Genomic DNA, 56337 nt, shown 5'->3' on the forward strand with positions numbered 1-56337 from the left:
TCATCGATACATTGATCGTCTACTTCCCGACAACGGCGCTCGCGCGCGAGGATTGGACGCGGCTGCGCAAGATTTACGGCGACACGCCGCATCACCACCAGAACGCCGATATCGGATACATGCTGATCGGTTTCCAGTGTCCGCAGCGAGAGCTGCTGCACGAACTGGCGCTGCTAGGAAAACAGTGTGGAGGAAAACTCTATCGGCTTGATATCGGATGCGATGCGCGGATCGATGAGGACTACACCGTCGAGGAGCAGCACAGGTTCTTGAAGGAACACATGCTCCTGATGCACCGCAATGGACAAAGAATATTGGAAATTCCGAACGCTGACGGCACGACCGGATGCTACTACTGCCCGCATGCACACATTCAGGGAGCCCCGAGAGACATCTGTCTGTATTGGGGCTTGTCATCCAAGCTAGACCCCTACGGAGAACTCTGCGCGCACTTCGATCTCAGACTACGGGGACGCCCCGCAAAGCAATTCACTCTCGACGGAATGGAAACACTAAACCCGTCCAAAATCGTGCTGCGACATATCCGTTTCGTGGAATTCCATCAGCGGCGCTTTGAACGGGACCTTTTCCGGAAGCGAATGCAGGCAATGAACCTTGAGGATGCGAAAAGGCAGATAGCGTTGATGCGACGGCTTGATCAGCTCGATTACGTGCAGCGTGCTCATGATCAACACCGCATCAGACTGCACACCAACAACGATCTCGTAACGCTGCCGGGCAGCCTCTCATGGGGGGCTGTACGGAGGAAATCGAAGGATCAGGCCATAGAGAGGGAAATCAATAGGTTAGGAGAGACGTTTGTATTCTAGGAGGACAATAATATGCGCACGACGTCAACAATTCACGCCGCCCGAGGAGAAGCGCCAAAGCTGGTTCACCTGAAATACCGCTGTATCTCGTCTATCTGGCTAGCATCGATTTCGATCTCGGCGTGACAATTTACTTTCAGAAGCGACGCTGTCTCGGGTGATTTGGCGTCAAACTGCACTTCGAGCTCCGCCATATAGAGGCCCACATGCTCCACGCCATCACTGAATTCATCTGAGCTTTCGTGCTGCTCTTCTCCATCCCATAAGTTGAATTCGACTTGCATTTCGAGCCAGACATCAGCGTAAGTCTCGAAATCAAGCAGGCAAGTGAACTTGTTGCCGCTTTGTGAGATAACCGCGAGATCGCCTAGATTGATCGCGTCCACCGAAGCCACATGCGCGGATGTGACATGCAGCTTAACGGAGGAACGAGCGAAATACCGAGAACCACCGCGCACAGTCACGCTTGCGTTCATCATGCATTCGGTCAAGCTGGCGTGGAGTTCGCGGCTGTTCTTTAGGACCGAGAGCAAGCTGTCATGAACTGATTTGGCGACAGTCGCTTTCGAGATAATATCCGATAGCCCTTCCACGATTATTAGCTCAGGCACGTGCGCGCAACACGCCTTTAGATCGGGGTCCCCGGAAACTACGTAGATCTTCTTTCCTGTCTTCTGCGCGCGCTCCTGCAGCGAGGAAACGACGAAAGCGTCGGGAAATTCCGATTTCTTCTTGGCGCTGAACGGGGGGCGCTCATGGAAGTAATCGTCAAAGATTTTGTCTACATTTTTGCTGAGGGGGACTTCGATTACTCTGACTTCCCGCATGAACGTGTCAAATAGGCTTTGCAGCCTGGCTTCAGCCTCCGCGGCATCCAATGCTGCAACCGCTTTCGCGTTCTCTAGTTGGCCGAGAACTACGTCATGTTTCTTCAGCGCCGCTCGCGCATTGACAAGACTTTCCCTTATTTTGCTGCGAGCCTCTGATCGCGTTATGCTCGTCGTCAGGACCTGCAATTGTCCGGACCTGACAAGCTCCTTTAGGCGATTGCACGACTTCGATTGCCAGTCGTATCGCTCTCGATGGTATGCCTGAGTGTCAATGAACACTTGGTCGGTTTCGAGCTGATCAGAGCCGTCATTTTCTGGCATTCGCGTTTCCCTGGCGCCTAGCCATTGTATGATGCTCAACGGGCGATTGAAACTGCGAGAATGAGCATCCGGCACAGCGAGGCGTTGAAAACTTGGGAAGGATAATCCGCCCGTCTGTCGGAACGCCGCCCCAACCGCCCGAAAACCGCAGCAATCGCCCTCCCGGAGACGAGGAAATCCTCCTGATCCGGGCTCGCGCCTAGTCACCTTAGCATCGAGCACCTAACGTGCCCGTCCCTCGCAACATCGAACCGAGGGAAATCCAATGCCAGACAATCAGATCGGATACGAATTCGCAGGCCCCGGCCGGAAGCGGCGCGAAAGACTCGCGCTCGCGAATATTGCGCAGTCGCTCACACCGAGAACGATCAAGCCGAAGGCAACGCCAAAATCCTTGTCCCAAAGAAACTCAAAAAGGGAAACACGGGAGATCACGGAACGAGGCCTGAAAGCGAAAATCCGTCGCCTCACGCTCCAGACCGACAGCTTCAAAGAAGTATGCGACGAACTGGAACGTGCAAACATCTCGGCCTCCGGCATTCTCGTCAGTAACCAGCGTAACATCGTGCGCGAGATCATTGCGCTCCTGATTGAGGAAGGCTTGCTCACCGAGCAGCAGCTTGCACGCTATCGACGCCAATATAAACGTAGCCAAAAACGATGAACGCGCGATCTTAGTCTAGCCGTGATCAATCTGAGGCGACGGGATCGGAATTGAATACATCCCATTTTTGGTGCAAGCCACGCACTCAGTGCTCGATCTATTTTGTTTGTTCTCGCGTCGATCATCGCTGATTTGCAAACACCTGCTGATGGGTGGTCAGAACTGGAAATCACCGGCGAAAACCGAAGGAAATACAAGGCGCGCCACTCCGGGCTAGTCTTGGGTAGCCCATTGGGCATTAATCGAACAGGAAAGACGTCAAATGTATTCGTGAGAACGAGGCAAGTACTGTGCACGGGACACTGAAACAGAACGCGAAGCCGAAGCGCAAGCGTAACCTGTCTGCCGTCACATCAGGGCGCCGACTGTTCGCCGAACGCATCTCGACAACGGACTCCCCCAGAGGGCGGCGCTTCTCCGATCTGGTGTTGCGTTACATCGAAGATTGCGGGGGCGAAGACCGCATCAGCGAGACCACGCGCAATCACATCCGGCGTATCGCCTTCCTGCAATGCGTCCTCGAAGATTGCGAAGCAGCATACGTCAAGACTGGCAGCACCACGCTGGATGAGCGGCTTGAATATCAGCGTCTATCCAACACCCAGTCTCGTCTCATGAAGAAGATCGGCCTGCTCAGCGCCACACCCGGCAAGCGTGATGATGACGATGACGACATAGACCCGCTGGAATATGCGCGGCGTGGTGGCTCTCGTCATTCACACCGTGAACGCATGGGGGATTGATGAGCACTCGTCGTCATCGTGAACGCCTTGACGACACTCAGACCACCGCCGCACCTAAGAAATCGACCAAGCTTCCAGATACCGAACATCGTCTCACACTGCTGGATGCTGTTTGCGATCCTAACATATTCCTCCCCTCGTTCGCAGACCCGGACGATTGGGAAGTGTGGTGGGCATTCATAGCGGCGTGCTTTGCCTATGACATGACGCCCGAGCAGCTAGCGCTGTTCGAGAAATGCACGGGCCGCAAAGTTCCTCCCGCGCAACAAGTGAAAGAAGCGTGGCTCGTCGTCGGACGTCGCGGCGGCAAGTCCCGGGTGTTAGCGCTGATCGCAGTGTGGCTGGCTTGCTTCTTCAATTACAAGCCGTTCATCGCACGTGGGCAGCGTGCTGTCGTCCAGGTGATGGCCGCAGACCGCGAGCAATGCCAAGAGATCATGAACTACGTTAAAGGGTTCCTCTCTGAGTCGAAGGTGTTGCAACGGCTCGTTGAGAGTTCGACGGCAAAATGGGTTCGATTGAAGAATTCGATCTCAATCGAAGTCACGACCGCAAGTTACAAAACGTCGAGAGGCAGGACGGTTGTCTGTCTGTTGGCCGACGAGCTGGCGTTCTGGTCGAGTGATGATACCAGCTCCAATCCCGATACCGAGGTGATCGCGGCCGCTCGGCCCTCGATGTTGACGATCCCCAATTCAATGATGCTCTGCGCCTCGTCTCCACATAGTCGGAGAGGAGCACTGTGGCAGGCATACAAGAAGCATTTCGGACAGGAGTCGGACCGCATCCTCGTATGGCAGGCTGACACGCTGACCATGCGCCCGCACGCGCCCGACTACATCCGCGCGGAGATCGATCAGGCCTATCAGGATGATCCGGCTCAGGCATCCGCGAATTTCGGCGGGTTGTTCCGGACAGACCTCGAACAACTACTGTCGATTGAAGCGCTCGATGCAGTGACGAGCGACGAGCGTGAACGTCCCTACATGCCGCAATTCAATTACTCGGCGTTCTGCGATCCGAGTGGCGGCGGCTCCGACTCATTCACTCTTGCAATCGGCCATCGTGAAAACGGCGTGGCTGTCCTCGACCTAGTTAGGGAGAAGCGACCGCCGTTCTCGCCGGAAGAAGTAGTCGCCGAATATGCAGCCGAACTCAAGAACTACGGCATTTCGTCCCTCAAGGCAGACCGGTACGCGCTGGAGTGGGTAAGAGAGGCGTTCAAGAAGCAAGGGATCACGCTCGAACATAGCGAGAAGTCGAAGTCCGAGATTTATCGCGAGCTACTGCCCCTGATCAACAGCAAGAAATGCGAACTGTTGGATCATCAGCGTCTCCATCAGCAGCTACTCGCTCTTGAACGGCGCACGTCACGCTCTGGTCGCGAAGTTATAGACCACCCAGTCAACGGCAAGGACGACCTAGCCAACTCAGCAGCAGGCTGTTTGGTCTGCATGGGCACACGTCGTTATCGGTACGATGCCTCGCTCGAGTGGGTCGGAGGACCATCGGAACGCAGCCAAGCTGCAGAGAGATTATCCACCATCATGGCAATGAAAGGCCTCTAGACATGACTACCACGCACGACCACGAGATCATCGACCGGAATGGCCGGACTGTGCGACGTCCGAACGACATTCTCCAGGACGGAGACAGCATTCGGACCCACATGAAACTTATGGACCACGGGGATCCGACTTTGATGGCAGCCATGACAGCGGCACAGTCCGCGAGGCGGATCGAGCAGTTCGACGCAAAGGTGGCCTTCCCCAATCTGGAATTGGACCACAAGCAAGCAGCGCTGCTCGATGCTGCGAAGCTCACTCCGAACCAGATGGTATTATTCAAAGACCATTTGACTCGAAAGGGGTTCAGGCAAGCGCTCGACCTCGCAAAGAGGAACGTCGTCGCGATCAAGCGTACCGACTCAACGGTTGGCTATGCTCTGGCCGATCCTCAGTTGCAGGCCCAGGTCGACGGGCTCCCTCCGGATCAGCGCGGGGTGTTCGAGCGCGCCTTTTTTGGGCACGGGGAAAACACATTCGACGGGGCAATGGCGTTAGCCAAAGGCTCCGCGCCGCAAGCTGCGCTCCATCGACCGGGCTACCGGTCCGTGGATGCTTCCGCGAACTCGGAACGGGAGCAACTCCGTGAACAGCGTGACGTTGCTTTGACCAATGCCTGGCGAAAGCCACCCCCGGTCATCGATCAGCAGCTACCCCAGTCGCGCGACACGTGTCCGGGCGCTCTCTCGCACGACGACCTACTGTCCCGCCGCGATAAGCGCCTAGAGGACAGTTGGAAGCAGTGAACCAATGAGGCTCGTCACATCGACGGGCCTCACCACATGAAAGGTGACCAATGCGAAACGAATTACCACCACGAGTGCAGGCCAAGCTCGCAACGTTGAAGGATGCCGAGCAGCAGGCCTTGACCTTGATGACGTACAATCAGCGAGCAATATTGGAAACGGAGAGCTCGCTCGGCACAGCGCCGCGTGACAGAATACCCGTCATCGAGCGAGAGATCGCTCGGATACGGGCATTGCAACCCGACTATCAGGATCGATACAGGGCACTCGCGGACCTCAACGCCAAGGTCGCGCGATTTCTGGAACAACTGCCCGCCAACGTCGATCTTGAAGATGCCCGGCCGATCCGGTCCAAAGCGAAGACGGACGAGAGCCATCTGCAAGCCGTGCAACGCTTGCGCGGCCGGATCGTGGAGTTGATCTCCGAGCGTGGTCGTGTCGAGCGTGCATCGCCGACAGTCAGAGAAATGAAGCAACAGGCCAAGCTCTATGTTCAGTGGCTCGCTTCGGATGGAACGCCGCTCCTCATCATCGAGCACGGCAAATTCAAGCTCTCATTCGGAGAGAACAAGTTGATTTCTCCCGAAGCAATCTTTGCATGGATCAATCCGACGCTGCTGCAGGATCGGCTTGAAGCGTTGATTGACAAGATGCCGCAGTCCGGTCGGCAGATGGATGCCGATGAGCGTAAAACGCGTCTCGACGAGATCAAGACCGAATTGTTTGAAGCCGAGAGATACGAGTGCGCCCACATCGATGCTGCTGCTCGCGAAGGCACCGTGATCGAGCACAGGGCAAACGTGGACATTCGGGCGCTGCTTGGGCTCGTGACGTCGCGATCCAAGGCGAACGCAGCATGATCTTCTTCCCTCCGCGCTTTGGCGTCACTTCCCCGCGGAGGGGTAACGCCCGGCCGTTTGCGTCAACGGGGCGGTCGGGGGCGGACAAGACGGCGAGTGTCCGACCTTCATGAAACAACCCCGTCAGCCTGCGGCTGGTTTCCGCCCGGCGCGGCAGGCATCTAGACCCCGCCGTCGTCGGGATTTGCCTCATTCTCCGGGCGGCGGCGGGTACTCTCAAGGGTACAAGAGCACAAGGGTACAATCAGTGTAGACGTTCGCGCTTGATAGGCGCTTCATCATCAGCATCACCCTGTTTGTGCTCTTGCGGCAGACACCACCACCAGCCATCGTCGCGTTTTACGCTGACAACTCCGACCTCCTTCTTCGCAGCCTTGAAGGTGTTGATGTGGAAGCCGGCTTCCTGCGCGAGACGATCAGCCTCGCGCGCCGGCTTTGCTCCATCAGCTAACCAGTTTTGAATGATGAACATGGCTTGCTGTACCTTGGTTACATGCGTGCTCTTCCCGGCTAACACTTCCTCGATATCGACATCCTCCCACTCCGTATCCCATTCAATGGTAGGCTGCCCTTCGTAGTTGCTCATCGCGAACGCAACGGCCTTCTTCTCGTGCCAAAGGTTCGCCTTTTCCATCATCAGAAACCTGCGGCCCGTCCCATTCCCACTCCCCACCATCAAAACGGAGCGAGAGACGTTGACGAGTCCAACGCTGCCGAGGATGCGCTGACGAGGCTTCTTCCGGACGTCCTTGACCAAGTGAAGAACATTGATCACCGCAATGCCATACCGTGAGGCTAGCTGAGCAATCGGCTGCAGAAACTCCCTGACCTGATCCTCTCGATACAGATTAAGGTCTCCGGCGAAATCCGTGATTGGGTCGATCAGGATCGCGACGACATCTCCCAATTCGCTGATGAGTCGCTCGACCTCGCCAATCGTAGTGTCCAAGCGAGTGATAACATCGAAGTCGTTCCTGCGGTCGGATTGTTCGATGCCGATCAGATGTACCTTCTTCATGTCTGCACCTGCTGCACGCATCCTGGGCTTGATCATCAAGCCGGGATGATCTTCTTTGCAGAATATGACAACAGAACCCTTGGCCGGCTCCGTCTGCGGTTCACCCCCAAACGAGGGCATGGGCTCGCCGGTCGTGATGCGGGCTAGGATGTCGTAGATCATCGTCGTTTTTCCGACCTCTCCATCCCCGGCGACAGTCGTGATGAAGCCGGATGGAATGAAGGGTCGAAGCAGCCAGTTGATCTTCTGGCCTTTGATCTTGCTCAACGGGCGAGACTGGAAGCGTCGATTGCGCATAGGCATAAATCCTCGTCGACCTGTCCTCCGCGCATATGCGCGTGCGAACAGGCACACAGACTGTGTGTTTTGTGAAAACGAGGTCCCATTGCTCGAGCGAAGAGAGCTTTGGACGCTCAAATCGTCGAGAGCCTACTTTCGCCCGTTGTTGCCAGCCTCCTACCTCTGTTTCTCCGCCTATGTGCGAACGCTTGGACCGCCGCATCTGAGGAGTTGGAGTGCCTGATAGGACGCCACGTGGTCATCGGCTAAAACCGAAAAAATTGCAGCACGCTAGCCGCGCAATGTCAACGCCGCGCATCTCGTCAGAATGGCGCATACGCCGTGTCCGGCCGAGGTTTTCCTGTATATTCCGTAGCTTTTTTGAGCACTCGCCCTTGAATTGTACTCGGAAACCCACCTTTACTGCGCGGTTTGAAGGGGGCTCCATATATGGCTGCAAATCGTCAACTGTTGCTTACGAGACTTTCGGATCGCCTCCACGCGTTATTTGATGGATCAATCAAACTCTCGGATGTGGCAACTAAGCCCGCGAAAGAGAAGGAAGGCTATTTTCTGACCCGTTCACTCGCTGCTCTCGCACTAATGGACGATGCTGGTCTAGTGCCGGACCAGGCAGCGCAATGCGTAACCGATGGCAGCGCCGACGACGGGATTGATGCAATCCACATCGATGAAAAGAAGAAGATCATTTACTTCGTGCAGAGCAAATGGCGCTCGGGGTTGAAGGGGGTCGACCTTGTCGACTTCACTCGATTTCGTGACGGCGTAAAAAGCGTTCTGGAATTGAAGTGGACGACCGAAAATAAAAACCTTCACCCATTTCGACCTAAAATCGAGTCGACGCTCAAGGATATAGAAACAACGTTTGTAATGCTGCTCGCGCACACGAGCGATAAAAGCATAGCAAAGAACATCAACAACAAGATCGCAGATTTCTTGAGCGAGCAAAACAAGATCCAGAGCGATTTTCTCGAGCTCAAGGAAATTGATTTTGCCAGCGTCACCCACATAGCTAGATCGAAGGTGCGCGCCTCAGACATTGATGTCTCCGTCATGCTAAGAAATTGGGGACGTTTGCAGAAGCCTTATGACGCGATCTATGGAGCAGTTTCCGCCGTGGACATCGCCAAGTGGTATGAAGACCACGGCACCAAGCTCTTCGCGGAAAACTTACGATACGTGATCGAGAAATCGGAAGTAAACGAAGGGATCGCAGAAACGGCAGACAAAGAGCCCAGTCATTTTTGGTACTTCAACAATGGGGTGACGGCCATATGCGACTCATTTGCAAAGCAGCCGATTGGCGGAACAAAAACTGACACCGGTATATTCGACGTCAAGAAGATCAGCGTCATCAATGGCGCGCAAACAATCGGATCGCTCGCCAAAGCAAAAACCGCGCAGACGAGCTTGGATGACGTACTCGTTCACGTTCGCATCATTTCGTTGCAGAATACCCCCGAAGGATTTGCATCAAGTGTAACTCGTTCGAACAATACTCAGAACGATCTCAATGCGTCGGACTTTGTCGCCTTCGATCCAAATCAGGACCGGCTGAAGCGGGAAGCAACTCAGCTAGGGATCACGTATGCTTTCAGGCGAGGCGAAGCCGACCCCGCAGCCGCTTCTGGTTTCACCATCCGGGCGGCGACAGTCGCCGCCGCTTGCGCGTCAGGAGATCTCAGACTGGCGGTAGCGGCCAAGCGATACATCAGCGGCTTGTGGGACGATATTAAGAAGGAACCCTACATCAAACTGTTCAACGACAGCACAACCGCAGTCTATCTATGGAACATCGTCCAGTTGATGAATACGGTCGACGCTACACTTGCAAAAAAAGCGGATGACTTGGAGGGCAGAGAGCGCCTAATCGCGGTACACGGCAATAGGTTCATCCTATTCTGCGTCTTTTCGAAGATAGATTTGGTGCAGCTATCGAGTCCAGCAACTGACCTGACTTCATTGAAGACAACCTGCGAAAAGCTGGCCTTGAAATTCCTCGATGCTGTCATCTCCGCGATTGCGGACAAATTCCCCGACTCATACCCCGGCAACATCTTCAAAAACCAAGACAGACAGGAAGAGCTAAGGGATGCGATCAAGCCGTGAGCGCTAGGCTACCTAAATCGCTACCTAATCTTCGATTTAGGGATGATCGAACGGACCGGGAACCGCTAAGTGGTTGATTTGAGTGGTACAGTTGGGTGGGCTCGAACCACCGACCTCCTGTTCCACAGACAGGCGCTCTAACCAACTGAGCTACAACTGCATCCCGCGGCCCGCTCAAGCGGGGCGGCGATTTCGGGCGGAAACTAGGTGCAACGCCGCGCTTTGGCAAGGCCGTAACGCGCCGATTTCCGCTGTTATGTCGGGCCGCTTGACGGGCTCCTGCCCAGCAAAAAGGCCCGGACCGCTTCGGCCCGGGCCTTTCGCTGGTCTCCCAAACGGCAGCGATCAGGCGGCCGGCTTGTAGAACTTCGAGGCGCTGGCCTTGATCGGCTCGGCGGTCTCGCTGGCGACCTTCTGGCCGAGCTCGGCCAGTTCCTTGGCCTGCGCGGTATAGGTCTCGAACTGCTTGCGGGCGTGCGACGTCCACAGCTCGACCGCTTCGGTCGGCGACTTCACGCTGAACAGCTCCTGGGCGAAGTCGAGCGAGGAGGTGGTGTTGGCCTTGAAGAACTCGATCAGCTTGGCCGAATACTCGCTGGCGCCCTTGCTCACCGAGGTGAACACGGCCTCGACCGTCGAGTTGTGGGTCTCGGCGGCGTCCTTGAACTTGGCGTAGCTGTCGCGGGCGTGCAGAACGCCCTTCTCGGCGAACGCGCGCATCTGCTCGGGAACTTCAAACGGAATGATCGAGGCGGAAAACGGATCGGACGGGTTGGTCATACGTGTAATCCTTCGCAACGGGTGAGTAGATGTGACCATTGCGAACGTCCCGGAGCCCATCAGGCCGGGAGCGCTGAAATGGATCACGCTGCCTTGATTCACGGGAGTGCCCTTCGTCGGGCGCGCCTAATAAACACCCATATCATGTCAATTTTGTGCAACGCAACGTAAGATCGCGTGCGACGCCACATTTTTTATCTGACGGAACAAAAGATTACCGCGGCCGACCGAGGCTGAACGCGCCGGGGTCGGCCGCGGCCAATGCGCTTCGTCAGTTCTTCGGCTTGACCGCGTCCATCGCGGCCCGGCTGACGGCCTGGCCCATCTCGCTGGCCTGCTCGGCGAGCGAGCGCATCTGGCCCTGCACATATTCGCTGTGCAGCCGCATGACGTCGCTGAGGTCCTTGGCCTTGAGCAGCGCCTCGGCGTAGTCCAGCGACGACTGCACGTTCTTTTCGGCATAGGACAGCGCCTTGGCCGAAAGATCCTTGGCGCCGGCGCGCACCGTGGCGTTGCGCTCCTCGATCTTGCCGGCGGTGTCCTTGGCGTTGGTCACGAATTGCTCGAACGCCTTGCGCGCCTGCTCAAAACTCGCCTCCGCCATCGACCGCATATCCTTGGGAATCTCGAACTTGGGGATCTCGAAATGGTCACGCCCGTTGTCGCTCATGGTCGCTCTCCCTCGCTTGCTGATCGGCCCGCCGCTTGGCCCTGCGGGCCCAGGGCAAGATAGACGGCAGAATATATATCGTGGCACTGCAATCGCAGGTGTGACGCGGCGCCGCCTGGTTCCGCATCGCGCGGCTCGCAGCAACCTCTCTTTGCCCGACAACGCCAAACGGCTGTGGATCGTTCAGCCGAGTTAACGTTATCCCGGCTTTGGCGGGGGCAGTTTCGCTGCGGACATGGACCTGCCGCCCCCCAGTTGCGATACTAACCTTCTGTTAAGGCTGTCGTCCTGCGGCTGCCGGGCCTTCGGCTGAGCTTAAGGAAGAAAGCCAAACCCATGCGGTCAAATCTTGCGTGATGAGTGACGCGGAATTCCAGATCCAGGCGCTCGGCGATGTCAGGCTGGCGGATCATGCGACGGGCGCCCTGCCGGCATGGCTGTGGGCGGCCGACGGCGCGCGGATTCTCTGGGCCAATCCGGTCGGCGCGCAGGTATTCGGTGCCGCCAACGGCGCCGAGCTGGCGAAGCGCGGCTTCGGCCCGGCCGATCCGCACCGCCGCCAGGTCGCGCGGCTCGGCCACAGCCTGAACGCCAATGGCGCGGTCCGCCTGGAGCGGCTGCGCGGCTTCGGCGCTGCGCCCGGCATGCTCGCGACCTGCGGCTGCGCCCGGATCGACCTGCCGGACGGCAGCCACGGCATCCTGATGACGGCGCTCAACGCGACCGGCCGCGGCATGCCGCTCGCGGAACGCCTGCAGCGGCTGCTGCAGGGCTTGCCGCGTCCGGCCGCCGCCTTCACCAGCAACGGATTGCTGGTCGCAACCAATGAGGCGGCGCGTACGCTGCCCGGCCTGCACGACCTCACCGAAGCCGGTCTCGATGCCGCGCGCGGTGAGGCGCTGGCGCAGGGCCGCGCGGCGGCGAGCGTTGCGATCGGCCGCGTCGTGCTGCAGCGGATCGGGCACGGCGCCGATCGCGCGCTGGTCGCGTTGATCAAGCCGGCGGCGCATCTCGCCGCAAGGCCGGCGCCGATCGTGCCTGCGCCGGTTGAGCCGGAGACGCCGGCGCGCGAAGCACCGGCTCCCGCAGCGCCAGCGCAGCAAGAGGCCATGGCCGTAGAGCCGCCGCCAGCACCTGCAGTTATCGAACAAGCCGTTGCGCATGACGAAGCGCCCGCGACGGCCAGCGCAGCACCGATCGCCTTGTTCGACGCGCTGGATCCGCAGTTGGAAGAGCGCGTCACGATCGAGCCGATCGTCAGCGCGGCTAAATCCGAACCTGAGAATGCTGCTCCATCTGCCGCGGCAGCAGAGGCGGCGCACGTAGAGACCGCAGCTCTCGACACCACGCAAGACGAAACAGCTGCCGCCGAGGAACCTCTGTCGGAAGCACTGATCGAAGTGCCGGACGGCGCGCAGATCGAAGAGCCTACGCCTCTTGCCCCGCCACTTGCGTCGGCAGAACTCACGCATTCAGAGCCGACGCCCGTCGAGACTGCACCTCTCGACACCACGCCCGACGAAAGCCCCGCCGTCGAGGAGCCGCTGTCGGAAGCGCTGATCGAAGCACCCGCTGAAGCGCCGGTCGAACAGCCTGCGCCTGATCTCGCAGAGACGGCACGCACGCACGCGCCGGAAATATCGGCGCCCCCGGCCGATCCCGCCCCCTCGCCTTATGCGATCGCGGATGCGCCCGCGCCGCCGCCTGCCGCCGAGCCGGAGCCCGCGACATTGGCGCCGGTGCCACCACCATCATGGCTCGACGAGCCGTTGCCGGTGCGGCGCCATCCGCTGCGCTTCATGTGGCAGATGGACCATGAGGCCCGCTTCTCGCTTGGCTCCGATGAATTCACCCGCCTGATCGGCCTGCACACCGCGGCGGGCTTCGGCCGGCTGTGGAGCGACATCGCCGAGAGTTTTGGCCTCGATCCCGAAGGCCGCGTCATGCAGGCGTTCGCCAGCCATGACACCTGGAGCGGCATCACGCTGCACTGGCCGGTCGACGGCGGCGGCCGGCTGCCGGTCGAACTGTCCGGCCTGCCGGTGTTCGATCGTGCCAGGAATTTCGCCGGCTATCGCGGCTTTGGTGTGTGTCGCGACCTCGACGGGCTTGCGCGACTCGCCGCATTGCGCCGCTATGAGTTCTTCAGCGGCACGGTCGCGCCGCAATCGCTGTCGGCCGATGTCGCACCGGCGCCGCGCACCGTTGCGCCGCCTGGGCCCGCCGCGCCACAGGACAATCCTCCGCCGCACGCGGAGCCGCCGCCCGACACGACCGCAGCAGCACCACCCGAGGAATTGACCGAGCCGACAGCCGCAGAGACTTCACACCGAGCCGATCCGGATCACGCCGTGGAAACGCACGAGGAAACGCACGAAGTGCGTCACGACCCGCCACCGAATGTGGTGCCGTTCCGTCCCGCCGGCGACACCCGGCCGCCGTCGCTGACGCCGGTCGAGAACAACGCCTTCAACGAGCTCGCCCGTCAATTGTCGGCGCGGCTCGAGAACGAGGCCGGCCTCGCCGCGACGACGGACGACAGCGTGCCGGCCGAGCCGGTCGCCGAAGCGCCGCCCGCAAGCGAACCGCCGCAGCAAGCAGAGGCGCCAGCGCAAGAGGCGATCGCGCGGCTGGAGACACCGGCGGAAACACCAAAGGCCAGCTGGCTGGCTGCGGCGGAGCCGGCGCCGCGCGCCGACTCCCGGCGCGACCGCGCGCTGCTCGATCTGTTGCCGGTCGGCATCCTGATCTACCGGCTCGACCGCCTGCTCTATGCCAACCGCGCCTTCCTCTCGCGCATGGGCCATGACAGCCTGCACGCGCTGGAAGCCGCCGGCGGTCTCGACGCGCTCTATGTCGAGCCCGGCGTCTCGCAGGCGAGCAGCACGTCGGGCACCGGCACGCCGGTGACGATCTCCGCGAACCAGAGCACCGAGCACGGCGCGCAGTCGGTGTCCGCCGAGGCGCGGCTGCACACCATCACCTGGGACGACGATTCCGCGCTGGCGCTGATCTTCTCGCGCACGCTGGACGAGGATGCCTCGATCGCCGCCGCGCTATCCGAGCCGGAGCCTGCGGCGGCCGCCGAGCCGCTGCTTGCGCCGGCTGAGCCGCAAGCCGGCCAGGCCGACGCCGAAGAGCTCGGCGCGATCCTCGACACCGCGGCCGAAGGCATCATCATGTTCGATGCCGACGGCAACATCCATTCCTGCAACCGCAGCGCCGAGGCGCTGTTCGGCTATGACGGCGACGAGTTCGTCACCCGCAAGCTCGCCGATCTGTTCGCGCCGGAAAGCCAGCACGGCATCTTCGACTATCTTGCCAGCCTGAAATCGGCCGGCGTCGCCAGCCTGCTCGACCATGGCCGCGAGACGCTCGGCCGCGTCCGCCAGGGCGGCATCATCCCGCTGTCGGTGACGATGGGCCGCACCCGCGCCGATGGACCGAACTTCTTCGCGGTGTTCCGTGATCTGTCGCAAACGAAGAAGAGCGAGGGCGAATTGCGCGAGGCGCGGCGGCTCGCCGAACGCGCCGCCAACGCCAAGTCCGACATGCTGGCGCGGATCAGCCACGAGCTGCGCACGCCGCTCAACGCCATCATCGGATTTGCCGAGGTGATGATCGGCGAGCGCTTCGGCGCGCTCGGCAACGAGCGCTATGTCGAATACATGAAGGACATCCGCGCCTCCGGCGAGCGGGTGATCGCGATCGTCAACGATCTGCTCGACCTGTCGCGGATCGAGACCGGCAAGCTCGACCTCGCCTTCGCCAGCCAGAACCTCAACGAGATGGTGGAGAGCTGCGTCGCTGTGATGCAGCCGCAGGCCAACCGCGAGCGCATCATCATCCGCACCTCGCTCGCCCACACGCTGCCGCCTGTGGTCGCTGACGCCCGCGCGTTGCGCCAGATCACGCTGAACCTGATCGGCAATTCGATCCATCTCGCCAATGCCGGCGGCCAGGTGATCGTCTCGACCGCGCTGTCGGATTTCGGCGAGGTGATGCTGCGCGTGCGCGACACCGGGCAGAGTCTCAACGACAACGAGGTCGCCGCCGCGCTGGAGCCGTTCCGCGCCCCGACGCCATCAGATCAGGCCGGCTCCGGCGGCGTCAGCCTGTCGCTGACCAAGGCGCTGGTCGAAGCCAATCGCGCCAAATTCCAGATCCGGACCGGCGGCCGCACCGGCACGCTGATCGAGGTGACCTTCGCCCACGCCACAGCAAGGGCGTGAGCAGCGATCCGCCCTTCCCGCTCTTGCCGGCCGATTCCAGGACACTGCGAACATCTGTCGCGTCGGATCCGCGCGGCGCGGCATAGATCTTGCTGCGATTTGGCTTGTTTGAAATCATTGCCGTGCGGCCCCGCCCGTTTTCCGGGCATTCGGATTTCACCGATGCGCTGTCTTGTCGTCGCCGATCTGCATTACTCGTTGCCGCAGTTCGATTGGCTGCTGGCGGCGGCACCGCAATTCGATCTCGTGATCTTCGCAGGCGATGCGCTCAACCTCGGCTCGGCGGTCGATTTCCGCGCCCAGATCGTCGTCGTCACGAAATACCTGTCGCGGCTCGCCGATCTCACGCGGGTGATCTTCTGCTCGGGCAATCACGACCTCGACGAGCGCAACCCGGAGGGCGAGAAGATCGCGCGCTGGGTCGCGGGCATCAGGGAGTTCGGCGTCGCCTGCGACGGCGACAATCTGGCCATCGGCGACACGCTGTTCACGGTGTGCCCGTGGTGGGACGGCCCGCTGGTCAAGGCGCGGATCGACGATCAGCTTCGCGCGGCGGCCGCGATGCCGCACCGCCGCTGGGTCTGGGTCCATCACGCCCCGCCGGCGGATTCGCCGACCAGCTGGGGCGGCAAGCGCTTTTTCGGCGACGCCGAGCTGCTCGGCTGGATCGAGCGCCACCATCCGGCGCTGGTGATCTCGGGCCATGTGCATCAGTCGCCGTTCATCCAGATGGGCTCGTGGTTCGACCGGATCGGAGCGAGCTGGGTGTTCAACACCGGCCTGCAGCCCGGCCGGCCTCCGGTCTACATCGTGCTCGATCTCGCGCAGGACAAGGCGTTCTGGCTCGCCGCCGGCGATGCGCAGATGATCGATCTCAAGGCGCCGCTGTCGCGGCCGGCGGCTCCCGTGCGCGAGGCGCCGGACTGGCTCATATCCTTGGATCGGATTGCCGATCCGAGCCTGGCGCGACCTGCATCGGCGGCAGGTTGATCATGCTCTGCAACACCTCGCCGACCATCGCCAGATGGGTGCCGTGATCGGCATATTGGTGCATCAGGTCGGCAAGATAGGTCGTGGCGACATGAAGCCGTTGCGCCAGGAGCTGCGCGATCAGCAGCGCCACCTCCGGCTGCTCGCGCAGGAACGACGCCGCATCGTCGAACTCGTACAGGACGCAATCAGTGGCCGTGCGCACCTTGGCGCTGTGCGCCCGGTCGAGCAACACACTCATCTCGCCGAACACCGCGCCGGGCTCGTCGATGACGGCGACCAGGCTGTCGCCCTTGACGACTTCCACCTTGCCCTCGAGCAGCACGAACAGATGACCGGTCTTGCCTCCCTCCTCGATGAAATCCGTGCCCGCCGGCAGGCTGCGCCTGCGACCGCCGGTGCAGTGATCAAGGATCGCTCGCATGTTTCATCTCCGTCTCCGGTCAGACTAGGCAGAGATGCTGTCGCGTCAAACGGCATTAGCTGGGCGTTCTGCCCAAATTGTCGGCACGCCACCGCGTGACCCGCGGCGCGATCCAGCCCTTTGCGCGCGCCTCAGGCGGGCGCGTTATGCTTGACCGCCAGGAAATCGCCGATCGTATCGAGGAACAGTTTTGGCGATTGCAGTTGCGGGACATGCGCACATCCCGGAATGACCCTGAGCCTGACTCTCGGCAGGCCGCCTGCCAATTCGTATGACATCGGCGGCGGCGTCGCCTCGTCATATTCGCCGACCACGACGAGTGTCGGTACCGTCACGCTGCGTAGTTCGGCACGAAGATCGAGGCTCGCCAGCGCGTCACAGGCCGCGCAGAACACGTTGAGATCGGTGCGCAGGAATGCGTCGCGGCGATCCTGCATCAGCGCGGGATGCTGTGCCTGGAAATCCGGTGCAAACAGCCGGCGCATTGCAATGTCGGTGATCGCGGCGAGCCCTTTCTCGCGTGAAACCCTGGCCATGTTGCGAAACGCCTCGCGGCCCGGCTCGGAGAATGCCGCACCGCTGTCGGCGAGGATCAGCCGGCTCGCGATCGCCGGGTGGCGGATCGCCATTTGCAGCGCGACGAACCCGCCATAACCATTGCCGAGCACGATGGCCGGCGTGCCATCAGCCGCGTCATGCACCGCGTCCGCCATCCGGTCGGCAATCGCGGCAAGGCCACCCTCAACCGCGCTCGACCGACCAAATCCCGGCAGTTCCGGCACGATGGTCCGAAACGACCGGGCAAGTTCCGGCACGATCGCATCGAAGCTCGCGCGATCCGACAGCAGCGAGTGAAACAGGACCAGCGGCGGCCCTTCGCCCGACTGGGCTGCGTTGACTGTGCGGTTGGCCAAAAGCCTGTCCATCGTCGCTCTCTTTCAAATCGCGCCCGAAATTCGCGCATTGGGGCTCCAAAGCGCCCCTGCGGACGATTGATAAATCAAATCACGCGGATTTCAAGGATTTCAGCTTGACGTGATATTTCACAAACTGCATTTTACTGGGCAGGGAGGCCCAATAAAAATGATCCTTCTCCGCGAGAATATCTACGAAAACCTGCGATCTGATATTTTATCGTGCCAGCTTGCTCCCGGTGATGAAATACGAGAGCAGGATCTGGCGGAGCGTTACGCGGTCAGCCGCCAGCCGGTCCGGGACGCCCTGCTGCGGCTCGAGCGCGAGCACCTCGTGACGGTGCAGCCCCGCCAGGGTTACCGGGTCAATCCGATCTCGCTGTCCGACGCCCGCGATCTGCTGCGCTTCCGCCTTGCGCTCGAACCGGCCTGCGTCGCCGAAGCAATCGAGAGCGCGCCCGACAGCATCCTGAAATCACTCGATGAATTCCGTCGCTTCTCCGGCAGCCATGAGGACTTCATCACCTACAATCGCGGCTTCCACTCGGCGCTGGCGCACGCATCGGGCAACCGCCGCATGGCGACCACGCTCTGCGACCTGATCGGCCAGGCCGATCGGCTGGTGCGCGTCAGCGTCTCCAATCTGAAGGGCCACGACCCGGCGAAGCTCGTGGCCGAGCATGTCGCATTGATCGACGCCATGCAGCGGCGCGAGGCACGCACCGCGGCCCGCATCATCAAGGCTCACATCGCGGCGACCGAAAAGCGCGTGCTGCCGGCACTCAAGCGCAACGCCGTCATCGTCGAAGAGAGGTCATCATGAACATTCCGTCGAAGCCCGCGACGATCGACGTCGAGATCCACGGCAACTTCATCGACGGACGCGAGGTCGGGGCCGGAGACGGCGAGATGCTCGACGTCCGCAATCCCGCGACCGGCGACGTCATCGCCCGCATTCCGAATTCGACCGCCGCGGATATCGACCGTGCGATGAAGAGCGCTCGCGCTGCATTCGAAGGCAAGGCGTGGGGCGGGATGGACACGAGGGCGCGCGCCCGGCTCGTCAACAGGCTCGCCGACGCGTTCGAGGCCAATCTCGACACGCTGTACCGGCTGGAGACGTTGAACAACGGCCGTCCGGTCAACGAAACCCGCGCGCAGCTTTCGCGCCTGCCGGATTTCTTCCGCTACTTCGCCGGACTGGCGCTGTCGCGCCGCGATTCCGTCATCCCGGTCGAAGGCGCGTATCTGAACTACACCCTGCGCACGCCGATCGGAATCGTCGCCAACTGCACGCCCTTCAATCACCCGCTCATGATCCTGTGCAAGTCGCTTGCCGTCGTGCTGGCGACCGGATGCGTCACCGTGGTCAAGCCATCGGAATACACGCCGCTGACGACACTGAAGCTCGCCCAGATCTTCAGCGAGGCCGGACTGCCTCCCGGCGTCTTCAACATCGTGCTTGGCCTCGGCCAGAGCGCCGGCAAGATGCTCGCTGAGCATGGCGACATCGACAAGCTTGTGCTGACCGGCGGGACCGAAGCCGGCCGCATCGCGGGCAGCGCCGCGGCGAAGGTGTTCGCGCACCAGACCATGGAGCTCGGCGGCAAGACGCCGGTGATGATATTCGACGATTTCGACGTCGACCGCGCCGTCAACTATGCCGCGTTCGGCGCCTTCATCGGCGCCGGCCAAACCTGCGTTTGCGCGTCGCGCCATATCGTGCAGGCCTCGATCTACGACGAGTTCGTCGAAAAGCTGCAGGCCAAGACCCGCACCATCCGCATTGGCGATCCGTTCGATCCGAACACGCAGCTTGGGCCGGTGATCTCGGCACGCCAGCGCGACCGCGTTCTCAGCTATGCGCGCTACGGTCATGAAGACGGCGCGCGGCTGCTCACCGGCGGCGTGGCCGCAAAGGTCGCGGGCCACGACAACGGCTTTTTCGTCGAACCGACCGTGTTCGCCGACGTCAAATCCGACATGCGGATCTTCCAGGAGGAGGTGTTCGGCCCCTTCACCTCGGTGACCCCCTTCAAGGACGAGGCCGACGCGCTCCGGCTCGCCAACGATTCGCCCTTTGGCCTCGCCGCCGCCATTCGCACCCGCGACGTCGCGCGCGCGCATCGCGTGGCCGCCGCGGTCAAGGCCGGGATCGTCTGGATCAACGATCACCACCGACTCGATCCGGCCTCGCCCTGGGGCGGCGTTGACGATTCCGGCATCGGCCGGGAATGCGGCACCGAGAGCTTCGACGACCATTTCAACACCAAGAGCGTGATGGTCGCGACCCACGAACAGCCGTTCGATTGGTACCGCGACACGGCCAGCCAGCGCCGGTTGAACTAGCCGCAGTCGAGCAAAGCGGCAAACCGCCCACAGATGGCGGGCCGCATCACCGAGGAAAACAGTCAAGGGGAGAGCGCATATGTCGACATCGGTCAATGCCGGGAGCCGCCTCGATCGGCTACCGATCGGACCATTCCATCGCCGGATCATGATCCTGATCGGGATCGGAATGTTCTTCGACGGTTTCGACATCTATATCGCCGGCACAGTGCTCGGCGTGACGCTGAAAACCGGGTTCTCGACGCTCGCCCAAAACGCCGCGTTCATCTCCGCAACCTTCGTCGGCATGATGCTCGGATCTTTCGGCACCGGCTTCCTCGGCGACCGTTACGGACGGCGTTTCACCTACCAGTTCAATTTGCTGCTGTTCGGCATCGCGTCCCTGGCGGCGGCGCTTGCGCCAAACATGACCTTTCTGATTGCCTGCCGTTTCGTGATGGGCGTCGGTCTCGGCGCCGAAAATGTTGTCGGCTATTCCACCATGACCGAGTTCGTGCCGGCCCGGAGCCGCGGCAAGTGGCTCGGCTTCACCGCCGTCTGCGTCGTGACCGGCCTGCCCATCGCGCTGCTGGTCGCATCGGTCGTCGTCCCGCAATTCGGCTGGCGCGCGATGTTCGTGCTGGGCGGCGTCGGCGCCTTGATCGTCTGGTACCTGCGCAAGTCGCTGCCGGAGTCGCCGCGCTGGCTGGAGGCGGTGGGACGCACCGCCGAGGCCGAGGCGCTGATGCAGGCGATCGAGAAGGAAGCTTCCCAGGGTCAGCCCTTGCCGGCGCCCGCGGCTGCAACGCCGGCACCGGTGTCGCCCGATCTCGCCACGCTGTTCGCTGCGCCGCTGCTGTCCCGCATGATCGTCGGCGCGGTATGCCTGATTACCATCAATACGCTGCTCTACGGTTTCGTGACCTGGCTGCCGGTGTTCTTCATCAAGCAGGGCCTGTCCGTCGCGACCTCGTTCGGCTACTCGCTGCTGATGGCGCTTGGCGCGCCGATCGGCTCGGCGATCGGCGCCCTGACCGCCGACCGCTGGGGCCGCAAGCCCACGATCATCGGCGCATCGCTGATATCGATCATCCTCGGCGTCATCTATCCGATGATCTCGGATCCATTCCTGCTGCCGGCCGTCGGCTTCGCGCTGACCGTGCCGATCTATGTCTTGGTCGCACTGTTGTTCGGCATCTATATTCCCGAACTGTTCCCGACCGAGGTGCGGCTGCGGGCATCCGGCATAGTCAACACACTCGGTCGAGGTGCCACCATCGTGACACCATTCCTGGTCGTGATGCTGTTCGAAGCGCGCGGCGTCGCCGGCGTGATGGCCCTGATGATCGGACTGCTCATCGTGCAGATCATCACCGTATGGGCGCTCGGCATCGAGCCGCGGCACCGCAGCCTCGAGGAGCTCAAGGGCGAGGAATCACCATCCGCAATTCCGCAGGAAGCTTCGTGAGGCGGAGCGACCTCTCTCGCGACAAGCTTTGACGGCGCGGGATACCCGCGCCGTTCGCGTCACTCCCACATCTCCGGCGTGACACGCCCGGCGAAGCCGCAGTCGATGACCCGCTCCTGCGGATTGCGATCGACGATCAGCCGCAGCAGGTCGGGGCGCGAATAATGGCCGCCGATATCGCACAGCGCCTTGGCGGCGAGCACGGCCTCCCGCGAGCCGTCCGCGATCAGGATGGTCTCGCCCTGCGCCGGACCTGCGATGACCTCGCCGCGCGGATCGATGATGACGCTGTCACCGCTGTACTCGATCGTCGAGAGTTCGCGGTAACGTTCCGGCGTGATTTCGCGCGAGCGCATGCCGCCGACCGCGATGACGTAGCAGCCGGCCTGCGAGGCGAACGCGCGCGACAGCAACAACTGCCGCGGCCAGAGCGGCGTCGGCGACGGTGGCGCCACCGCGGGCTCCCGCCCCGGCCACGCCGCGACGTGGATCTGCGTTCCCTGCGCGGCCAGCGCATAGCCGGGCAGCATCGTGTTGTGCTCCCAGCAATTGAGGCCGCTGATCCGGCCATAGGGCCGCTCATGCACGCGCAGGCCCGCCGCGTCGCCATCGGCCCACACCGAGCGCTCGGTGAAGGTGGGCTTCAGCTTGCGATGGCGGCCGAGCAGCCGTCCCTCGCGGCCGATGAACAGCAGCGTGCAGTAGACCGTGCCCTTGGTCACGGCATCACGTTCGGCGACGCCGATCACGACATCCAGTCCCGCGGCCTCGGCGGCGGCGCAGAGCCGATCGGTCGTGGGCGAGGGAATCTCGACCGCGTTGTCGAGATATTCGGCCATCGCGCGAAACGTGTTCGGCCCGGTCGGCGCGTGACAGAAGAAGGGATAGCCGGGCAGCCAGGTCTCGCCGAAGGCGGCGATCGTCGCGCCCATGGTGCCGGCCTCGCCGATCAGGCGGCAGGCCTTCTCCAGCGAGGCGTCGCGATCGAATGGCACCGCGGCGGCCTGGACCGCCGCGAGCCTGAAATGCGTGTCGGATGTCATGGTTGCGCCCGCGTCAGTCGACGCCCTTGCGGGCAGCGTCGAGCGCGCCCGCAAGCAACTCCAGCGCCTTGACGCGCCGCCGTCGCGCCAGACGCGCCTCGCCGACCTTGCGCTCGTGCTCGCCGGCGATGAAGGCCTGGATGTCCGGCAGCGGACGAATGACGCCACGGCTGCCCCACTGGCCGTCGGGGATCTCTGTCGGAAACACCCATACCTGCGGCGCCACATCGTCGAACGAACCGCCGGCGGCGCGCACCACGGCATCGGTCACGTCCTTTACCAAGGCCGCGCGCGAGGTTTCGGTGTACTGCCCCTCGGGGACCGTCGGGACGATGCGAAATCGCGGCGATGGCGATGGCCGGCCCGCCACGTAGACTGCGGCCGGCCGATGCAGGAAGACAACGGTGACGCCTTGCGCAACCTTGTTCGCCGGATCGAACCCCTCGTGACCGATCAGGATATCGCCGAGCTCCTTGATGAGCCGCGCTTCCGCTTCCGGCTTCAGGGCTCCTTCGGGAATTGTCACGTCGATCATCGGCATTGAGGCGACCTCCTGTTGTTGACAGGACGAGGTCTATGCGCGGCGTGCTCCTTGCAGCAGTGGCAGTATCGCCATTCTCAGGGCAAATTCGGACACGGCCTTCTCAGCTAGCGGGGGCCCTGCGCACGAACCGACGCTGGTATTCGCGGGGCGAAAGCCCGGTTTCGCGCTTGAACAGGCGACGGAAGGTCGACAGATCGTTGTAGCCGACGCGCCCGCTGACCGCGTCGAGCTTCAGCCGCGTGGTTTCGATCAGGCGCTTGGCGACATCCACCCGCAGCGCCTGCAGATATTGCAAGGGCGCCTCGCCGACCGCCAGCTTGAAGCGGCGGTTCAACGTCCGCTCGCTGACCGAAAGGTCGCGGGCCAGCCTGGCCAGACTGAAGCCCTGTTGCAGCGACTTCTCCATCATGCTCTGCGCCCGCGCCACCAGCGCGTCGGAGTGCTGCGTGTCGCGCGCGCGGCTGGCATAGGGTGCCTGCGAGACGCGATTGCTGTCGATCAGCATCAGCTTGCCGGTCTCGGCGGCTACGTCGGCACCGGCGAATTTCTCGACCAGCCGAAGCGCGAGATTGAGCGAGGTGGTCACCGCGCCCGAGCAGACAATGCGGTTCTGCTCGGTGAGGATCTCGGCGACGCGCAGATCCACTGCCGGGTAGCGCATCGCGAATGTCCGTCCCTTCGCCCAATGGGTGGTCGCAACCCTGCCGTCGAGCAGGCCGGCCTCGGCGAGGATGAAGCTGCCGGTGCAATAGGACGCGAGCAGGGTACCGCGCTCATGCTGCCGACGCAGCGCCGCGAGTAGCGGCTCGACGGTATCGAGCCGCGCGAAGAAACGCTCGATATCGCCGACGAACGGTCCCGGGATCACCACCGCGTCTGCCGAAGACCGCGCACCGATCGGCCCATCGACGCCGATGACCTGGCCTGACGCCGTGTGGACCGGCCGGCCACTCAAGGACTCGACGCGCCACCGCAGCTGCGACGGCGTGCCGCTGCGACGTCGCGGTCGCCGCGACGTCACCGAATTGGCGGCGGTGAACACGTCGACAATCCCCGCCACGCCCGAAGCGAGGATGCCGTCATAGACCCAGATCCGGATGAGTGGCATGGCCCGTGTCCGATTTTGCACAACATGGCGCAATTCTGCCATTGCATGGACGACCGGACAAGCGGGCGGCGGGCGCCGAATGCGCCGCGCCGTGTGGCTGCCCGACGGGAAACTCAGCAAAAAACTGTCAACCCGGACAAACCATGTCGCGAAAATGCGGGCGTATGACTCACAAGCGGTGCCGCACACTCACCGTCGTCCCGGCGCAGGCCGGGACCCATAACCACCGACGCGAATTGTCATGCGCGATTGCAACGACGAGTCCCGCCTGCAACATCCGCCGCGGCGTATGGGTCCCGGCCTTCGCCGGGACGACAGATGTATATGCGGGCCGTTCGCCGTGCGCCCTATTCACATCGCCCGCGCAAATCTGCGAAAGCCAGGCGCGCCGGTCATCGCTTCGAAGGCGGCGTCGCGCTTCTCTTCGGCGAAGGTGAAGCCGGCCTTGGCATAGCAGCGTTCGGCGGCGTCGTTGCCGATCAGGAACGAGATCGATGCCTGCGTGTAACCGGCCGTCTTGCCGTCGGCGAGTGCGCGGCGGATCAAGTCCTGCACCAGGCCGCCGCTGCGATGGGACGCTTGTCGGGCGACATGCTCGATCAGCCAGTCGCCCTCGCCGCCTTGTACCCAGCAGTTACGGGCATAGCCGCCGCGCGCGACGATGGCATCGGCGTCCATGCCGGTCTCTGCTGCGACTTCCTCGATCGCCGCACGTGCGGCGAGGACGGTTCCGGATGCCGGAATCGCGCACAGCGCGGCAGCCGGCACGCCATCGACTTCAGCAATCAGGAAATGGGCGACGTGATACCATGACCGCACCCGCGCCACGGCGAGCCGTGTCATGAACGCCAGGCATTCCGCCTCGCCCCGGTCGAGCGCGATGTCGAACCAGCCGCGCGGCAACGGGCCGCGCTGCGCGGCCAGGACAATGCGGGCGATGAAGCCGGCGTCATCGGATCGTGCGGGACGGATCGAGGATCGTCCCGCGCCGATCATCTCAGGTGTTCTTCAGCGCGACGCGGAATTCGGCCTCGGTCTTGGCCTTGACCTCGTCGAGCGTGACGCCGTCGGCGAGCTCGATCAGCGCCATGCCGTCCTTGCCGTGCTTGTCGATGGTGAACACCGCCAAATCCGTGACGACCATGTCGACCACGCGTTCGCCGGTCAGCGGCAGGTTGCACTGCTTGAGCAGCTTCGGACCGTCCTTGGCGGAATGCTCCATCACGACCACGACGCGCTTGACGCCGGCGACGAGGTCCATGGCGCCGCCCATGCCCTTCACCATCTTGCCGGGGATCATCCAGTTGGCGAGGTCGCCGTTCTGCGCCACCTGCATGGCGCCAAGGATCGACAGATCGATATGGCCGCCGCGCACCATGCCGAAGGAATCGGCCGACGAGAAATAGCTGGTCGAGGGCAGCTCGCTCACGGTCTGCTTGCCGGCGTTGATCAGGTCGGCGTCGACCTCGTCCTCATAGGGGAACGGGCCCATGCCGAGCATGCCGTTCTCGCTCTGCAGGCTGACGTCGATGCCGTCGGGGATGTAGTTCGAGACCAGCGTCGGGATGCCGATGCCGAGATTGACGTAATAGCCGTCGCGCAACTCCTTGGCGGCGCGGGCGGCCATCTGTTCACGGGTCCAGGCCATGTGGCTCTCCTGAAGGATTATGTTTTAGGCGGCGGGCCGCGGACGGGTGTTGCGGAACTCGATCCGCTTCTTGCCGGTCCCGACCTCGACGATGCGCTTGACGAAGATGCCGGGGGTATGGATGTGGTCCGGATCGATCTCGCCGGCCGGCACCAGGTGCTCGACCTCGGCGACGGTGACCTTCGCGGCGGTCGCCATCATCGGGTTAAAGTTGCGCGCGGTCTTGCGGTAGACCAGATTGCCGGCGGTGTCGCCCTTCCAGGCATGGACGATGGCGACGTCGGCGAACAGGCCGCGTTCCATGATGTACTTCTCGCCGTCGAATTCCTTCACTTCCTTGCCCTCGGCGATCAGCGTGCCGACGCCGGTCTTGGTGTAGAAGGCCGGGATTCCGGCGCCGCCGGCGCGGATGCGCTCGGCCAGCGTGCCCTGCGGGTTGAACTCGAGCTCGAGCTCGCCGGCGAGATACTGTTGGGCGAACAGCTTGTTCTCGCCGACATAGGACGAGATCATCTTCTTGATCTGGCGGGTCTCCAGCAGCCGGCTGAGGCCGATGCCGTCGACGCCGGCATTGTTGGAGACGACGGTGAGGCCCTTGACGCCGGACTCGCGGATCGCGTCGGACAGGGTCTCGGCGATGCCGCAGAGGCCGAAGCCGCCCGACATGATCATCATGCCGTCCTTGAGGAGACCATCGAGTGCCGATTTGGCGTCGGGATAAACTTTGTTCATGCAGCGAATACCTGATGGAGGGCGCGGAACGGCTGTGGCAAAGCGGATTATTAGGCGAAATCTTCGCAATGCGTCAATCACGGCCCGGTGCGGCGACGGGCGGCGGCCCGCGGCAGCAACATGGCCTTGAAAGCGACAAGAAAACCCTTCAAGTTGCGTGGGTTGGCAGGGGCCTCCGGCGAGAGCCCGCTGTGTTCGACGACGACCCGACAAAATTCAACCCGACCCGGATATGTCATTGACGATGGCCCAAGGAATTAAGCGCCTGGGGATGCCGATCGCGGCGCTTTTCGGCCTGGCGCTGGTCGGGCTGGTCGGAACGTCGTGGTTCCTCAACCGGGACGCGCTGCAGCGCGCGGTGGAGGCGCAGATCCGCGCCGTGACCGGGCTCGAACTCGTCGTCAACGGCCCGATCGACGTCTCGGTTTTTCCGGGCAGCTACGTCTCCTTTCATAATGTCGGGCTGAAGGGCGCCGATACCATCGGTCCCGCCCTGCAGGTCGACGTGCTGACCGCCAATCTGCGCCTGCTGCCGCTGTTGCTGCGGCGGTTCGAGATTGCCGACGTCATGATGCTCCGTCCGCATATCCATGTGGTCCGCGACGGCGCCGGCGAGAGCAACTGGACGCCGTTCGTCGAGACCATCGCCAAGGCGATGACGCCCGGCGCCGAGAACCAGGTGTCGTTCTCCGAAATCCGGATCCAGGACGGCGAGCTGAACTACCAGGACGGCACCAACAACATCTCCGAGCAGCTCGGCGATATCGACCTGTCGCTGGCCTGGCCCTCGATCTCGCGTTCCTTTGCCGCAACCGGCCAGTTCGACTGGCGCGGCGAACGCGTCGACGGCTCGATCAGCGCCAGCGACTTCGTCGCGTTGCTGTCGGGCGACCGCTCCGGTCTGAAGGCACGGCTCGCCAGCGCGCCGCTGAAAGTTGCTTTCGACGGAACCGTCGCCAACCGCACCAGCCTGATGATGGAAGGCGTCGCCACCATGGACTCACCGTCGCTGCGCAACGCGTTGCGCTGGATGGGCCAGGCCCCGCCCGGCGGCGGTGGCGGCTTCGGCCGCTTCGCGCTGAAGGCCCGCGCCAATGTGGTCGGCGGCTCGGTCGCGCTCACCAATGTCAATGTCGAGCTCGACGGCAACGTCGCCGAGGGCGTGATGACCTACGCCAATAACGGCCGGCAGACGCTGCAGGCGACGCTTGCCGCCGGCAACCTCGATTTCACGCCTTACATCTCGACGTTCCGCCTGCTGGCCAGCGGCCAGCGCGACTGGAACAGGCAGCTGTTCGACCTTTCCTCGCTGTCGTCGACCGATCTCGACATGCGCCTGTCGGCGGCCAAGGTCACGGTCGGCCCGTCCAAGCTCGGCCGCACCGCGTTCGGCGCCAATCTGCGCGGCGGCGCGCTGGCGCTCAGCGTCGGCGAGGCGCAGATGTATGGCGGCATCGCCAAGGGCTCGTTCGCGATCGCGCGCTCGGATGCGGTCGCCGACGTCAGGGCGCAATTCCAGTTCACCGATGTCGATCTGCAGGCCTGCGCCAGCGAATTGTTCGGCATCAACAAGCTGTCCGGCCGCGGCAACCTGAACGTCTCGCTGACCGCCTCGGGCTCGAGCCCGTTCGGGCTCGCGTCGTCGCTCGACGGCACCGCGACGCTGAATGGACATGACGGCGCGATCGCGGGCTTCAATGTCGAGCAGCTGTTGAAGCGGCTGGAGAAGCGGCCGCTGTCCGGCGGCGGCAATTTCCGCTCCGGCTCGACGCCCTACGACAATCTCAGCATCTCGGTGAAATTCGCCGACGGCGTCGCGACCGCTGACGACATTCATGTCGAAAGCCCCACCGCGAAGATCACGCTGACCGGCACGGCCTCGGTGCCGTCGCGCGAATACGATCTCAAGGGCGTCGCCAGCCTGACCTCGGCATCGGCCGGCGGCAACGGTTTCGATCTGCCCTTCGTGATCCAGGGCCCGTGGGACGATCCGCTGATCTTCCCCGATCCGGAAAGCCTGATCCGCCGCTCGCCGGCCTCCGCTCCGCTGCTCGATGCGGTGAAGGATCGCAAGACCCGTGACGCGGTGCGCTCGGTGATCGAGCGCTTCACCGGCGGAGGAGCCGCACGGCCCGCGGCGGCGCCCGATGCTGCGGCAGGCGCGCCCGGCGGCGCACCGGCGGCGTCGGCCGAGAATGCGAAGTCGAACTGAATCCATTCACTTTGCGCATCGATGCACCGGGACCGATCCACGCGCTCGCCGCAAACCCCTACACAAGTCGGCGGCGCGACATCTTTATCGGGTCACGGGCATGCGCTAGTGTTTTCTCCAACCGGTTAAAAAGCCGGCCTCATGAGGGAGAACAACGTGAGATCCAAGGTTATCGGTGCGCTATCAATTGCGGTCGCCGCGGTCGGCCTGTTCGCCGCAACTGCACCCGCTCTGGCCCAGGGCAAGACGATCACCGTCTGGTGGGGCAAGGGATTTTACAAATCCGAAGACGACGCGCTGCTCGAGACGATCAAGAAATTCGAAGCCAAGACCGGCATCAAGGTCGAACTGTCGCAATACGCGATCCAGGACATGATTCCGAAGACGGTCGCCGCGCTCGATTCCGGCACCGTGCCCGACGTCGCCTATTCGGACACCTACGATGTGCAGGCCCAGGGCAAATGGGCCTATGAAGGCAAACTCGAGGATCTCTCCGACATCCTGCTGCCGATGAAGGACGCGTTCGCGCCGAACACGCTGGAGACGGCGCTGCTCTACAACGACGTCGCCAAGAAGAAGGCCTATTACGGCTTCCCGCTGAAGCAGCAGAGCATGCACGTCCAGATCTGGGGCGACATGCTCGAGAAGGCCGGCTTCAAGGCCGCCGACATCCCGACCAAGTGGGAGGATTACTGGTCGTTCTGGTGCGACAAGGTGCAGCCGGCGATCCGCAAGGCGACCGGCCAGCGCATCTACGGCGTCGGCCAGCCGATGGGCGTGGAATCCACCGACTCGTTCCAGTCGTTCTACACCTTCATGGACGCCTATCATGTCAAGCTGGTCGACGACGACGGCAAGCTCCTGGTCGACGATCCCAAGGTGCGCGACGGGTTGATCCACGCGCTGAAGGACTACACCGACACCTACATCAAGGGCTGCACGCCGCCCTCCTCGACGACCTGGAAGGATCCGGACAACAACGTCGCCTTCCACAACAAGACGATCGTGATGACCCACAATTTCACGATCTCGATCGCGGCGAAGTGGTTCGAGGATTCCACCAACCCGGCGCTGACCGACGCGCAGCGCGCCGCCGGCAAGCAGGCCTATGAGCAGGACATCATCACCGCGTCCTTCCCCAAGGCACCGGACGGCTCGACCATCAAGTACCGCTCCGACGTCAAGACCGGGCTGATCTTCGCCAACGCCAAGAACAAGGCGGAAGGCAAGCAGTTCATCGCGTTCCTGATGCAGGAAGACAATGTGCGGCCCTATGTCGAGGGCGCGCTCGGTCGCTGGTTCCCGGTGACCAAGGCCAGCCAGGCGAGCCCGTTCTGGCAGGCCGACCGGCACCGCAAGGCGGTGTGGAATCAGTTCACCGGCGGCACCGCGCCGTTCGACTTCACCAAGAACTGGAAGTTCACCATCCTGAACAACGAGAACGTCTGGGCCAAAGCCATGAACCGCGTCGTCAGCGAGAAGGTGCCGGTGGACAAGGCCGTCGACGAACTGATCGCCCGCATCAAGCAGGTCGCGGGGTAACATCAACGATGACCGGCACTGCCGACACTTGCTCCGCGTCGTCCCGGCGAAAGCCGGGACCATACGCCGAGGCAGTAATTTGGGAGCAGGCTGGTCGACGGCTTTCTGGCAACGGCCGGGCCCTGTGGTTATGGGTCCCGGCCTTCGCCGGGACGACGACGTAGGCGACATCGACGACGTAAGCGACATCTTAGAGTAATCGAATGGCGATCACACTCTCCGCATCCGATGTCCCCTCGCCGCCGTTGTCGGCGCGGCTGTCGCCGCCGCAGGTCTGGGGCATCGTGCTGCTCGCGCCCTATCTGCTCGTCTTCCTCGCCTTCGTGGTCTATCCGGTCGGCTACGGCCTGTGGCTGGCGCGCCATCCGGCGAGCTATGTCGCGCTCTATCACGACCCGATCTTCGCGCGCGCGGCGATCAACACGCTGATCTTCCTGGTCATCGGCATCAACATCAAGATGCTGATCGCGCTGTTCCTGTCCGGCTTCTTCGCCCAGCAGCGGCCCTGGATCAGGTGGCTGTCTGTCATCTTCATCCTGCCCTGGGCGGTGCCCTCGATCCCGACCATCCTGTCGGTGCGCTTCATGCTCAATCCCGAATGGGGCGTGGTCAACCAGCTGATCTTCAAGTTCACCGGCGACGACGGCCCGAACTGGCTGAACGATCCGTCGGTCGCTTTGGCGATGGCGATCGGCGTGCACATCTGGAAGTCGCTGCCGTTCTGGACGCTGATCCTGCTGACCGGGCGGCTCGCGATCTCGCACGATCTGTACGAGGCCTCCGACGTCGACGGCGCCAATTGGTGGCAGAAATTCCGCTACATCACCTGGCCGTCGATGCAGACGCTCTACATCACCTGCACGCTGCTCTCGATGATCTGGACGCTCGGCGACTTCAACAGCGTCTACTTGCTCACCGGCGGCGGCCCCGCCGACCTCACCCACGTGCTGTCGACCCTCGGCATCCGCTATCTGCGCCTCGACCAGCTCTCGCTGGCGATGGCCTCGATCGTCTGCGCCATGCCGTTCGTGCTGCCGCTGGTCTATTTCATGATGAAACGGTTGTCGCGATGAAGCTGCCCACCCTCCGCGAAGTCGGTACCGAAGCCAAGCTGCTGCTGATCGGCATCCCGGTCTTCATCTGGACCATGATCCCGATCTACCACATGTTCGTGTTCGCGATCTCGCCGAAGGAGGACGCGTTCACCGGCAAGCTGTGGCCGACGCATCCGACGCTGCACAATTTCTCGATCGTGTTCCACCAGCAGCATTACTTCCTGCGCGACTTCTGGATCCAGTTCTGGAATTCGACCGTGATCGCGCTCGCGGTCGGTGCGCTGACGTTGTTCGTCGCCACCGCCGCCGCGTTCTCGATCTCGCGGCTGCGCGTGCCGGGCGGCCGCGCCGTCATGAACATGGCGCTGTTCACCTACTTCATTCCGGCCGCGTTCCTCGCCGTGCCGATGTACCGCACCATGGGCAATTACGGCCTGCTCAACAATCACTGGTCGCTGATCCTCGCGATGGTGACGATCGCCGCGCCCTACGCGATCTGGGTCCTGAAGCAGGCCTCCGACAAGCTGCCGGTCGAGCTCGACGAGGCCGCGACGATGGACGGCGCCACCACACTGCAGCTGTTCCGCCTGGTCTATGTGCCCTTGATGATGCCGTCGCTGGTCGCGGTCGGCACCTATGCGATCCTGCTCGCCTGGAACGAATATCTCTACGCGTTCCTGCTGCTGTCGAAGGACACCGACATCACGCTGCCGGTCGCGCTCGGCAACTTCCTCGCCGCGGACGACTCGCCGTGGGAGCTCCTGATGACCACCGGCTTCATCTACGCGCTGCCGCCGGCCGCGGTCTATTACGCCTTCAAGCGCTACATGGTCGGCGGGCTGACGGCAGGCGCTGTCAAGTCGTGACGCGCTGTCATTCCGGGATGGTGCGTTAGCACCAGACCTCAGATGCGCAATTGCGCATCGGGGAATCTCGAGATTCCGGGTTCGATGTTTCACATCGCCCCGGAATGACGGAAATTACAGCGGCGCGGCGCTCTCGCCGCGCGCGCTCGACAGTTTCGACGCGAACGAGGCGATCACGATGATCACGGCAATCAGCGCGATCCCCAGCGTGCAGATCGCGTTGATCTCGGGTTTCACTCCGAGCCGGACCTCGGAATAGATCCGGATCGGCAGCGTCGCCGAACCCGGGCCGGTGGTGAAGCTCGCGATCACGACGTCGTCGAGCGACAGCGTGAAGGCAAGCATCCACCCCGCCACGATCGCCGGCACGATCAGCGGCAGCGTCACCAGGAAGAACGCCCGCACCGGATCGCAGCCGAGGTCCATCGCGGCCTCCTCCAGGCTGCGGTCGAGCGTAGCGAGGCGCGACTGCACCACGACCGTGACGAAGCACATCGTCAGCGTGGTGTGGGCGATCGTCACCGTCCAGAACCCGCGCTCGGCATTGAGCGCCACGAACAAAAGCAGCAGCGACAGGCCGGAGATCACCTCGGGCATGACCAGCGGCGAATACAACATGCCGGAGAACAGTGCCCGGCCCCGGAACCGCTCGCCGCGCGCCAGCCCGATCGCCGCCAGCGTGCCCAGCAGTGTCGCCAGCGTCGCCGACACCGCGGCGACCGACAGGCTCATCCACGCCGCTTCCAGCATGGCGCGGTCGCCAAAGAACTCGCGGTACCAGCGCAGCGACCAGCCGCCCCACACCGTCACCAGCCGCGAGGCGTTGAACGAGTAGATCACGAGGATGACGATCGGCAGATAGAGGAACGCCAGCCCGAGCGCCAGCGACGTCATGTTGAAGCGGGTGAGCCTGGTGAGCCTGGTGACGGGGCGCGCCATCAGCTGTTGGCCTTGAGCTGACGCCGCTGCAGGCGATCGTAGAGTACGAGCGGCGGCACCAGCAGCAGCAACAAGGCGACCGCGGCGGCCGATGCGACCGGCCAGTCCTTGTTGGTGAAGAACTCGAGCCACAGCGTCTGCCCGATCATCAGCGAGTTGGAGCCGGCGAGCAGGTCGGGGATCACAAACTCGCCGACAACAGGAATGAAGCAGAGTAGCGCGCCGGCGCCGACGCCGGGCAGCGACAGCGGGAATGTCACCAGCCAGAACGCCTGCAACGGCGAGGCGCCGAGATCGCCCGCGGCCTCCAGCAGCGACGCGTCCATCCTGGAGAGCGTCGCATAGAGCGGCAGGATCATGAACGGCAGATAGGAATAGACGATGCCGAGATACATCGCGCTGTCCGTCGACAGCCAGACCACCGGCGCGGACACGATGTGCAGCGCCAGCAGAACCTGGTTGAGCAGGCCGTCATGCTGCAGGATGTTGATCCAGGCATAGATGCGGATCAGGAACGAGGTCCAGAACGGCACGATGACCAGCATCATCGCCACGCCCTGCCAACGCTGCGGCAAGCGCGCCATGCCGTAGGCAATGGGATAACCGATCAGGAGCAGGATCAGCGTCGCGGTCACCGCGACGACGAGGCTGCGCAGATAGGACAGGATGTAGAGATTGTCCGAGATCAGCAGGCGGAAATTGTCGAACGACAATTGCGCGAACGCCGCGGCCAGCGCCGCGCGGCCCTCAGTGAACTCGAACACCGGCGTATAGGGCGGCTGCGCGATCGCGGTCTGCGACAGGCTGATCTTCAGCACGAAGCCGAACGGCACCAGGAAGAACAGCACCATCCACAGATAGGGCGCGATCGCGGCGAACCGCGCCGGCCGGGCGAAGATGCGGCGCGCGCTCATTGTTCGAGCACCAGGCAATCGTCGGCGGTGAACCATGCCACCACACGCTGGCCGGCGAGATAGGCATCTACATCGAGCCGCGCGGTGTTGGCCATCGACGCGCGCACCACCGCGCCCGTCTCCAGCTTCACCCGGTAGCTGGTCACGCCGCCGAGATAGTTGACGTCGGTGACGACGCCGTCCAGCCGGTTGATCGCCTGCGACGCGCCGCCGTCCGTTGCCGGCGCGCGGCGCGACAGCTTCACCTTCTCGGGGCGGATCGCGACGGCAACGACCTGCCTGGTCACCGGCGGCCACAGCTCGCTGACCGCCAGCCTGCCCGCATCAGCCGTCGCGACCGTCAGGCGCCCGTTCTCGCGGGACGTGACCTCGCCGTTGAACAGATTGATGTCGCCGACGAACTCGGCGATCCAGCGCGAGGCCGGCGCCTCGTAGAGATTGCGCGGGGTGGCGACCTGGACCAGACGGCCGGCATCCATCACCCCGATGCGGCCGGCCATCGTCATCGCCTCCTCCTGGTCGTGGGTGACGATGATGAAGGTCATGCCGAGCCGGCGCTGCAACTCCATGAGCTCTCCTTGCGTGCTCTCGCGCAGCTTCTTGTCGAGCGCCGCGAGCGGCTCGTCGAGCAGCAGCACCTGCGGGCGCCGCGCCAGCGAGCGCGCCAGCGCGACGCGCTGCCGCTGTCCGCCGGAGAGCTGGTCGGGCTTGCGCTTCTCCATCCCCTCGAGCTTGACGAGCGCCACCATCTCGGCGACGCGGGCCGCGATGTCGCCGCGCGCCATGCCGGCACGCTTCAGACCGAAGGCGATGTTGTCGCGCACCGACAGATGCGGGAACAGCGCGTAGTTCTGGAACATCATGTTGACGGGCCGCTCATGCGGCAGCACCTGCGCGATGTCGCTGCCGCCAAGCAGGATGCGGCCCTCGTCCGGCGTCTCGAAGCCGGCGAGCATGCGCAGCAGCGTGGTCTTGCCGCAGCCGCTCGGGCCGAGCAGCGCGAAGAACTCGCCGGCGCGGATATCGAGCGAGAGCTTGTCGACCGCGCGGAAATTGCCGAACGACTTGGCGACACCCTCGACCCGCAGCAGCGGCATGTCCGAGACGGCCGGTTCAGGCAACGGCCTTGCCGCCTCCGCACTCGCTTCGCCCGATGTCACGTCCGTCAGCCCCGATTCCCCGTAAGGTCCGATTCTGGCGGCAAGCTAGCGGTGGATCGCCACCGGCTCAACCGCCTCACGGACATCTCCCGCAATATTGTCGGCGTCCGCGCCTCTGCTAGACTCCGCAGCCAAATCCGGGAGGGCAACCGATGATTCACGACCGCTACGGCCTGCCGCTGACGACGACCTCGGACCGCGCCGCCGCCTACTATGTCGACGGCGTCGATCGCATGCTGGCGGCGCTGCATGGCGCCGATGCGGCGTTCGAGGCCGCGATCGCCGAGGACCCCGATTTCGCATTGGCCCATATCGGCCGTGCCCGCGTCCACCAGCTCAACATGGAAGGCGCCAAGGCCCGCGCCAAGGCGGCCGATGCACGGCAGCTGGCCGCGGCCGCAAGCCGGCGCGAGCGCCAGCACATCGAGATCATGGCGTCTGTGATCGAGGGCCAAGGCAAGAAGGCGATGGCCGCGGCCGAGCAGCATCTCAGCGAATATCCGCGCGATGCGCAGGTGCTGTCGCTGTTGCTCGGCGCCTTCGGCCTCTATGCGTTCTCCGGCCGGCCCGATCATGACGCCGCGCGGCTTGCCGTCTGCGAGCGTTACGCCGGCGACTATGGCGACGATTGGTGGTTCCTCACCTATCTCGGCTGGTCGAAAACCGAGGCCGGCGATATCGTCTCGGGTCGCGCCATCACCGAGCGCGGCTATGCGCTGAAGCCGGAGAACGCCGGCGCCGCGCACGCGGTCGCGCATGCGTTGTTCGAGCAGGGCGACGCGGCGGAAGGCCGCAGCTTCCTTTCCGCCTGGCTGCCGGCGAATGACCGGACGAGTTTCCTGCAGGGCCATCTCGCCTGGCACCTGGCCTTGATTGCGATCGAGGAAGGCGACGCCGACAGCGCGCTCGACATTTACGAGCAGCACATCAAGCCGGCGGGCCGCCCCTATCCGCCGCTCAATATCTTCACCGACACGGCCTCGCTGCTGTGGCGGCTGACGGTCGCCGGCAAGACCGGTCTCGAGCAGCATTGGAAGGATGTCGCCGCCTATGGCGACGGCTACTTCCCGAAGGCCGGCGCGCATTTCGCCGACGTGCACCACGCGCTGGTCGCAGCCACGACCAACAACGACGCGCTCGAGGCGCGGCTGGTCGAGATGGCCGCGCGCGCTGCCGACGGCAGACTGGCGCCGGGCCCCGCGGCGATCGGGCTCGGCCGCGGGATCGCGGCCTTCGCCGCCGGCGATCACGACGACGCGGTGCGCATCCTTGCGCCGCTGATGCCAGAGCTGGTGCGAATCGGCGGCAGCCATGCGCAACGTGAATTGTGGGAGGACACCTTCATCGTCGCATGCCTGCGCGCCGGCCAGGGCCGGCAGGCAACGAGCCTGATCTCGGAGCGGCTGCATCGCCGTCCGTCCCGGCGCGACCTCGCCTGGTCACAGGAGGCGGCCCGGCAATAGCCGCTGCTGGAGCTCTCCTCCTTCCCTGAAAGGGGGAAGGTCGGGATGGGGGTCGGCCACGAACGACACCGGTTGTCATGGAGGCAGAATCCCCACCCGCTTTGCTCTGGCGAGCAAAGCGACCTCCCCTTTTCAAGGGGAGGTTTGAATCGAGCTCAATCCATCTTCGCCATGAACGCCGCAAGCGCGTCGCGATCGGCTTGCGGCATGGTCAGCCCGAGCTTTGAGCGGCGCCACAGGATATCGTCGGCAAAGCGCGCCCATTCCTTGCGCATGAGGTAGCGCACCTCGGCGCCGGTCAGTTCGGGACCGAAGGCCGGGCCGAGATCGGCCTTCTCTTTGGCGTCGCCCAGAACATCTCTGACGTTCAGCCCATAGGCGGCCACCAGCCGCCGCGCCTGCGCCTCGCCGAGGAAGCGCCAGCGGTCGCGGGCGATGTCGACCTCGGTCTCGAAGCGCTGCCACGCGAACTCGCCGCCCGGCAGCGGCGCCGTTGCGGTCCAGCGCGGCGTCATCGGATAAAACCGCGTGAACTCCGACACCGTCCGCTCGGCGCGGCGCCGCGCGGTGGTGACGTCGCCGCCGAAGATCGTAAGCAGCGGCGCCTTGCCGCGCCTGACATCGAGCAGCGCTGCGCCATCGCTCATGTGCCGGCGCGCGGGCACGAGCACGGAATTGGCACCGGAGACGGTCCGCAGCACATCGACTGGAGCGATCTGTTCGCGAAAGTAGCGATTGGCGGCGTCGCAGAGATAGGCCTCCTCGCGCACACCAATTGCGACAACCGCCGGATCACCCTTGAAGGGATGACTGACGCTGCCGATCAGGGTGAAGTCGCGCTCGTAGGGACTGGCGAAGATCAACCGGCCGTCAGGGTTCTGAAACACATAGACGTTGTCGCAGTCGAACAGGCGGCGCACCACGATCTGGCTGATCTGCACGGTCGCAAGCTGCGGCGCAGGCACCCGCAGCACGATGTCGGCGACCGAGGCGGTCCACGCGCCGGTCGCGCTGACCAGCGCCCGCGCCGTGATCACCCGCCGGTAGCCGCGGTCGATCACGACCAGCCGCCAGGTCTCGCCGCGCTCGGCCCGGGTCACGCGCGCGCCGGTGCGGATATCGGCGCCGCGCGCCGCGGCATCGACGGCGGTGAGCACGACGAGCCGGGAATCGTCGACGACGCAGTCGGAATATTCGAACGCGGTTCCGAACGGCCGCTTCAGCGCATTGCCGACCGGATGGTGGGTGACATCGAGCGTCGCCGAGCGCGGCAGACCGCTGCGCGAAGTCAGCCGTTCGTAGAGCAGCAGCAACGACCGCAACTGCCACGGCGGCCGCTCCTCGGCATGCGCCGGGATCACGAAGCGCACCGGCCGCACCAGATGCGGCGCAATGCGCAGCAACACGTCGCGTTCCCTCAGCGCCCGGCGGACGCGGAAGAACTGCCGCCGTTCCAGCCCGGCCAGATCGCCATGGACCAGCCGCGGCGAAGCCTGCGATGCGCCGGAACCGAGATCGCCCTGCTCCAGCAGGATCACGCGCAGGCCGCGGCCGGCGGCATCACGGGCAATGCTCGTGCCGTTCAGGCCACCGCCGATGATCGCGACGTCGTAGTCCGCCATGCGCAACGCCTATCGCATTTCAATGCGAACAAAAGACGGGTTCGCACGAAAAATGCGTCAAGGCGCGGCGCTGAGCTACATGATGTCCGGGTGAATCACGGCACACTCACCTTCCCGCTTGCGGGGGGCGAACGTACGCTTGCATGATTTCGGAATATTGGAATAATGCCCCTGAGTTGCCCGACGTGTCAAGTAGCCTGCTCGAACGCCGGCCGCCGCCGGCTACTTTGCATGGGGTTGTTTTCGATATTTTGGCAGCGCTCCTCCTGCGACGGCCCGCGAGCGGGAGAGGCACACCGTCTTCGCGACGGCTATCCAACCTGACTCCATCACGCACTAGCCCGCGCCGGCCGCGGCAAAGAACTGTTCCGGTCCATCGACCTCGATCAGCTTCCTGCCGTCGATCACCCAGAATCGGTTGGCCACCGTGCGCACGAACTGGCGGTCGTGCGACACCAGGAGGCAGCTGGCCTGCTGTTCCATCAACTCGTCCTCCAGCGCCTCCTGGCCCTCGATGTCGAGGTGGTTGGTCGGCTCGTCGAGCAGATAGAAGTTCGGCTGGGTGAGCCGCAGCACCAGCATGCCGAGGCGGGCCTTCTGCCCGCCCGACAGCCGCCCGATCGGTCGGCCCTGCATCTCGATCGAGAGCCCGGCACCGGCGAGCAGGCCGCGCGCCTGCTGATCACCGACCTCGAAGCGCCGCGTCAGCATGCGCATCGGCGTGTCGCTATCGGCGAGATCGGCCAGCGCCTGATCGCAATAGCCAAGCACCAATGACTCGGTGGCCCGGATCTCGGCCGGTGCCGCTGCGGCATTCTCGATCGCCAGCCGCAGCGCCGCGACGAAGCGGGTCTTGCCGGCGCCATTCGGCCCGAGCAGCGCAATCCGGTCGCCCTTGCAGATGAACTGCTGGCCGGTCCTGAACAACAGCCGGCCGTCGGGTGTGGCGATCCCGGCGTTGTCCAGCCTGATCAGGACCCTGGCATGGGTGTCGCGGTTAGCGAGCCGGATCGTTCCGGCCGAGCGTTCCAGATGCGCGGGCTTCGCCGTCTCCTCCAGTCTCTCGGCGCGCTGCTTCAATTGCCTGGTCTTCGACAGCAGAAGGTCGCTGCCGGAATTGATGCCGAGATTGTTGAGCTTCGCGGCCTGCTGCCGGAGCTGCCGCACGGCCTTCATGTCGCGCTGATAGCGTCGCTCGTCCGAGGCATCGAATTCGTCGAGCGCCGCGCGCGCCGCGGTATAGGGCAGCGAGAACAGCTGCGACCGCTCCGGGCGCAGGAACAGTGTCCGGTTGGTCGTCGCATCGAGGAAGGCGCGATCATGGCTTGCGATCACCACCGGCATCTCGCGCGGCAGCGCGTTCAGCCAGCCCTCGAGCCGGCCGATCTTGGCGAGGTCGAGATGGTTGGTCGGCTCGTCGAGCAGCAGCACGTCGGGCTCGGTCACCAGCACGCGGGCGAGCACCGCAAGCCGCAGCCAGCCGCCGCTCAGCTGCTTCAGCGGTCTCGTCCACAGCTCCTCCGGCACCTCGAGCGATTGCAAGGCGACGTCGACCCGCCAGCCCTCGTTGGCGCGCTGCTCACCGGGAAGCGCCTCGAGCACGGCGGCATGGAACGGCGTATCCAGGAGTTTGGGCGGCGCATCCTGCTCGACATGGCCAACGGTCAGTCCGCGCGCACGGGTGATATCGCCTTCGTTGGGCTCCATCGCATCTGCGATGCAGCGCAGCAGCGTAGACTTGCCGCGGCCGTTGGCGGCGACCAGCCCGATGCGGTCGCCGGCATTGACGACAAAATTCAGTTCGGAAAACAGCGGCGCGTTCAGGGTCACGCCGAGATTGCGGACATTGATGAGGGTCACGATCAATTCTCTGGTCTTGCCGGCAATCGCAACATCCCGAGGCGTCCAGCCATCATCGGATGTGCGTGTCGAAGCGCGGCGAGGGATTTGAGTGCAGGCGCGAACGCTCAAGCGTCGACGCCGCACGGCCACGAAGGGCAGACCAGGAAGGATTTAGCGCGAGTTTCCGGTCAGCCCTGCAAACGCATCTGCAGGGCGTTGACGGGGCCACGCTTGAGGTGGGGATCGGTGTATCTCGCCACGACGCAGCCCTCCTTTCTCGGCTGAAATGATGTGGTGGGTCGAGATGTAGCCGGACGTGCAGCGGATGGCAAGCACAGCCGGCCGGGCGATTCAGGCCAAATTACCCGGCTCTGCGCACGGTTTCGGCAAGCTGGTCGCCGCCGACCAGCGCGGCGAATTGACCGATCGGGGCCGGCCTGCCGATCAGATAGCCCTGCACCGCGTCGCAGCCCTCTTCGGCGAGAAAGTCGAGCTGCGCCTCGGTCTCGACGCCTTCGGCGACGATCGACATTTCAAGGCCGTGGCCGAGATCGATCACCGCGCGCACGATCGCGGCCGATTGCGGGTTGCGGCCGAGATTGATGACGAAGGCGCGGTCGATCTTGATCTTGTCGAACGGAAACGCCTGCAGGTAGCTCAGCGAGGAATAGCCGCTGCCGAAATCGTCCATCGAGATGCGGACGCCGAGCGCCTTCAGCCGCCGCAGCAGCGACAGGCCGCGGTCGAAATCCTCGATCAGCACGCCCTCGGTGATTTCGAGCTCGAGCCGGTCCGGCGTGAGCCCGGTCTCGAGCAGGATCGAATGCACGAGGCCGACGAGGTCGCCATGGGTGAATTGCGCCGGCGACAGGTTCACCGCGACCTGCAGCGGGATCGCCCAGGAGGCCGCCTCCCGGCAGGCTTCGCGCAGAATCCATTCGCCCATCTCGACGATCAGGCCGCTTTCTTCCGCGAGCGGAATGAAGTCGCCGGGCGGCACGCAGCCGCGCACCGGATGGTGCCAGCGCGCCAGCGCCTCGAAGCCGATGATCTGGCTGGCCGCCACGCTGCCGCCCGCGGCGGCCTGCGGCTGGTAGTAGAGCGACAATTCGCCATTCTTGATCGCGACCGACAGCTCCTGGTGCAGCACGCGGCGATCGCGGATCTGCTGGTCCATCTCCGGTTCGAAGATCGAGATCGTGCCGCGCGACTTCGCCTTGGCGCGAAACAGCGCCGCGCCGGAATTGGCCAGCAGCGACGCCGCGTCGGATCCGTTGTCCGGGAACACCGCGATCCCTGTGGTGAGGCCGGTTCGCACCGACTTGCCGTCGATCAGGAAATCCTGCCCGAGCGCCTCGGCGGCCTGCTCGGCCAGCGCGATGCCGGCGACCGGCTGCTTGCCGTCGATGATGAGGCCGAATTCGTCGCCGGAGAGCCGCGCGACCACGCCGCCGCGCGCCACGGCCTGCAGACGCTGCGCGACCTCGACCAGCACCTTGTCGCCCATCGCATGGCCGTAGACGTCGTTGATCTCCTTCAACCCGTCGAGATCGACGCAGAGCACGGCGAACTCCTCGTCGGTGCCGTCGCAGGCCTCGATCATCTGGGTCAGCGCCTGCAGGAAGGCGGCGCGGTTCGGCAGATCGGTCAGGCCGTCATGATAGGCCATGTGCGCCATCCGCGACTCGGTCTGGCGCCGGTCGGTGACGTCCTCATGGGTCTTGATCAGATATTGCGGCTCGCCGACATCGTCGAGCACGGTCATGCGGCGGGTCAGGAACAGCCGCAGGCCGTCCTTGGTCGAGATCGGATGCTCCTCGGCGATCATGCTGCGCTTCCTGATCGCGGCCTCGTCGCGGGCGATGATCAGCTTGGCTTCACGCGCATTGAAGATGTCGGACGCGGTCAGGCCGGCGGCGTCCTCGCGGCGGCGATTGAGGATCGTCTCGGCGCTGCGGTTGGCCAGGAGGTAGCGGCCGTCGCTGACCCGCTGCACGATCAGCGAGACCGGGATGTTGTCGACCACGAGCTCGAGGAACTTCTTGTTGTTCTCGAGCTCGCGCGACAGCGAACGGCGATCGGTGACGTCCTCGAACAGCGCGATCAGGAATTCCGGCTCGCCGGCCTCGTTGCGGGCGATCACGCGGTTGGAGGCGAGGATCCGCTTGTCCGAACCGCGTTCGACGAAGAATTCGCTGCGGTGATAGCCTTCCGCCGCGCTCAACGCCGCGCGGTCGGCGGTGTCGATGCTGGCGGCGGTCTCGGGGCGGAAGATCTCGTCGGCGCGCTTGCCCACGATGTGATCGCGCGAGAAGCGCGAGAAGCGCTCGAAGGCGCGGTTGGCGAAGATGTAGCGGCCGTCCTCGATGTTCTTGGCCGCGACGCAGACCGGAACGTTGTCGAGCACCGATTCCAGGAATTGTGTGGTCGAGGCGAGCTTGCGCGACAGCTTGCGCTGGTCGGTGCAATCGAGATGGGTCGCGACCGAGCCGCCGTTCGGCAATGGAAAATACTTCACCAGCACCGACCTGCCGCCGGGCAGCTCGCTAACCAGTCCCTCCGGCGCCGCGGCCCTGGCGAAGAAATCCTCGGCGCTGACGTCGAGCACGCCGCGGTCGCGGCGCAGTTCCAGCAGCTCGACGCCGGTCATGTTGCGCCTGATGTCGGCGCGCGACAGGCCGTAGATGTCGAGATAGCGGTCGTTGCAGAACACGATGCGCTCCTGCGCATCGGTCATCACCACGCCCTGGTTCAAATGGTTGAGTGCCGACGAGACGAAGGCGTTACGCCGCAATTGCGCGCGCTTGGCCTTGCGCAGCGCCGAGAGGATCCACAGCCCGACCGCGCCGAAAAAGGACGCCACCACCACGCTGCCGATCAGCAGCTCCCAGACCAGGCCGGGATCGAGGCTGCCCAGATAGCTCGACGGCGCGAACGCACCGGTGCCGGCCCGGGCTGCAGCGCACGGCGCGACGGCGGCGATCAGGCAGAGCACGGCCCTTGCCGGAATCGAATTCTTCCCGCCCGCCTGCACCTTCCTGCCAACCATCGATCACCCGCGGATTTCCGGGGCGAGTGTCCGGCTCCGGCGGTTTGGATCGGGTAAACGCGTACTGATGCAACCGGAAAATGCTGACTTAATTTATGGCAATTGCCCTGACATGATTAATGCTCCACTAACAGGGCATGGCTTCCCAACTATTTGAGATGGCCCAAGCACTTGCCTAATAAGCACTTGCCCAAGGCGGCCGGATCGGCTGAACGATGTTGGCGGCAACGGTCATGGCGCGGCTGGGCGGAAATTTTCGGACCTGAAGGACGAGATGGACAGGGTTGATTGCGTGATCGTCGGTGCGGGGGTGATCGGCCTCGCCGTGGCGCGGCGGCTGGCACAGGCCGGCCGCGAAGTGATTGTGCTCGAGGAGGCCGAGGGGATCGGCACGGTGACCTCGTCGCGAAACAGCGAGGTGATCCACGCCGGCATCTACTACCGCGCCGGCAGCCTGATGGCGCGGATGTGCGTCAGCGGCAAGCGGGCGCTCTACCGCTACTGCGCCGAGCACGGCATCCCGCACAAGAATTGCGGCAAGCTGATCGTGGCCACCACGCCTGCGGAGACCGAGAAGCTGCAGTCGATCCGCGCGCATGCCGAGGCCAACGGCGTCGACGACATGCAGCTGTTGTCCGGCGAGGCGGCGCGCGCGCTGGAGCCGGCGCTGAATTGCGACGCAGCGCTGCTGTCGCCCTCGACCGGGATCATCGACAGCCATGCTTACATGCTGGCGCTGCGCGGTGACGCCGAGGCGGCCGGGGCGGCGTTCGCCTTCCATACGCCGCTGCTCCACGCCAAGGCCACCGCCGACGGGTTCGAGATCGAGGCCGGCGGCGCCGCGCCGATGACGCTGGCCTGCGATCTCCTGGTCAATGCCGCCGGGCTCGGCGCGACGGCAGTCGCGCGCAACGTCGAGGGCATGCCGATCGAATTGATTCCAACGGCCTATTTGGCCAAGGGCAATTACTTCAGCTGCAGCGCCAGGGCGCCGTTCTCGCGGCTGATCTACCCGGTGCCGGAACCCGGTGGGCTCGGCGTCCACCTGACGCTCGACATGGCCGGACAGGCGAGATTCGGGCCCGACGTCCAATGGATCGATCACATCGATTACGCGGTCGACCCTGATCGGGCCGAGCGGTTCTATCCGGCGATCCGGAAATACTGGCCGGCCCTGCCGGACGGCGCGCTGATGCCGAGCTATTCGGGAATCCGCCCCAAGATCGTGCCGCCGGCGGTGGCGACCCAGGATTTCCTGATCCAGGCGCCGGCCGATCACGGCGTCGCGGGCCTGATCAACCTGTTCGGCATTGAATCGCCCGGACTGACGTCATCGCTCGCGGTCGCCGACCATGTCGGCGCGTTGGCGGAACTCTGAGCAAATACAGTAAGGCCTCCCGGGGGATGCGCGCGCGCTTGGGCGTTCATCCCTCGGTGAAAGGCCAGGCTATTTGCTAATTTGCAGGGGGGCGGTCTAGTGGACCGTGTCGTCGGCGGACAGTCTCAACCGCTCGATTTGATCCTTGACCATCAACTTGCGGCGCTTCAGCTCGCAAATATGCAGGTCGTCTACAGAGGGGTGAACGAGCGCTTCGTGCAGTTCGTTCTCGAGTATTTTGTGTTTACGCTCCAGCTCAATGAGATGGGCCTGTATTGCCATTGCGAACACTCCTCGGTGCGTTAAACCTCAGGTTCGATCCGGACCGCCGAGTGTACACGAGTGGACGGCGCTGTCGATGGGGGACGCGAAATGCCGCACGCACTCATTTCGGTTTATCTGTAACCAATCGTGACTATGGAACCGGTCCGGCTTGCGCGGCGCGCGTTCAAGGAGGATATTCCGGCGAGCGGCGACTTCAGCCGCAACAACCTTATCGTGCTTATCAGTTAATACACAACCATGAACGATCAGGATGAGCGCGAACTAATCGCCGAACTCGCGCGGCTGCAACAAGAGCACCGCGACCTCGATGCCGCGATCGACGCGCTGCATCAGTCGCCGGCGCCGGATCTCTTGATGCTGCAGCGCTTGAAGAAGCGGAAGCTGCAACTGCGCGATCGCATCGCCTTTATCGAAGACCAGATCACGCCCGACATCATTGCCTGACGCGTGCCGCGGCGCGCGCCTTCGCGGTTCGGCGCTTCCGGTTCAGACCGGGCGACGGTTTTCCCCGTCATCCACAGCGCCTCGCCGACTTCACGTTCGCGGCAACGGACGGAAGGCGGTTTCCCGGCGCTTGACTCCACATGAACAAAAAGAGAACATGCCAGCCCAGCCGCCAGCCATCAGAGGGAGTTTCGCCATGTCCGCACCGCCTTCCCTGCCCGACAACAGCCGCTACGAGAAGGCCTGCGATCAGGCGATCGCGATGTGCGACGGCAACCTGCGCAGCACCATCAAGGCGCTGATCATGGCCAACGAATATCTGGAAGCCGAGCTTGAGGAATTGCAGGCCGCGATCACCGCCGGCTGCGTGCCGGCGCAGACCCGGGCGGCGAGCGATGCCGCCTGATCCTTGGCCTGATCTTCAGGGAGCACAGCGATGGCCGATGTAACCTATTACGTGGCACTGCCCTTCATGCAGGATGATGACGGCACGCCGGTCGCCGGCAATGCCGAGGAATGCCAGAGCTCGGCGGTCGCGCTGCGCCGCGCGGAGACCATGTCGCGGATGCCCGGCAGCATCGGCGCCGTCGCGTTCAGCCGCACCGGCGATCCTGCGATCGGCGAATTCGGCGATGCCAAGCTGTTGCGTGCTTACGGAAATGTGCCGGAGGATTTGAGCGCGTTATAATTCTCGGGATTCGTGGCGCCGCTGGGCCTTGCGCACATACATCGCACGGTCGGCCTCATCGAGCACGCGATCGATATCCGAGTGCGCGGTAAGGATAGCAACGCCCGCGGAGGCGCCTGCGGTGACCTGGCTGTTACGAAACATGAAGGTCACACCGATCGATCGCCTCTTCCAGCGCAGCCGCCTTGGCGCGGGCATCGATCTCGCTGAGATTCCACAGCAGCACGGCGAACTCGTCACCGCCGAGACGGCCGATCACATCGGAAGCGCGCACCTGATCCGATATCGCGGCAACGATCGCCTTCAGCACCTCGTCGCCCGCCGCGTGGCCGAAGGCATCGTTGATCGGCTTGAGGCGATCGACGTCGAGCACGATCAGCGCACCGGAGGCCTGATAACGCTTGATGAAGGAGAGCGAACGGGCGAGCTCGCGCTCGAATCCGCGCCGGTTGAAGATGTCGAGCAGGAAGTCGGTCTCGGCGGAGGCCTGCAGCTCCTCGATCCGGGCCTGCGCCCGCGCCAGCTGCGCCCGCAAGCTGCGGATGGTCGATTTGTCGCCGGATGCGACCGCGCCTCGCGTGGAAGCTCCGGTTCCAGCCCGTTTGGTTCCAGCCCGCTTGGCTGCAGTCTTGCCCGGCCTGGATTTGCGCGCGGCGGGCGCGCCTTTCCGTCGTTTCGCGGCCCCGGAGGCGGCCGACGTCGTCTTCTTCTTCATGCGCATCCTTGTTGAGGCCTGCTTATGAAGGCTTGCCGGGATTCACCAAGACAGGATAGTCCATTCTAACTCCCTTGCCACGCCTTGGATGACGCCCGGGCCGTCCCTATAATCGGCCTATGCTTTTGGATTCCTGCACAGAATTGAAGAGATGACCGCTCCGATCGCCATCATCATGGGAAGTCAGTCCGACTGGGAAACCATGCGCCATGCCGCCGAGACGCTGGCTGCGCTCGGCGTGGCCTGCGAAACGCGCATCGTTTCGGCCCACCGCACCCCGGATCGGCTCTATGCCTTTGCCAAGGGCGCCAAGGCAGCCGGCCACAAGGTGATCATTGCCGGCGCCGGCGGCGCCGCCCATCTGCCGGGCATGACGGCCGCGCTGACGGAGCTTCCGGTGTTCGGGGTTCCCGTCGAGTCGAAGGCTCTGTCGGGCGTCGATTCGCTCTATTCGATCGTGCAGATGCCGGCCGGCGTCCCGGTCGGAACGCTGGCAATCGGCAAGGCCGGCGCGATCAATGCCGCGTTGCTCGCGGCGAGCGTGCTCGCACTCAACGATCCGGCTCTGTCGGCCCGCCTTGCGGCCTGGCGCAAGCAGCAGACCGACGCGGTCAACGAGCATCCGGAGGGCGCGGCGTGACGGCTTCGAACGCAGTGAAGCTGAAGCCGGGCGACACCATTGGAATCCTCGGCGGCGGACAATTGGGCCGGATGCTGGCGATGGCCGCGGCGCGCCTCGGGCTCCGCTGCCAGGTGTTTTCGCCGGATCCGGACTCCCCGGCGTTCGACGTGGTGCAGAACGCGACCTGCGCGGAATATGCCGACGTCGAGGCGCTCGAACTGTTCGCCAACGATGTCGACGTCGTCACCTATGAGTTCGAGAATGTCCCGGCCGCGACCGCGATGGTGCTCGCCGCGCGGCGCCCGGTGCTGCCGGCCTACAAGATCCTGGAGACCACGCAGGACCGGCTGATCGAGAAGGACTTCATCAGCAAGCTCGGCATCGGCACGGCCGACTACGCCGACGTGTCCTCGGTCGGCACGCTGCGCACGGCAATCGAACGCATCGGCCTGCCCGCGGTGATCAAGACCCGCCGCTTCGGCTATGACGGCAAGGGCCAGGCCATCATCCGCGAGGGCGATGACCTCGAACAGGTCTGGGAGGACCTCGGCACCAAGTCGGCCATCCTCGAGGCCTTCGTGCCGTTCGAGCGCGAGATCTCGGTGATCGCGGCCCGCTCCGCGTCCGGCGAAGTCGAATGCTTCGACGTCACCGAGAACGAGCATCGCGACCACATCCTGAAAATTTCCCGCGCGCCGGCCGCGATCACCGATGAGCTTGCCGTGCAGGCGCGCGCGATCGCCGAAGAGATCGCCTCGGCGCTCGACTATGTCGGCGTGCTCGCGGTGGAGATGTTCGCGGTGCCCGGCAACGGCAGCAAGGCGACGGTGCTGGTCAATGAGATCGCGCCGCGCGTGCACAATTCCGGTCACTGGACGCTCGACGGCGCCTCGATCTCACAGTTCGAGCAGCACATCCGCGCGATCGCCGGCTGGCCGCTGGGCAAGCCGGTGCGCCACGGCGACGTCGTCATGACCAACCTGATCGGCGACGACATCCTGAGCTACGAGCAGTGGCTCACCGTTCCCGGCGCCACAGTGCATCTGTACGGCAAGGGCACGCCGCGCCCCGGCCGCAAGATGGGACACGTCACCGAAGTGACGCCGGCCCGCAAGGGATAATTCCACACGCGGCCGATAGCCGCCTTCGTCGCATCGATGGAAATGGGATCGTGGCAACCACGATCCATTAGAGCAACGGTTCTGATTGAATCAGAACCGATGCTCTGGATTTTTGTTTACCCGTTTTCTTCACGCGAACCGGCGTCCACTTCGCTCGAAAACGCTCTCGCCGATCACGCCGTCTTCGCGCCGGCGACGATGCCGGTCGGCTCGTCGCTGAGCCAGCGATAGATCACGCCGCCGAGCGCACCGCCGATCAGGGGTGCGACCCAGAACAGCCAGAGCTGCCCCAGCGCCCAGCCGCCGACGAACAGCGCCGGCCCGGTGCTGCGCGCCGGATTCACCGAGGTGTTGGTGACGGGAATGCTGACGAGATGGATCATCACCAGCGCGAGGCCGATGGCGAGCGGTGCGAAGCCGGCGGGCGCCTTGCCATGGGTCGATCCCATGATGATGAACAGGAACATCATGGTCATCACCACCTCGGTGATGAAGCACACCACCATGTTGTACTGGCCGGGTGAGTGCGCGTCATAGCCGTTGGAGGCAAAACCCTTGCTGACATCGAAGCCGGGCGCGCCGCTCGCGATCACATAGAGCAGCCAGGCCGCGATGATTGCGCCCACGACCTGCGCGATGATGTAGGGCAGCACCTGGCCGCCCGGGAAACGCCCACCCGCGGCGAGCCCGACCGTCACCGCCGGGTTGAGGTGGCAACCCGAGATATGGCCGATCGCATAGGCCATGGTCACCACGCTCAGCCCGAAGGCCAGTGACACGCCGACCAGGCCGATCCCGACCTGCGGAAAGCCGGCCGCGATCACCGCGCTGCCGCAACCAGCGAATGTGAGCCAGAACGTACCGATGGCCTCGGCAGCGTATTTCTTCATCTCCATCTCGCATCTCCCCTATTTCCAATGTCCGGGTTATCCAAAACGCCGGGAGCGGCCCTCATCTGGGCGCCAAACCACCCAAATCGGGGCCGCACAATGGCATTTTCGCCCTATTTCGTGGCTTTACTAGGCCCGAAAGTCACTCGACCGGTGGACATCTGCGCGTTTGTCTGATACATGCGCGCGCCTAGGGTTAAGAGGCAGGCCTTTTGCCGTCCCTTCACCTCGCCAGAATTCCGAACCGATCAATTCAAAAGAGGATGCCGCGTGCAGGTTCTCGTCCGCGATAACAATGTCGACCAAGCCCTGAAGGCGCTGAAGAAGAAGATGCAGCGCGAGGGCATTTTCCGCGAGATGAAGCTCCGCGGTCACTACGAAAAGCCGTCTGAGAAGAAGGCCCGCGAAAAAGCCGAAGCCGTGCGCCGCGCGCGCAAGCTGGCGCGCAAGAAGCTGCAGCGCGAAGGCCTGCTGCCGATGAAGCCGAAGCCGGTGTTCGGCGCTGGCCCCGGTGGCGACCGCGGCGGCCGTCCGGGCGGTGCAGGCGCCGGTCGCGGCCCTCGCTGAACCGTTTTGCCGATATGGAAGTCTAACAGCGCGGGCCACGGGCCCGCGTTGTCGTTTTGAAGCATGCCGCGTTCCGGGGTACCCATGCAAAACGACCGGCAAGAGCATTTTGCATGACGGCTGATCCGGTAGCCCGCCCGCCCTTTCCAGGACCCGCGCAGCGCCGTTGCGCGCCGCATCTCGTCATCATTGCAGTGCTTCTCGGCCTGCCGCTCGCAGGCTGCTCCTTTGACCTCGGTTCATGGGGCTCCTCGGACGACAAGCCGAAACCCGCTGCCACCGCCGACAAGCCCGCCGCCGACACCATCACCCCGCAAGACGTCAACAGCGCCAAGGATCACACCACGCGTGCGCAGGCGCTGGCGCGCTCCGGCAAGCTCGACGAGGCGATGGCGGAGTTCGAACAGGCGCTGGCGGCCGACCCTTACAACATCCAGGCGCTCTACGGCCGCGCCCTGATCTATCAGGGCCGCGGACAGCATCAGCAGGCGATCGACGATTTCACGGCAGCCAGCGGGCTGTCGCCGCAGAGGGCCGAGCCCCTGGTCGGCCGTGCCACCAGCTACCTCGCGCTCGACAAGGCCAAGCAGGCCGCCAGCGATCTCGACGAGGCCGTGCAGGCCGATCCCGGCAATGTTGGGGCGTGGAGCACGCGCGGCCAGGCCTATGAGCGGCTCGGCGACAAGGCCAAGGCGGCGGCGTCCTACAATCGCGCGCTCGCGCTGCGGCCAGGCGACGGCAATGCGCGCAGCGGGCTGGCGCGCACCGGCGGCTAGCCCTTGGCGTGAAGACAATCCGTCAGAAACGATCGAGCGGCGCTGCGGCTACTTCGGCAGGACGGCGTGGAACATCGACTTCATGCCGGAGAACATGTCGTCGGTCACCGACGTGCGCTCGTTCTTCTGCGCCGGCATGATCGCCTCGGCGCGCAGGTCGAGCGGGGCCTGCACCACCGGGACCGGAATGTCGGCCGGCGGCGTCAGCCGGTTGGAATCCTGGCCGCCGGCGGCATAGGGCGGACGCGGCTGCGAGGATTGATCGACATTGTCAGTGGACGGGCTCGACACCATGATCGGCGGCGGCAACGGCCGGATCGCCGACGTGGCTGCCGGACGCTGCGCCTCAGGCAGGCGGGCGAGATCGGTGCGCGTGGCATCCTGGGACCGCGCCGCCTCCTGCGGACGCTCCTTGCGCAGCCGCTCGATGGCGGCGCGTGCGAGGTCGTTGGCGTCGCGGCTTTCCTCGGGCGTCACAGCAGCCTCGACCGGCGCGGCTGACGTCGCGGGCGCGGCCGGCTGCGGCGCGGCGGGCGCGACCTTCGCGACCGCCTTCGGCGCCGCCGGGTGATGGCGGGTGTCGGCGGGGATGCTGGCGGTATCTGCCGGCGCGTCAGGCTTCACATCGGCCGATTTGGGGTCGGCCGATTTCTCGGCAGGCTTCTCGGTGACGGTGGCCTTCTCAGTGACGGTGGCCTTCTCGGACGCCGACCGTTCGATCAGCGTGCGCTCGGACATGCCCTTGGCCTTCACGCCGGCTTCGGGGAGGCTGCTGACGACGGTGGCGGGCTTGGCGGCGGCTTTCGGATCTGCCTTGGGATTTGCCTTGGGATCGACTGCGGCGGTCAAGGCTGCGGCTGACGGTGCTTCCGGCTTGGCCACGATGTAGTGATTAACGATGTACGCCCCGATGATGGTCGCTGCCACCGAGGGTAAGATGTCCATCACAAATTTCTTCAGGTAACTCAGCATGACCTGCCACTCCCCACCCCGCTACTACATGCTGGAACTTTGAGGCACATTCAGGGATCAACTGCGTCGGATCGGTGGCAAACGCCCGTTCCGACGTCACCTTTGGTGTCGCTTTGGTTTCAGCCGGAGGCGTCCCCTGCGCAGGCCGCATCCGCCTTCTAGATCATCGCGCAGCCGTTAACGGGTTATGAATTTCCACAGCCGCGCCGGCTCGGACCTGCCATTCGGCGGGTGCAGGGTTCCTTGCTTGGTTCTCGCGCCGCGTCAGGGCTTGAGTTCGACCTCGAGGAACACGATCTCGCTGGCCGTCTCGTTGAGCACGTCGTGCTGGACCCCGGCCTTGCGGAAATAGGATTTGCCGGCTCCGAGCTGCGCCTTCGAGCGCTCGCCGTCCGGCGCCACGATCGTCATCTCGCCCGCCGTGATCGGAACGATGACATAGTCCATCTCATGGGTGTGGTGGCCGGTGGCGCTGCCCGGCGCGAGGCGCCATTCGGTCACCCGGACTTCCGCCGTATCCACCTGCACATCCGATTTGGCACTGAGCATCGTCATTTTCTCCAATTTTTTTTAAGCGGATCATGCTCTACGGCACGAAAACCATGAACACGAACACGGCGAACACCACCATGTGAACCAGCCCGAACAGGATGTTGGTGCGGCCGGTTCCGAAGGTGAGCATGCTGACCATGAAGGTGAGCAGCAGGATCAGCATATGCTGGTTGCTGAGCCCGAGCACCAATTGCTTGTCGAGCGCATAGGCGGCTACGGCCACCGCGGGAACCGTAAGCCCGATGGTGGCGATCGACGAGCCGAGCGCAAGGTTGATGCTCTTCTGCAGGTCGTTCTTGCGCGCCGCCGACACAGCGGCAACGCTCTCCGGCAACAGGATCAGGGCCGCCACCACCAGGCCGGCAAAGGCCGGCGGCGCGCCGATCTTGACGGTGACGACATCGACCACCAACGAGAATTTCTTCGCCAGCAGCACCACCGCCAGCAGCGAGACCAGCAGCAGCGCAACGCTGATCGCCGTCATGCGGTCCGACATCACCTCGCCATGCGCCGCTGCCTCATTGGCGCCGCTGACGAAATAATCGCGGTGACGGATGGTCTGGGTGTAGAGGAACACCGCATAGAGCAGCACGGTCACTATGCTGACCACGGCGAGCTGGGCCGTGGAAAACACCGGGCCCGGAGAGGTCAGCGTGAAATTGGGCATATCGAGCGTGATGGTCGCGAGCACGAACAGCACGCTGAGATAAAGGTTCGCCCCGGTGATCTGGAAATCCTGCTCCTTGTAGCGCAGGCCGCCGATGAAGATGCAGAGCCCGACCAGACCGTTGCAGACGATCATCACCACCGCAAACACCGTGTCGCGGGCCAGGGTCGGCGCCGGCGTTTCGCCCAGCATGATGGTCGAGATCAGCGCCACCTCGATGATCGTCACCGCGAGCGTCAGCAGCAATGTGCCGAACGGCTCGCCGATCCGCTCGGCGATCATCTCGGCATGGTGGACCGCCGCGAACACGGTGCCGAACAGAATGACCAGCAGCACCGCCGCAAACACCCAGCCCCCGGCCGATGGCGCGAAGCTGTAGCCGGTAGCCGTGACCGCGGCAAACAACAGCACCGCCAGAACGGGATACAGCCAGGCCGACCGCGGCATCGGTCCGTGTGCACTCATCGTGGGGTCCCCTCACTTCGGTGGCGCGATTATGCGACAGACAATCGCCGCCGTCAGCCTCTTGCGGCGCCGATAAACCGCCGCGCCGTCGCCATCGCACCGAAATCGTCGAGATTGTCGTGCCCGCCACCGGGCAGTCGCACGAATTGCTCGGGCTCATGGGCGAGATCGAACAGGCGCTCGCCGAAGCGAATCGGGATCACCGGATCGTCGGTGCCATGCATGATCAGGAGCGGCGCCTTGACCTGTGCGATGAGCCGGTCGGAGTGGAATTGATCGCGCATCAGGAGGCCGACCGGCACATACCAGAAATGCGCGCCGGCGACGTCAGCCGTTGATGTGTAGGGCGCCTCCAGGATCAGCTTGCCGAGGGGATGTTCGGCGGCGAGCGCGACCGCAACGCCGCTGCCGAGCGAGAATCCCCAGGCCACGATCTGCTCGGCGCGGTAGCGCGCGGTGGTGAAGGCGTAGGCCGCCGCGGCGTCCTGCAGCAGTCCTTGCTCGCTCGGAGACCCGCTCGACCCTGCGTAACCCCGAAAGGACAGCGCCACCAGCCCGGTGCCGTCGGCCGTGATGGCCTTGAAGCGCGCCACGCGCCCGGCAAGGAAATCGCCGTTGCCATGAAAGAACAGCACGACGGGCCGGCCCGGCTTCGCCGGCACGTGCCAGACGATGACCTTCTCGCCGTCGCCCGTGGTCAGGACATGCTCTTCCGCTTCGGGAAGGCCCGCGGCTGCCGGCGCAGTCCGTCCGACCGGCGGGATCGGAAACAGCAGCTCGCGCTGCTTGACGTAGAGCACCGCGAGCCCGCCGAGATAGACGACGACCGCGGCGATCAGGAACCATTTCAGGATTGCGAGTGCCAGTGCCATCAGCGGTGGCCGCGGCTATGTCTTGCCGTGGAGCTTGAGCAGCTTCTCGACGTCCGCCTTGATGCTGTCGGGGACCGGTCGGCACGCGCACGCCGCCGCATGCGCGACGTGCCACTTGATGCGCTGCTCGCGCGTCGCCTGGAGCGGCATGCGATGCGCTCGATGCCACTCCCGGTTCAGCGCCATCGATACCGCCTTACATCGCCTTGACGATGTTCTCGGTGACCTTCTTGGCGTCGCCGAGCAACATCATGGTGTTGTCGCGGTAGAATAGCGGGTTGTCGATGCCGGCATAGCCCGAGGCGAGCGAGCGCTTGATGAACATCACGGTGCCGGCCTTCCAGACCTGCAGCACCGGCATGCCGTAGATCGGCGAGGTCTTGTCCTCTTCCGCCGCCGGGTTGGTGACGTCGTTGGCGCCGATCACGAAGGCGATGTCGGCCTGGGCGAACTCCGAGTTGATGTCCTCGAGCTCGAACACCTCGTCATAGGGCACGTTGGCCTCGGCCAGCAGCACGTTCATGTGGCCGGGCATGCGGCCCGCCACCGGGTGAATGGCGTATTTCACCTCGACGCCTTCCTTCTTCAGGATGTCGGCCATCTCGCGCAGCGCGTGCTGGGCCTGCGCCACCGCCATGCCGTAGCCGGGCACGATGATGACCTTCGAGGCGTTCTTCATGATGAAGGCGGCGTCATCCGCCGAGCCGAGCTTGGCGGGCTTCTGCTCGCCCGAGCCGCCGCCGGCCGCGGCGGTCTCGCCGCCGAAGCCACCGAGGATCACCGAGATGAACGAGCGGTTCATCGCGTGGCACATGATGTAGGACAGGATCGCGCCGGAGGAGCCGACCAGCGCGCCGGTGATGATCAGCGCCGAATTGCCGAGCGTGAAGCCGATGCCGGCCGCGGCCCAGCCGGAGTACGAGTTCAGCATCGAGATCACGACCGGCATGTCGGCGCCGCCGATCGGGATGATCATCAGCACGCCGAGCGCCAGCGCGATGATGGTGATCAGCCAGAAGTCGAGCGCGCTGCCGCTCATCACGAGGCCGACGATGAAGAACACCAGCGCCAGCGCCAGCACGATGTTGATGACGTGGCGGAACGGCAGGATGATCGGCGCGCCGCTCATCCGTGCCGACAGCTTCAGGAACGCGATCACCGAGCCGGTGAAGGTCAGGGCGCCGATCGCGACGCCGAGCGACATCTCGACCAGGCTCTGCGGATGAATGTTGCCGGGCGTGCCGATGTCGAACGCCTCGGGCGCATAGAACGCACCGGCGGCGACCAGCACCGCGGCCATGCCGACCAGCGAGTGGAACGCGGCGACGAGCTCGGGCATCGAGGTCATCGGCACCCGGCGCGCGATGACGGCGCCGATGCCGCCGCCGATCGCGACCGCGAGGATCACCAGCAGCCAGGCCACGCCGTCGGCCGGCGGATGGCTCGCCAGCGTGGTGCCGACGGCGATCGCCATGCCGATCATGCCGAACATGTTGCCCTGGCGCGACGACGCCGGGCTCGACAGGCCGCGCAGCGACAGGATGAACAGCACCCCCGCCACGAGATACAACAGTGCAGAGAGATTGGCGCTCATCTCAGGTCCCCCAAAATCCTCATCACCCCGAGGTGATTGCCGCTCACTTGGCTTTCTTCTTGTACATCGCGAGCATGCGCTGGGTGACCAGGAAGCCGCCGAAGATGTTCACACAGGCGAAGATCAGCGCGACGAAGCCGAAGCCGCGGGCCCAGCCCGAACCGCTCGAGACCATGCCGACGCCGACCGCAAGCAGCG

Annotated in this window: 52 protein-coding genes, 1 tRNA gene and 1 pseudogene (2 of these 54 cut by a window edge); 25 read left to right on the forward strand and 29 right to left on the reverse strand. The window is 64.0% G+C overall.

Annotated elements, in window-relative coordinates; all coding sequences use genetic code 11:
- Positions 1-830, forward strand: partial view of a hypothetical protein gene (locus ACVMDN_RS32060; protein ID WP_456834706.1) — the 3' portion only. The gene continues 67 nt to the left of window position 1, outside the view; 830 of the gene's 897 nt are visible here — the last part of the coding sequence; the start codon falls outside the window, past its left edge; its stop codon occupies positions 828-830.
- 65 nt (positions 831-895) lie between these two features.
- Here the strand turns inward: ACVMDN_RS32060 and ACVMDN_RS32065 are convergent, their stop codons facing one another.
- Complete coding sequence (locus ACVMDN_RS32065; RefSeq protein ID WP_456834705.1) at positions 896-1981, reverse strand: PIN domain-containing protein; 1086 nt, start codon at positions 1979-1981, stop codon at positions 896-898.
- 265 nt (positions 1982-2246) lie between these two features.
- On the opposite strand from ACVMDN_RS32065, the gene ACVMDN_RS32070 reads away from it, so the two are divergent.
- The 5 genes from ACVMDN_RS32070 to ACVMDN_RS32090 all read left to right on the forward strand — a co-directional run bounded on the left by ACVMDN_RS32070 (position 2247) and on the right by ACVMDN_RS32090 (position 6559).
- Entirely contained in the window at positions 2247-2645 is a 399-nt protein-coding gene (locus tag ACVMDN_RS32070) for a hypothetical protein (protein ID WP_456834704.1), read from the forward strand.
- Between the two features lie 290 nt (positions 2646-2935).
- The gene (locus ACVMDN_RS32075) at positions 2936-3388 is read left to right on the forward strand and encodes a hypothetical protein (RefSeq protein ID WP_456834703.1); all 453 of its coding nucleotides are present in this window, start codon (positions 2936-2938) and stop codon (positions 3386-3388) included.
- Complete coding sequence (locus ACVMDN_RS32080; RefSeq protein WP_456834702.1) at positions 3388-4956, forward strand: terminase large subunit domain-containing protein; 1569 nt, start codon at positions 3388-3390, stop codon at positions 4954-4956. Before ACVMDN_RS32075 ends, ACVMDN_RS32080 begins: the two co-directional genes overlap by 1 nt.
- Positions 4957-4958: 2 nt before the next feature.
- On the forward strand, positions 4959-5699 hold the full coding sequence (locus ACVMDN_RS32085) for a hypothetical protein (RefSeq protein ID WP_456834701.1): 741 nt from the start codon (positions 4959-4961) through the stop codon (positions 5697-5699).
- A 50-nt stretch (positions 5700-5749) separates the two neighbouring features.
- The gene (locus tag ACVMDN_RS32090) at positions 5750-6559 is read left to right on the forward strand and encodes a hypothetical protein (protein WP_456834700.1); all 810 of its coding nucleotides are present in this window, start codon (positions 5750-5752) and stop codon (positions 6557-6559) included.
- A 244-nt stretch (positions 6560-6803) separates the two neighbouring features.
- On the opposite strand, the gene ACVMDN_RS32095 is transcribed toward ACVMDN_RS32090, so the two are convergent.
- Positions 6804-7874, reverse strand: a complete 1071-nt coding sequence (locus ACVMDN_RS32095) for an AAA family ATPase (RefSeq protein WP_456834699.1) — start codon at positions 7872-7874, stop codon at positions 6804-6806.
- 432 nt (positions 7875-8306) lie between these two features.
- Here ACVMDN_RS32095 and ACVMDN_RS32100 point away from each other — a divergent pair, with 432 nt between their 5' ends.
- Entirely contained in the window at positions 8307-9986 is a 1680-nt protein-coding gene (locus ACVMDN_RS32100; protein WP_456834698.1) for an AIPR family protein, read from the forward strand.
- Between the two features lie 83 nt (positions 9987-10069).
- Here the strand turns inward: ACVMDN_RS32100 and ACVMDN_RS32105 are convergent.
- The 3 genes from ACVMDN_RS32105 to ACVMDN_RS32115 all read right to left on the reverse strand — a co-directional run bounded on the left by ACVMDN_RS32105 (position 10070) and on the right by ACVMDN_RS32115 (position 11436).
- Positions 10070-10146: transfer RNA gene (locus tag ACVMDN_RS32105), tRNA-His, on the reverse strand.
- A 185-nt stretch (positions 10147-10331) separates the two neighbouring features.
- A complete protein-coding gene (locus ACVMDN_RS32110; RefSeq protein WP_456834697.1) occupies positions 10332-10766 on the reverse strand; it encodes a phasin in 435 nt (144 codons plus the stop codon).
- A gap of 271 nt (positions 10767-11037) precedes the next feature.
- Complete coding sequence (locus ACVMDN_RS32115) at positions 11038-11436, reverse strand: phasin family protein (protein WP_057019032.1); 399 nt, start codon at positions 11434-11436, stop codon at positions 11038-11040.
- A 356-nt stretch (positions 11437-11792) separates the two neighbouring features.
- On the opposite strand from ACVMDN_RS32115, the gene ACVMDN_RS32120 reads away from it, so the two are divergent.
- Positions 11793-15668, forward strand: coding sequence for a PAS domain-containing protein (locus tag ACVMDN_RS32120; protein WP_076829654.1), 3876 nt, complete (start codon positions 11793-11795; stop codon positions 15666-15668).
- Positions 15669-15830: 162 nt separating this feature from the next.
- On the forward strand, positions 15831-16658 hold the full coding sequence (locus ACVMDN_RS32125; RefSeq protein ID WP_076829651.1) for a metallophosphoesterase family protein: 828 nt from the start codon (positions 15831-15833) through the stop codon (positions 16656-16658).
- On the opposite strand, the gene ACVMDN_RS32130 is transcribed toward ACVMDN_RS32125, so the two are convergent.
- Entirely contained in the window at positions 16597-17082 is a 486-nt protein-coding gene (locus ACVMDN_RS32130; RefSeq protein ID WP_076829648.1) for a Crp/Fnr family transcriptional regulator, read from the reverse strand. The two genes, ACVMDN_RS32125 and ACVMDN_RS32130, sit on opposite strands and share 62 nt — an antisense overlap.
- A 131-nt stretch (positions 17083-17213) precedes the next feature.
- On the reverse strand, positions 17214-18008 hold the full coding sequence (locus ACVMDN_RS32135; protein WP_076829645.1) for an alpha/beta fold hydrolase: 795 nt from the start codon (positions 18006-18008) through the stop codon (positions 17214-17216).
- Positions 18009-18165: 157 nt separating this feature from the next.
- Here ACVMDN_RS32135 and ACVMDN_RS32140 point away from each other — a divergent pair, with 157 nt between their 5' ends.
- From ACVMDN_RS32140 to ACVMDN_RS32150, 3 genes are all read left to right on the forward strand, one after another.
- Positions 18166-18819 carry a GntR family transcriptional regulator gene (locus ACVMDN_RS32140; RefSeq protein WP_076829643.1) on the forward strand — a complete coding sequence of 218 codons (654 nt, stop codon included), beginning with the start codon at positions 18166-18168 and terminating at the stop codon, positions 18817-18819.
- Entirely contained in the window at positions 18816-20345 is a 1530-nt protein-coding gene (locus ACVMDN_RS32145; protein WP_076829640.1) for an aldehyde dehydrogenase, read from the forward strand. The genes ACVMDN_RS32140 and ACVMDN_RS32145 overlap by 4 nt, the downstream gene beginning before the upstream one ends.
- Before the next feature lie 79 nt (positions 20346-20424).
- Positions 20425-21792: an MFS transporter gene (locus ACVMDN_RS32150; protein WP_076829638.1), complete on the forward strand. Its 1368-nt coding sequence runs from the start codon at positions 20425-20427 to the stop codon at positions 21790-21792.
- Between the two features lie 59 nt (positions 21793-21851).
- Here ACVMDN_RS32150 and ACVMDN_RS32155 read toward each other — a convergent pair whose 3' ends face one another.
- The 6 genes from ACVMDN_RS32155 to ACVMDN_RS32180 form a co-directional block, all read right to left on the reverse strand.
- Positions 21852-22835, reverse strand: coding sequence for a carbon-nitrogen hydrolase family protein (locus tag ACVMDN_RS32155; RefSeq protein ID WP_141342314.1), 984 nt, complete (start codon positions 22833-22835; stop codon positions 21852-21854).
- Between the two features lie 13 nt (positions 22836-22848).
- The gene (locus ACVMDN_RS32160) at positions 22849-23376 is read right to left on the reverse strand and encodes a tautomerase family protein (RefSeq protein ID WP_076829632.1); all 528 of its coding nucleotides are present in this window, start codon (positions 23374-23376) and stop codon (positions 22849-22851) included.
- Positions 23377-23479: 103 nt separating this feature from the next.
- Positions 23480-24487, reverse strand: coding sequence for a GlxA family transcriptional regulator (locus ACVMDN_RS32165; RefSeq protein ID WP_076829629.1), 1008 nt, complete (start codon positions 24485-24487; stop codon positions 23480-23482).
- Between the two features lie 351 nt (positions 24488-24838).
- On the reverse strand, positions 24839-25483 hold the full coding sequence (locus ACVMDN_RS32170; protein ID WP_076829626.1) for an N-acetyltransferase: 645 nt from the start codon (positions 25481-25483) through the stop codon (positions 24839-24841).
- 1 nt (position 25484) lies between these two features.
- Positions 25485-26135: a 3-oxoacid CoA-transferase subunit B gene (locus ACVMDN_RS32175; protein WP_018268725.1), complete on the reverse strand. Its 651-nt coding sequence runs from the start codon at positions 26133-26135 to the stop codon at positions 25485-25487.
- A 24-nt stretch (positions 26136-26159) separates the two neighbouring features.
- Positions 26160-26867, reverse strand: coding sequence for a CoA transferase subunit A (locus ACVMDN_RS32180; RefSeq protein WP_016842309.1), 708 nt, complete (start codon positions 26865-26867; stop codon positions 26160-26162).
- Positions 26868-27111: 244 nt separating this feature from the next.
- Between ACVMDN_RS32180 and ACVMDN_RS32185 the strand changes: the two genes are divergently transcribed.
- From ACVMDN_RS32185 to ACVMDN_RS32200, 4 genes are all read left to right on the forward strand, one after another.
- Positions 27112-29079 (forward strand): AsmA family protein, encoded by a 1968-nt coding sequence (locus tag ACVMDN_RS32185; RefSeq protein WP_076829623.1) that lies wholly within the window; start codon positions 27112-27114, stop codon positions 29077-29079.
- Between the two features lie 156 nt (positions 29080-29235).
- On the forward strand, positions 29236-30621 hold the full coding sequence (locus ACVMDN_RS32190; RefSeq protein WP_057019053.1) for an ABC transporter substrate-binding protein: 1386 nt from the start codon (positions 29236-29238) through the stop codon (positions 30619-30621).
- Between the two features lie 203 nt (positions 30622-30824).
- Entirely contained in the window at positions 30825-31694 is an 870-nt protein-coding gene (locus ACVMDN_RS32195) for a carbohydrate ABC transporter permease (RefSeq protein WP_076829621.1), read from the forward strand.
- Entirely contained in the window at positions 31691-32542 is an 852-nt protein-coding gene (locus ACVMDN_RS32200) for a carbohydrate ABC transporter permease (protein WP_076829618.1), read from the forward strand. The genes ACVMDN_RS32195 and ACVMDN_RS32200 overlap by 4 nt, the downstream gene beginning before the upstream one ends.
- A 114-nt stretch (positions 32543-32656) precedes the next feature.
- Here the strand turns inward: ACVMDN_RS32200 and ACVMDN_RS32205 are convergent, their stop codons facing one another.
- The 3 genes from ACVMDN_RS32205 to ACVMDN_RS32215 are packed head-to-tail and all read right to left on the reverse strand — an operon-like array spanning position 32657 to position 35492.
- Positions 32657-33481, reverse strand: a complete 825-nt coding sequence (locus ACVMDN_RS32205) for an ABC transporter permease (protein ID WP_076829616.1) — start codon at positions 33479-33481, stop codon at positions 32657-32659.
- Positions 33481-34395, reverse strand: a complete 915-nt coding sequence (locus tag ACVMDN_RS32210; RefSeq protein ID WP_057019022.1) for an ABC transporter permease — start codon at positions 34393-34395, stop codon at positions 33481-33483. The genes ACVMDN_RS32205 and ACVMDN_RS32210 overlap by 1 nt, the downstream gene beginning before the upstream one ends.
- Positions 34392-35492 (reverse strand): ABC transporter ATP-binding protein, encoded by a 1101-nt coding sequence (locus ACVMDN_RS32215; protein ID WP_244558894.1) that lies wholly within the window; start codon positions 35490-35492, stop codon positions 34392-34394. Before ACVMDN_RS32215 ends, ACVMDN_RS32210 begins: the two co-directional genes overlap by 4 nt.
- A 296-nt stretch (positions 35493-35788) precedes the next feature.
- On the opposite strand from ACVMDN_RS32215, the gene ACVMDN_RS32220 reads away from it, so the two are divergent.
- Positions 35789-37018: a tetratricopeptide repeat protein gene (locus tag ACVMDN_RS32220; protein WP_083715101.1), complete on the forward strand. Its 1230-nt coding sequence runs from the start codon at positions 35789-35791 to the stop codon at positions 37016-37018.
- Positions 37019-37173: 155 nt separating this feature from the next.
- Here ACVMDN_RS32220 and ACVMDN_RS32225 read toward each other — a convergent pair whose 3' ends face one another.
- The 3 genes from ACVMDN_RS32225 to ACVMDN_RS32235 form a co-directional block, all read right to left on the reverse strand.
- Positions 37174-38640: a glycerol-3-phosphate dehydrogenase gene (locus tag ACVMDN_RS32225; RefSeq protein ID WP_076829611.1), complete on the reverse strand. Its 1467-nt coding sequence runs from the start codon at positions 38638-38640 to the stop codon at positions 37174-37176.
- Positions 38641-38976: 336 nt separating this feature from the next.
- On the reverse strand, positions 38977-40500 hold the full coding sequence (locus ACVMDN_RS32230) for an ABC-F family ATP-binding cassette domain-containing protein (RefSeq protein ID WP_076829772.1): 1524 nt from the start codon (positions 40498-40500) through the stop codon (positions 38977-38979).
- 343 nt (positions 40501-40843) lie between these two features.
- Positions 40844-43531, reverse strand: a complete 2688-nt coding sequence (locus tag ACVMDN_RS32235; RefSeq protein ID WP_310885544.1) for a sensor domain-containing protein — start codon at positions 43529-43531, stop codon at positions 40844-40846.
- Positions 43532-43805: 274 nt separating this feature from the next.
- Here ACVMDN_RS32235 and ACVMDN_RS32240 point away from each other — a divergent pair, with 274 nt between their 5' ends.
- A complete protein-coding gene (locus tag ACVMDN_RS32240; RefSeq protein WP_076829607.1) occupies positions 43806-44909 on the forward strand; it encodes an NAD(P)/FAD-dependent oxidoreductase in 1104 nt (367 codons plus the stop codon).
- Between the two features lie 96 nt (positions 44910-45005).
- Here ACVMDN_RS32240 and ACVMDN_RS32245 read toward each other — a convergent pair whose 3' ends face one another.
- Positions 45006-45191: a YdcH family protein gene (locus tag ACVMDN_RS32245; protein ID WP_016847370.1), complete on the reverse strand. Its 186-nt coding sequence runs from the start codon at positions 45189-45191 to the stop codon at positions 45006-45008.
- 240 nt (positions 45192-45431) lie between these two features.
- On the opposite strand from ACVMDN_RS32245, the gene ACVMDN_RS32250 reads away from it, so the two are divergent.
- From ACVMDN_RS32250 to ACVMDN_RS32260, 3 genes are all read left to right on the forward strand, one after another.
- Positions 45432-45638 (forward strand): YdcH family protein, encoded by a 207-nt coding sequence (locus tag ACVMDN_RS32250; RefSeq protein ID WP_016847372.1) that lies wholly within the window; start codon positions 45432-45434, stop codon positions 45636-45638.
- A 196-nt stretch (positions 45639-45834) separates the two neighbouring features.
- On the forward strand, positions 45835-46044 hold the full coding sequence (locus ACVMDN_RS32255; RefSeq protein ID WP_028336001.1) for a hypothetical protein: 210 nt from the start codon (positions 45835-45837) through the stop codon (positions 46042-46044).
- Positions 46045-46074: 30 nt separating this feature from the next.
- Positions 46075-46326, forward strand: a complete 252-nt coding sequence (locus ACVMDN_RS32260; RefSeq protein WP_018268738.1) for a hypothetical protein — start codon at positions 46075-46077, stop codon at positions 46324-46326.
- Here ACVMDN_RS32260 and ACVMDN_RS32265 read toward each other — a convergent pair.
- A pseudogene (locus tag ACVMDN_RS32265) lies at positions 46321-47047 on the reverse strand (GGDEF domain-containing protein). The gene ACVMDN_RS32260 and the pseudogene ACVMDN_RS32265 sit on opposite strands and share 6 nt — an antisense overlap.
- Before the next feature lie 145 nt (positions 47048-47192).
- Between ACVMDN_RS32265 and purE the strand changes: the two are divergent.
- Entirely contained in the window at positions 47193-47681 is a 489-nt protein-coding gene (gene purE, locus ACVMDN_RS32270; protein WP_028335999.1) for a 5-(carboxyamino)imidazole ribonucleotide mutase, read from the forward strand.
- Entirely contained in the window at positions 47678-48784 is a 1107-nt protein-coding gene (locus ACVMDN_RS32275) for a 5-(carboxyamino)imidazole ribonucleotide synthase (RefSeq protein ID WP_076829604.1), read from the forward strand. Before purE ends, ACVMDN_RS32275 begins: the two co-directional genes overlap by 4 nt.
- 173 nt (positions 48785-48957) lie before the next feature.
- Here the strand turns inward: ACVMDN_RS32275 and aqpZ are convergent, their stop codons facing one another.
- Entirely contained in the window at positions 48958-49680 is a 723-nt protein-coding gene (gene aqpZ / locus ACVMDN_RS32280) for an aquaporin Z (protein WP_057019013.1), read from the reverse strand.
- A 264-nt stretch (positions 49681-49944) separates the two neighbouring features.
- Here aqpZ and rpsU point away from each other — a divergent pair, with 264 nt between their 5' ends.
- Both rpsU and ACVMDN_RS32290 read left to right on the forward strand, forming a co-directional pair.
- Entirely contained in the window at positions 49945-50241 is a 297-nt protein-coding gene (rpsU, locus tag ACVMDN_RS32285; RefSeq protein ID WP_021078544.1) for a 30S ribosomal protein S21, read from the forward strand.
- A 113-nt stretch (positions 50242-50354) separates the two neighbouring features.
- Entirely contained in the window at positions 50355-51017 is a 663-nt protein-coding gene (locus ACVMDN_RS32290) for a tetratricopeptide repeat protein (protein WP_057019012.1), read from the forward strand.
- 48 nt (positions 51018-51065) lie between these two features.
- On the opposite strand, the gene ACVMDN_RS32295 is transcribed toward ACVMDN_RS32290, so the two are convergent.
- The 7 genes from ACVMDN_RS32295 to ACVMDN_RS32325 all read right to left on the reverse strand — a co-directional run.
- Positions 51066-51989 carry a hypothetical protein gene (locus ACVMDN_RS32295; RefSeq protein ID WP_076829601.1) on the reverse strand — a complete coding sequence of 308 codons (924 nt, stop codon included), beginning with the start codon at positions 51987-51989 and terminating at the stop codon, positions 51066-51068.
- Between the two features lie 264 nt (positions 51990-52253).
- The gene (locus ACVMDN_RS32300) at positions 52254-52538 is read right to left on the reverse strand and encodes a cupin domain-containing protein (protein WP_076829770.1); all 285 of its coding nucleotides are present in this window, start codon (positions 52536-52538) and stop codon (positions 52254-52256) included.
- Between the two features lie 37 nt (positions 52539-52575).
- On the reverse strand, positions 52576-53673 hold the full coding sequence (locus tag ACVMDN_RS32305) for a calcium:proton antiporter (RefSeq protein ID WP_057019011.1): 1098 nt from the start codon (positions 53671-53673) through the stop codon (positions 52576-52578).
- Positions 53674-53726: 53 nt separating this feature from the next.
- Complete coding sequence (locus ACVMDN_RS32310; protein WP_076829597.1) at positions 53727-54545, reverse strand: alpha/beta hydrolase; 819 nt, start codon at positions 54543-54545, stop codon at positions 53727-53729.
- 15 nt (positions 54546-54560) lie between these two features.
- On the reverse strand, positions 54561-54731 hold the full coding sequence (locus ACVMDN_RS32315) for a hypothetical protein (protein ID WP_200844487.1): 171 nt from the start codon (positions 54729-54731) through the stop codon (positions 54561-54563).
- A gap of 10 nt (positions 54732-54741) precedes the next feature.
- Complete coding sequence (locus ACVMDN_RS32320) at positions 54742-56139, reverse strand: NAD(P)(+) transhydrogenase (Re/Si-specific) subunit beta (RefSeq protein ID WP_076828040.1); 1398 nt, start codon at positions 56137-56139, stop codon at positions 54742-54744.
- Positions 56140-56182: 43 nt separating this feature from the next.
- A protein-coding gene (locus tag ACVMDN_RS32325; protein ID WP_016841609.1) for a proton-translocating transhydrogenase family protein crosses the window boundary here: on the reverse strand, positions 56183-56337 show its 3' portion. The gene runs 163 nt beyond the window's last position; 155 of the gene's 318 nt are visible here — the last part of the coding sequence; its start codon lies beyond the right edge, outside the window — the gene reads right to left on this strand; the stop codon is at positions 56183-56185.

It is taken from the genome of Bradyrhizobium sp. USDA 4510 (assembly GCF_054059095.1).

Excerpts from the sequence above, each read along its gene's own strand:
- ACVMDN_RS32235 (WP_310885544.1), bottom strand. The coding sequence starts at position 43,531 with ATGGTTGGCAGGAAGGTGCAGGCGGGCGGGAAGAATTCGATTCCGGCA.
- ACVMDN_RS32165 (WP_076829629.1), bottom strand. The coding sequence starts at position 24,487 with ATGCCACTCATCCGGATCTGGGTCTATGACGGCATCCTCGCTTCGGGC.
- ACVMDN_RS32220 (WP_083715101.1), top strand. The coding sequence starts at position 35,789 with ATGCTGGCGGCGCTGCATGGCGCCGATGCGGCGTTCGAGGCCGCGATC.
- ACVMDN_RS32080 (WP_456834702.1), top strand. The coding sequence starts at position 3,388 with ATGAGCACTCGTCGTCATCGTGAACGCCTTGACGACACTCAGACCACC.
- aqpZ (WP_057019013.1), bottom strand. The coding sequence starts at position 49,680 with ATGGAGATGAAGAAATACGCTGCCGAGGCCATCGGTACGTTCTGGCTC.
- ACVMDN_RS32140 (WP_076829643.1), top strand. The coding sequence starts at position 18,166 with ATGATCCTTCTCCGCGAGAATATCTACGAAAACCTGCGATCTGATATT.
- ACVMDN_RS32095 (WP_456834699.1), bottom strand. The coding sequence starts at position 7,874 with ATGCGCAATCGACGCTTCCAGTCTCGCCCGTTGAGCAAGATCAAAGGC.
- ACVMDN_RS32090 (WP_456834700.1), top strand. The coding sequence starts at position 5,750 with ATGCGAAACGAATTACCACCACGAGTGCAGGCCAAGCTCGCAACGTTG.
- ACVMDN_RS32070 (WP_456834704.1), top strand. The coding sequence starts at position 2,247 with ATGCCAGACAATCAGATCGGATACGAATTCGCAGGCCCCGGCCGGAAG.
- ACVMDN_RS32240 (WP_076829607.1), top strand. The coding sequence starts at position 43,806 with ATGGACAGGGTTGATTGCGTGATCGTCGGTGCGGGGGTGATCGGCCTC.
- ACVMDN_RS32200 (WP_076829618.1), top strand. The coding sequence starts at position 31,691 with ATGAAGCTGCCCACCCTCCGCGAAGTCGGTACCGAAGCCAAGCTGCTG.
- ACVMDN_RS32255 (WP_028336001.1), top strand. The coding sequence starts at position 45,835 with ATGTCCGCACCGCCTTCCCTGCCCGACAACAGCCGCTACGAGAAGGCC.
- ACVMDN_RS32305 (WP_057019011.1), bottom strand. The coding sequence starts at position 53,673 with ATGAGTGCACACGGACCGATGCCGCGGTCGGCCTGGCTGTATCCCGTT.
- ACVMDN_RS32150 (WP_076829638.1), top strand. The coding sequence starts at position 20,425 with ATGTCGACATCGGTCAATGCCGGGAGCCGCCTCGATCGGCTACCGATC.
- ACVMDN_RS32225 (WP_076829611.1), bottom strand. The coding sequence starts at position 38,640 with ATGGCGGACTACGACGTCGCGATCATCGGCGGTGGCCTGAACGGCACG.
- ACVMDN_RS32135 (WP_076829645.1), bottom strand. The coding sequence starts at position 18,008 with ATGGACAGGCTTTTGGCCAACCGCACAGTCAACGCAGCCCAGTCGGGC.
- ACVMDN_RS32250 (WP_016847372.1), top strand. The coding sequence starts at position 45,432 with ATGAACGATCAGGATGAGCGCGAACTAATCGCCGAACTCGCGCGGCTG.
- ACVMDN_RS32290 (WP_057019012.1), top strand. The coding sequence starts at position 50,355 with ATGACGGCTGATCCGGTAGCCCGCCCGCCCTTTCCAGGACCCGCGCAG.
- ACVMDN_RS32215 (WP_244558894.1), bottom strand. The coding sequence starts at position 35,492 with ATGCCGCTGCTGCGGGTCGAGGGTGTCGCCAAGTCGTTCGGCAATTTC.
- ACVMDN_RS32110 (WP_456834697.1), bottom strand. The coding sequence starts at position 10,766 with ATGACCAACCCGTCCGATCCGTTTTCCGCCTCGATCATTCCGTTTGAA.
- ACVMDN_RS32245 (WP_016847370.1), bottom strand. The coding sequence starts at position 45,191 with ATGGCAATACAGGCCCATCTCATTGAGCTGGAGCGTAAACACAAAATA.
- ACVMDN_RS32300 (WP_076829770.1), bottom strand. The coding sequence starts at position 52,538 with ATGCTCAGTGCCAAATCGGATGTGCAGGTGGATACGGCGGAAGTCCGG.
- ACVMDN_RS32260 (WP_018268738.1), top strand. The coding sequence starts at position 46,075 with ATGGCCGATGTAACCTATTACGTGGCACTGCCCTTCATGCAGGATGAT.
- ACVMDN_RS32185 (WP_076829623.1), top strand. The coding sequence starts at position 27,112 with ATGGCCCAAGGAATTAAGCGCCTGGGGATGCCGATCGCGGCGCTTTTC.
- ACVMDN_RS32295 (WP_076829601.1), bottom strand. The coding sequence starts at position 51,989 with ATGCTGAGTTACCTGAAGAAATTTGTGATGGACATCTTACCCTCGGTG.
- ACVMDN_RS32175 (WP_018268725.1), bottom strand. The coding sequence starts at position 26,135 with ATGGCCTGGACCCGTGAACAGATGGCCGCCCGCGCCGCCAAGGAGTTG.
- ACVMDN_RS32125 (WP_076829651.1), top strand. The coding sequence starts at position 15,831 with ATGCGCTGTCTTGTCGTCGCCGATCTGCATTACTCGTTGCCGCAGTTC.
- ACVMDN_RS32085 (WP_456834701.1), top strand. The coding sequence starts at position 4,959 with ATGACTACCACGCACGACCACGAGATCATCGACCGGAATGGCCGGACT.
- ACVMDN_RS32155 (WP_141342314.1), bottom strand. The coding sequence starts at position 22,835 with ATGACATCCGACACGCATTTCAGGCTCGCGGCGGTCCAGGCCGCCGCG.
- ACVMDN_RS32145 (WP_076829640.1), top strand. The coding sequence starts at position 18,816 with ATGAACATTCCGTCGAAGCCCGCGACGATCGACGTCGAGATCCACGGC.
- ACVMDN_RS32195 (WP_076829621.1), top strand. The coding sequence starts at position 30,825 with ATGGCGATCACACTCTCCGCATCCGATGTCCCCTCGCCGCCGTTGTCG.
- ACVMDN_RS32210 (WP_057019022.1), bottom strand. The coding sequence starts at position 34,395 with ATGAGCGCGCGCCGCATCTTCGCCCGGCCGGCGCGGTTCGCCGCGATC.
- ACVMDN_RS32160 (WP_076829632.1), bottom strand. The coding sequence starts at position 23,376 with ATGCCGATGATCGACGTGACAATTCCCGAAGGAGCCCTGAAGCCGGAA.
- ACVMDN_RS32205 (WP_076829616.1), bottom strand. The coding sequence starts at position 33,481 with ATGGCGCGCCCCGTCACCAGGCTCACCAGGCTCACCCGCTTCAACATG.
- ACVMDN_RS32100 (WP_456834698.1), top strand. The coding sequence starts at position 8,307 with ATGGCTGCAAATCGTCAACTGTTGCTTACGAGACTTTCGGATCGCCTC.
- ACVMDN_RS32180 (WP_016842309.1), bottom strand. The coding sequence starts at position 26,867 with ATGAACAAAGTTTATCCCGACGCCAAATCGGCACTCGATGGTCTCCTC.
- ACVMDN_RS32065 (WP_456834705.1), bottom strand. The coding sequence starts at position 1,981 with ATGCCAGAAAATGACGGCTCTGATCAGCTCGAAACCGACCAAGTGTTC.
- ACVMDN_RS32130 (WP_076829648.1), bottom strand. The coding sequence starts at position 17,082 with ATGCGAGCGATCCTTGATCACTGCACCGGCGGTCGCAGGCGCAGCCTG.
- ACVMDN_RS32120 (WP_076829654.1), top strand. The coding sequence starts at position 11,793 with ATGAGTGACGCGGAATTCCAGATCCAGGCGCTCGGCGATGTCAGGCTG.
- ACVMDN_RS32170 (WP_076829626.1), bottom strand. The coding sequence starts at position 25,483 with ATGATCGGCGCGGGACGATCCTCGATCCGTCCCGCACGATCCGATGAC.
- ACVMDN_RS32315 (WP_200844487.1), bottom strand. The coding sequence starts at position 54,731 with ATGGCGCTGAACCGGGAGTGGCATCGAGCGCATCGCATGCCGCTCCAG.
- purE (WP_028335999.1), top strand. The coding sequence starts at position 47,193 with ATGACCGCTCCGATCGCCATCATCATGGGAAGTCAGTCCGACTGGGAA.
- ACVMDN_RS32115 (WP_057019032.1), bottom strand. The coding sequence starts at position 11,436 with ATGAGCGACAACGGGCGTGACCATTTCGAGATCCCCAAGTTCGAGATT.
- ACVMDN_RS32320 (WP_076828040.1), bottom strand. The coding sequence starts at position 56,139 with ATGAGCGCCAATCTCTCTGCACTGTTGTATCTCGTGGCGGGGGTGCTG.
- ACVMDN_RS32310 (WP_076829597.1), bottom strand. The coding sequence starts at position 54,545 with ATGGCACTGGCACTCGCAATCCTGAAATGGTTCCTGATCGCCGCGGTC.